Raw genomic sequence first — 57671 nt, 5'->3', positions numbered from 1 at the left:
CCTCTGTGCCGCACCTGTCCGCTGACGTTGCCGTCAAATACTGCCGTCAGACGCTCCAGAGGCCCCACCGGAAATAGATCCGGTGGGGCCTCCATTGGACTATCGGCGAGAATATTTGTCAGTCACCATCAAGCATCTTTTCGACTGCCGCCTTGATGGCTTCCAGCGCCCCATCATCCACTGTGAGTGGTGCTGCGAGCGTTTCGACCCAGTGTCGCATTTCGACCGCGGTTAGGTCTCGCCAACGCGGGTGCAGGGCAGCTCTTTGTGCAATGATCCGCCAGCGATGCTGGTGCTGCGAGAGTCGATACCAGTCAGCCTGTTTCTGTGCTCGCCCTGGCGTTGAGCTCGAACGCAATCCAGAGATCAGACCTTCGCGAAGGTGATTCAGTGCCGACGCATAGACCGGACTCCCATTAAGCACGTCCGCGTCATCGGAGAGCTCAAACTTGAGCTCCATACCGGCACGGAGCAGCATCTCCACCTGGGCAAAGTTGTCGAACTCGACCAGTTCTGACATCAGAAGGGGTTCCTTCCATGGAAGAGAACGTTCCCCGCCGGGATCTTCAACGAGCCTCTCGTAATCAGCTCATTTGGCTGAGATCCCGGCCCAAGCTCGACACCTTCAGGCATTCGGAAGGCGAACATGTAGTCGGCCTTTCCTGCATACATCGGGTTACCAATGAAGATGTTCTGCTCGATCTCTGCCGGGCTTCCAATTTCCTGGGTCACATGGACCTTTCCGGCGGAGTTGGCGCCAATCCTGAGATTGCCATCATCGGCCAAAATCCCACTGTGCCCTGCCTCGCTCGTGTAATGGAAGTAGACATTGTCATCGAGATTATCGACAACGTTCCCGACGTCATGAGTCGCCGCATTATTGCAGTTATGAACCAGGACTGGCGTGGTGCCTGCGAGTACATAGTACGTGTGGAGATCGCTGACGGTGAGGTTGTGGACCGTGGCCGCAGGCGCTGTCCAGCGTTCGACGGCTGTGATCTGGATGTAGGTGCCGGCGCTGGTGCGGAGCCACTGGCCGGCTTTCAGGTTGGTGGCGTCGATCCATTTGCCGAGTTCCGGAACCCAGAAGGGGTGTCCGTCGGTGGCGGTGACCGTGGCCGCCTTCGCGACCTTGTCGTCGCTGTCGCTACCGGTGGTGAGGGTGACCTTGACCAGTTGTTTGACGCCCTTGCCCTTGATCTCGGCCGTGACCGTCTCGACGCTTGTCTCGCCGGTTTCCGGGTCGGTGGCTAGGACCTTGTCGCCGTTCTTGACGTCCTCGATCGGTTTGGTGGTGCCGTCGGCCATCAGGACCGGCGTGCCGGGAACGAAGCTGTTGCTTTCGCAGCCCGGGTTAGTGCCGCTGCTGCCGCCATCGTTGCTGCTGTTGGCTTTGCCACCGCCCGATGAGCTGGCCTTGGCCTGTTTCGTCTGTGGTCTGGGTGCCTCGGCCTTCTTCGCTGCGGCCTTCTGCATCTTCTGGACCGCATTGCCGGTCTTCTGCACCGCCCGTTTCACCTGCCGGGTGGCTGCCTCCTTGGCCTTCTTCTTCAGCTGGGCCGCCCGCTCAGCCGCCCGCTTCTTCGCCTCCGCCGCCTTCCGCGCCAGCTCCCTGGCCTTCTTGGCCAACTCGATGATCTTGCGGGCCTTCTCCTTGGCCCTCATCAACGCGTTGACCGCACCCGCGATACGGGACGCCGCCTTCAGCACCGACGGGATCTTCCCTAGCTTGGACCACGGGATCGCCTGGATGAACAAGCTGCCGCACGCCCACAGATCACCCCGCGAGAAGCAGCCCACCACGTCGTTCCAGCCGACGAAGTCCTTCAACGCCGCCCAGCCGACCGACATGATGATGTCCGCGACCGACGTGTTCAGCGTGCTCTTCGCCCACGCCTCCTGCGACGCCGACGGACCCCCGAACTCCGTCAGGTTCCCGCCCTCCGACGCAAGCCCCGACGGGTCCGCGAACGTCACCGGATTGTTCTCGCAGTACACATACCCGTTCATCTGAACCGGGTCCGCCAAGTCCAGCACCGGGTCCGCCGACAGGAAACGGCCCAACGACGGGTCGTACTCCCTCGCCCCCAGATGCACCAGACCACTCGACGCATCGTCGTCCCCGCCCACGTACGAACGCTGCGAGCGCCAGCTCGGGTGCTCCGTGCGCTCCACACCGAACGGGTCCGTCTTGGAGAACCGCACTTGGTTGCCCGACGCCAGCTTCACATTGACGTACGCCGTGCCGTTCTGGTCCGTCACCTGCGCCGACAACTCCGCCGCACCCGACCCGACCGCACTCCGCATCACCGTCGGCGCACCCGGCTGCGCGTAATACCGCTCCGTGAACGCCGGCGTCCTGTTGGCGTTCATCGAGACCGTCGCCTCGCCCAGATACAGCGTCAGCTGAGTCGCCGACACCGACAGCAGACGAGAACCGTCACCGCCGTAGACGTACTTCGTCTGCGTGGCCGGCACCCACGACTGCCCCGCCGCGCTGTTACAGGTGTACAGCTGCAGATCCGTGCCGTCGACCGAGTTCGCGCCCGGCACATCCAGGCACTTGCCCGACGACACATGCTGCAACGTCCCCGTCGACGTCGCCTTCCACTGCTGGCCCGCCGCGCCCGTGCACTCCGCGAGCACCACAGCCGTGCCGTTCGCCGAGCCACCGCCCGACGGGACCGCGCACTTGCCCAGCACCTTCAAAGCGCCCGTCGACGGATCCGACGATCCCGCCACCGCGTCGATCCGCAACTGCTGCGCCTTCGAGCCGTTGCACGAGTACAGCTGAAGCGGCGTACCCGCCGTCGTCAATCCGCCCTGCACGTCCAGGCACTTCTTCGCCAGACCCAGCCACGCACCCGAGCCGTTCTCACCAAAACCCGTGACCGAGTCGACCTGACCGTCCCACGACCACGTCAGCGCCTGCTCCGAGCCGTCGACCGTCCGCGACTTCGTGTTGCCCGCGTCGTCGTACGTGTACGTCCCGGCCTTCGTGACCTGCGCACCCGACTCCGCCTTGTACGTCGACGACGTCCCCGTCAACGTGTGCGGCTGCGAGCCGTCCGAAGCCCCGTACGAGTACGTCGTCGTCGCGTCCTTCGACGTGTCCAGACCCGGATCGTGCGCCGCTCCGACGTGATCAGCTCGCTACGCCGCGACCAGGTCACACCATACGTATTTGCCGTGATCGCCGTTTCTAGTAAGCGGCTGCCAGCCCCACAGATCGGCGCAGGAACGGACGAGAGCCAGGCCCCGCCCTCCTTCGAGGTCCAGGTCAGTGAGTTGGTCCAAGGGGCATGGAGGTTCCGGAGGTTCGGGATCCGCATCCCAGGCACCGACGCGAAGGACGCCGTCCCTCCAGGTGACGCGGAGGGCGGCAGGGCCCTTGGTGTGACGTACGGCGTTCGAGACCAACTCCGTGGCCAGCAGTTCGGCGATGTCGACGAGCCGGATCAGGCCGTGCATGGTGAGGATCAGGCGGAGGGTGCGGCGGCTGATGGTCACGGCTCGGAGGTCGTTCGGGATGTGGAGCCAGTACTCCCAGGGGGCGCCGATCGCGTGGGGTTCGGTTTCGGGCATGGGTGAACTCCGTTCGAGCGGAAGGGGGATGGCAAGGGGTATGGCGGTCGCGGGCGGTGGCATTGCCGCAGCCGTCATGGCAGGACGGAGTGGTGCACTTCCGGACTCCCGGCGTTTCGCAGCGTGTGCGTCGCGTCACTGACGGTAGGGTAGGAATTCCTACCCTCGCAACTGCCTCAAGTACTCTGACACCCGAACGAGGGGTCACAACCGCACCTGATCCTGGCGGTGTTGAGGAGGCAGTGCTCGGATGACGATGCGTAACCAGCCCACGGCACGACAGGTGCGCCTGGGCTCCGAGCTGCGCAAACTGCGGGAGGCCGCCGGTAAGTCGGCCAAGGAGGTGGCGGGACTCCTCGGATCCAGCTCGACGCACATGAGCCAGATCGAGGCGGGCAGTTCGGCGATCAGCGAGGAACGGCTGCGCAGGCTGGCGGCTCACTGCGCCTGTGCGGACGAGGAGTTGGTTGAGGCACTGGCGGCGATGGCGACCGACCGGACACGCGGCTGGTGGGAGGAGTACCGCGGGGTACTGCCCACCGCGTACCTGGACCTGTCCGAGCTGGACCACCACGCGACGTTCCGTCACGACGTTGCGGTCAACCACGTACCCGGCCTCTTGCAGACAGAGACCTACGCCAGAGCCCTCTTCTCCTACATGAACCCGGAGTTCCCACAGAGCGAGGTTGAGCACCGGGTAAGCCACCGCATGAAACGGAAGGTCGTCATCGAGGGTCCCGACCCCATTCCGTACGAGACCGTGATCCACGAAGCGGCACTACGCATCCGGGTTGCCGGGCGAACCTCGTTCCGCACTCAACTGGCCCGCATCATGGAGCTGTCCGAAGCGGACCACGTCACCGTACGGGTCATCCCCTTCGACTTGGACGACTTCGCCGGCGCCGGAAGCGCCATGGTGCACCTGGGAGGAGCGGTACCCCGCCTCGACACCGTGGTGCGCGATGCTCCCCACGGCACGGCCTTCGTCGACTCCGAGGCCCAACTGGAGCACTTTCGAACCCTCTTCCGTAAGGTGAGGGGAGAGTCGCTCAACCCGGAGCAGTCGCGTGACCTCATCCACCACTTGGCCAAGGAACTGTGAGGAGCAACCATGACCACCCCCGCTCAGTGGCAGAAGTCGTCCTTCTCCGGCGGCGGTGAAGGCAACGACTGCGTCGAACTCGCCTCCGCCCCCACCACCATCCACCTCCGTGAGAGCGACACCCCACACACTGGGGTCACCACGGCCCCCGCCCCCCTCGCCCACCTCCTCCACGGCATAAAGACGGGCAGACTCGGCACCGGGACCCCCGATGTGACTGAGCACTGCCCGTAACTGTTGGCAAGGCGGCCGTAGCTGTCACCACACAGGACAGCAATTGGCACCTTTGGGCCAACCCTACGGCTGGGATCAGGCCCAGGGACTTCCAAGCCCACCTGTGGCCCAAAACTGCTAATCTCGCGGCGACCTTCAGCCGAGCTTGACGAGTTGGGCGTCGAGAACAGCGGTGGGAACAGCGAAGTCCCTGTCGGCCTTGTCCGCCGGCACGGCGCTGATGTAGCCGACCGTGGCCCCCTTGCGCAGGACGACCACCTTCACCGGCGTTTTCACCCCACCTGACTCGACGACCGCCCCCAACGCCATCGCCTGATCCGCCCCCGCCGGAGCGATCTCCGCAGCGACCTTACCGACCTTGCGCTCCTCGCCGTTCACCGTCACGGCGAACCCGCCAGCACACTCGGAGACGACCGCGCTGAGGTCGCCCATCGCACCCTGCGCCTGCTCCCCCACGTACTCCGCAAGCACCACGGTCACGACGGCACCCTCGCCGGAGGCCTTACGCACCACCGTGGACGTCGGCTTCCCCACCACGGTGCCCGACAGGGCATAACCCGCAGAGCCACAGGCACTCTGCGCGACCCGCACATCCTGCTGACGGACCACACCGTAGGCGGCGGGCACGGTGACGCTGAAACCGTCCACATCGCCATCCCCGATAACCTCCCTCCCTAGCCCTTCAGCTCCGGCCACGGCACTGGCACTCACCTGCGGCGCCGCCTTCAGACCCAGACCATCCCCCGTGGCGCTATCACCACTTGCCACGTCACACGCAGACACCAACCCGCACAGCACCAGCACCGCACTTCCCCACAGCCGAAGCACGCTCACTCCTTCCGGCAGGGCCTCTCGCGTCAGTCCGTTCTCTTAAGGGGGCCAAAACGAGAGGGGGTCATAGCATTACCTTCGTCTTCATGCCATTGACAATGTGTCGCATAAAGGTACCCAATTCCACCGTTGACAGTGAACCACTTCCCACGAACGCCGGCCGGAATTTCCACATCAGGCAGGTCAAATCCCTCGCCTGAACGAATCTCAAGCCTCTCACACTTGGAGGGCATGTGAAGGAAGTAGACGTTCGAGAAGAGAACATCCACTCGGGTCGGAGAAAGGTCGCCGAGGCTGCGCAACAGGAGCTGGTCGTAGCTCACTGCGAAGTGCCACATCCGAAACGGCCGTTCCCAAACGGCTACCAGAGCCACTACGAACCACCTCCCAAGTACTTGGATCCCGCAAGAATCTCGGCCGGAAAAAACGGCGGGGGCCGCTTTCTTGCGCACTCTTCGGTTAGCCGTCCATACACTCAGGCCAACGAGAAGACGGAATCCAGACCCCGGTTCCGCGATTAACCAAGAAACCCGAATAGCCCATCATTGACCACTCCCCTCACCTGCAAGCAGGGCCCGGAGACGCCTAACCTCTTCCACAAGGCGCGGCACAGCCTCCCGCGCCATTGCAATAAAGGCCGCGTTCTCGTCCCAGCGTTCGTCGCCAGAATCGACGTATCGCGGATGCTGAACCAAAGTTGCGGCAATCATGTCTCGATGATCAAAGTTCGGCCACCTCTCGGCAGCACCAGTGTCGGGAGCCGTGCTCACCGCCACAAGATTCATGGCGGAGTCATCGTCCAAGGTCCTAACGAACCAAGGCGCCGGAGTGGCCGCAGAGCACAACTCCTCGATCTCCTCGAGTTCATCTTCACGCATGTGGCCACCTTCTACCAGCCTGTTTACCCGGTCTGGGGTGCCCCGCAAGCCAGCAAGCACGGAGCACCCCAAACAGCATGATCAACTAATATCGCTCACTCGAATATCCGAGCCTTTCGATATTCTTATAGAATCTCTTGTCGTTTGTGATGATCGACAATCCGTCCTGTATCGCCGAATGCAAGACCGAAGCGTCGTCGTCGGCAATCATCGGATTGAAGGACTTGCCCTTCCACATGCCCCTGAGGCGAGCCTGGAGTGAAGCAACGCCTTCGCTGGTGGAAGCCGGTCCCATGCGTCCTCCCCGCTCCGACAACCAGCTACCAATGGCATCTGCCGAGTGTCCACCTTCGAGTAGTTCACGATGAGCAGTCGGCGAAAGCACCGGGGCACGCCCCGCCAAGGCGGCATCTACTTCAGCGGTCTTTGCGCCCGAGAGGGCATCCGTCACTGCATTCGTGTCGACTGCCGCCTCGCCGCAATTGTGAACGAGAACCGGCGTCGCCCCCGCCAGCACATAGTACGTGTGGAGATCGCTGACAGTAAGGTTGTGGACCGTGGCCGCAGGCGCTGTCCAGCGTTTCACTGCCGTGATCTGGACGTGAGTGCCGGCGCTGGTGCGGAGCCACTGGCCGGTCTTGAGGTCAGTGGCGTCGATCCATTCGCCGAGTTCGGGGACCCAGAACGGGTGGCCGTCGGTGGCGGTGACTGTGGGTGTCTTCGCGTCCTGGCCGACGCCGTCGCTGCCTGTGCTGAGGGTTACCTTGACCAGGTTCTTGACGCCTTCGCCCTGGATCTCGGCGGTGACCATCTCGACAGCGGTCTCGCCCGTTTCTGGGTCGGTGGCCAGGACCTTGTCGCCGTTCTTGACGTCCTCGATCGGCTTGCTGGAGCCGTCGGCCATCAGCACCCTGGTACCAGGGGTGAAGCTGTTGTCCTCCCCTCCATTCTTGGAGCAGCTTCCGCCGCCGCCCCCTGACGACTCCTCTCTCGCCCTGGCCTGCCGCGGCTTCGACTCTGCCTTCTTCGCTGCGGCCTTCTGCATCTTCTGGACCGCATTGCCGGTCTTCTGCGCCGCCCGTTTCACCTGCCGGGTGGCCGCCTCCTTGGCCTTCTTCTTCAGCTGGGCCGCCCGCGCAGCAGCCCGCTTCTTCGCCTCCGCCGCCTTCCGCGCCAGCTCCCTGGCCTTCTTCGCCAACTCGATGATCTTGCGGGCCTTCTCCTTGGCCCTCATCAACGCGTTGACCGCACCCGCGATACGCGACGCCGCCCTCAACACCGACGGAATCTTCCCCAGCTTGGACCACGGGATCGCCTGGATGAACAGGCTGCCGCACGCCCACAGATCACCCCGCGAGAAGCAGCCCACCACGTCGTTCCAGCCGACGAAGTCCTTCAACGCCGCCCAGCCGACCGACATGATGATGTCCGCGACCGACGTGTTCAGCGTCTTCTTCGCCCACGCCTCCTGCGACGCCGACGGACCCCCGAACTCCGTCAGGTTCCCGCCCTCCGACGCCAGACCGCTCGGGTCAGCGAAGGTGACCGGATTGTTCTCGCAGTACACATACCCGTTCATCTGAACCGGGTCCGCCAAGTCCAGCACCGGGTCCGCCGACAGGAAACGGCCCAACGACGGGTCGTACTCCCTCGCCCCCAGATGCACCAGACCACTCGACGCATCGTCGTCCCCACTCACATACGAACGCTGCGAACGCCAGCTCGGGTGCTCCGTGCGCTCCACGCCGAACGGGTCCGTCTTGGAGAACTTCACCTGGTTGCCCGACGCCAGCTTCACATTGACGTACGCCGTGCCGCTCTGATCCGTCACCTGCGCCGACAACTCCGCCGCACCCGACCCGATCGCACTCCGCATCACCGTCGGCGCGCCCGGCTGCGAGTAGTACCGCTCCGTGAACGCCGGCGTCCTGTTGGCGTTCATCGAGACCGTCGCCTCGCCCAGATACAACGTCAGCTGAGTCGCCGACACCGACAGCAGACGCGAACCGTCACCGCCGTAGACGTACTTCGTCTGCTTGTCCGGCGCCCACGACTGCCCCGCCGTACCGTCACAGGTGGACAGCTGCAGATCCGTGCCGTCAGCCGAGTTCGGGCCCGGCACCGCCAGGCACTTGCTCGACGACACATGCTGCAACGTCCCCGCCGATGTCGCCTTCCACTGCTGGCCCGCCGCGCCCGTGCACTCCGCGAGCACCACAGCCGTGCCGTTCGCCGAGCCACCGCCCGACGGGACCGCGCACTTGCCCAGCACCTTCAAAGCGCCCGTCGACGGATCCGACGACCCCGCCACCGCGTCGATCCGCAACTGCTGCGCCTTCGAGCCGTTGCACGAGTACAGCTGAAGCGGCGTACCCGCCGTCGTCAATCCGCCCTGCACGTCCAGGCACTTCTTCGCCAGACCCAGCCACGCACCCGAGCCGTTCTCACCAAAACCCGTGACCGAGTCGACCTGACCGTCCCACGACCACGTCAGCGCCTGCTCCGAGCCGTCGACCGTCCGCGACTTCGTGTTGCCCGCGTCGTCGTACGTGTACGTCCCGGCCTTCGTGACCTGCGCACCCGACTCCGCCTTGTACGTCGACGACGTCCCCGTCAACGTGTGCGGCTGCGAGCCGTCCGAAGCCCCGTACGAGTACGTCGTCGTGGCGTCCTTGGAGGTGTCCAGACGCGGGTCGTGCTCCACCAGCTTCTTGCGGTTGCCCAGCTCGTCGTACTCGTACGTCTGCCAGTAACCGTCGTTGTCCGCGGTGACGTTCGCCGTGCCGTCGTCGTACTTCGGTGCCCGGGTCGTCTTGCCGGACGCCTTGCAGCCCGCGTTCTGCGACGTCCACGCCTCGGTCAGCTGACCCAGCGCGTCGTAGGTGAAGCACTGGCGGTCGGTGAGGCTGTTCCAGTAGTCGGTGATCTGCTCGACGTTGCCGGCGTCGTCGTAGTCGTAGTAGCGGCTGTTGACGCGGTGGCTGGTGACCGTCGTGGTGTCGCTCGTCGACTCGCGGTCGACGACGCTGCGGGTCAGCTCGCCCGTCGCCTCGTCGAACAGGTTCGTCGTCCACACGCGGTTGGGCTGCTCGCCGCTCACCGTGCGCAGTACCTCGCCGTAGGGCGAGTAGGACGTCTGCGCCGTGTACCAGTCCAGACCCGATGTCGAGACCGGCAGACCGTCCTCGTTGTAGCGGATGACCAGCTTCTCGGAGGGGAGGGTGCCCACGGCCGGCAGGTTCACCGACTCCAGCAGGCCCGTCTCCGAGTACTCGAAGCTGTACGCGTACTCCTTCTGCAGGCCGATCCCCGACGCTATGGAGTCGGGCAGCGTGATCCTCTTGCCCAGTGGCTGGTAGTCAGCCGTGTAGCCGGACACCGACGTCGTGTACGCCACCCCGTCCGAGTAGCGGGTCTGCGAGGTCGGCAGGCCCGCGCCGCCGATCAGCGTGTCGTACTTCGTGGACGCCAGCAGCGTGCCGGTGGAGGAGTCCCTGCGCTGTTCCACCGGGCGGGACAGCTGGTCGTAGCCCGTCCAGACCGTGGCGTTCTCGTCGGTGACCAGTTCGGGGCGGTCCAGCACGTCGTACGTCGTGGTCGTCGTGCCCGTGTCGGGGTCGGTCGACTCCACCTCACGGCCGCGCGCGTCGTACTTCCAGCTCCACGTGTTGCCCTTGTTGTCCTCGGCTTCCACACGGTCGCCGCGCTCGTCGTACGTGTAGCGCGTCGAGCGGTACTGGGTACGGGCCGCGTTTGTGAACGTGTCCACCCGTACCGTGCGGCCGAGCGCGTCCGAGAAACTGCGCTGCACCGCCCCGCCCGACGGCGGGATCACCGTCGAGTAGTCGTCCCCGTAGACGTAACGCGTCTGCTTCGCCGGCTCCTCCGTACCGTGCAGGTACGGCGTCTCGGTCAGCGTGCGGCCCAGGCCGTCGTAGGCGTACAGCGTCGCGTTCGGGACCTGGTAGTCCGAGTCCAGTTCGAACATCGTCGTCGACGGGTCGCCTGTGGCGTAGTACGCGTTGTTCGTCTGCGCGATGGTGCCGTTGGAGCTGTAGAGGACGTCCGTGATCAGGCGGCCCTTGCCGACCGCCGGTTCCTGCTTCTGGCGTTCGCGGCCCAGGCCGTCGTAGATGACGGTGGAGACGTCGTAGTCGCCGTCGTCCGTCAGCGCCTCCGTCGTCACCGAGACCGGGCTGCCGATCGTGGTGTCGTACGTGAACTTCGCCGAGGGGGACTTGGCGGTGGACCGGGTGGGGGCCCAGGCCTGCGTGGTGCGGCCCAGGGCGTCGTAGGTGAAGGTGGTGGTGTTGCCGTTGGCGTCGGAGTCCTTGAGGGAGACGCCTCGGCCCGGTTCCAGCGTCGTCGTCTCGCTGTGGTCCAGTGCGTTGGTCGTCTTGAGCTCGTAGACCTGGCCCGTGGGCGGGGTGTACGTCGTCCTGTCGACGTTGCCCTTCGCGTCCTCCGTGGACGTCGTCCGGCCGTAGGAGTCGTACGCGACCTTGCCGTCCTGCGTCCAGCTGCCGCCGTTGCCGCTGATGGCCCACGTCGTCGTCGCCGAACCCGACGTCGGGGTGGCGCCGTACGCGCCGCCGTCGTACGCGACCCGTGAGCCGTCGACCCAGTCGTCCGCCGTGGCCGAGGGCGCCTGCGCGCACGTACCCGCGGTCGTCAGAGTCTGTTTGGGCAGACCGATCAGGTGTTTGTCCGTGTTGTGGGCGTAACTCATCACCGCGCACGTCTCGTCGCCCGACTTGCCGGTGTCGCCGAGCGTCTCGACCTCGATCGGCAGGCCGTAGGTGTCCTCGTACGTGGTGGACGTGCGGAGCGTGCGCGAAGTGCGGGTGTCGTCGCCGGAGCCCGAGGAGTTGGTCACCGAGACGCTGTGGTCCTCCAGGACGCGGTACGCCTTGAGGGCCGGGATGCCGCCGGAGCGGGTGCGGGTGGCGAGGACCGTGGCGGTCGGGTAGTCGACGTCACGGGTCAGCAGGGCGCCGCCCTTCTTCGTGTACGTCAGTGTCTCCGCGACCCGGCCGGCGAAGGGCTCCTTGTCCTCGGCGATCGTCTTGCCGTCCGAGTCGGTGACCGTGACCGAGCGGGTGCCCTCGTCGCCAGGGAGCCGGTCGCCGTGCATGCCACGGAAGTATCGGGTCTCGGTCATGCCGCGCTCGGTGGACATGTACGCGGTGGAGGAGTCCGTGCCCGTGTACGTCCTGACGCGGGAGAAGCCGCGCCACTGGTCGTACGTGCGGGTCTTCTTCTTGCTGAACTCCGCCTGGTTCAGGGCCCAGGCCGCACCGTCCGGGTAGTCGTACTCGGTGGTGACCGGGTCGACGCCGGTGAGGGCGGGGAGTTCCTGGACCTTCTCGACGACGTACTTGTGGAACCAGTCGATGGTCTCCTTGTCGGGGTCCGGGTTCCAGTACACCGGGTAACAGAGTCCGGTGTTGTCCTCGACGTCGGGAAAACCGCTGCCCGACTTGCAGGCGCCGGTCGGGGCCTTGTACGTGATGGCGGTCTCGCCGCCGTACTCGCTGACGATCCGGGTGATGCGCAGGCGGTCGAAGGCCGGGTTCGGGTCGCTCGCGCCCTCCTTCACGCGGTTCGGCATGGGCTGGCTGTTGGCGAGGAACCGCACGGGGTTGAGGGCGATGACCTCGCCGTCGGTGCCGTAGCCGGTGCGGGTGATCGACTCAAGCCACAGCGCGACGCCCTCGTCGGTGAGGTCGGCGGGCAGGGACTGCTGGAGCTTGAAGCTGTCCACCTTCGAAAGAGCCGTCGAGCCCTGGGTGCGCTGTGCCCACGTCGTCACCTGGGCGAGCCGTTTGCGCGTCCAGAAGGTGGGGACGGGGACGTAACACTCCTTGTCCTTGGCGCAGTACAGGTCGGCCGGGGTGTCGTACCAGATGCGGTTCTGGCCGAAGTTGCCGGAGGTGAAGTTCTCCGTTGTACAGGCGAGGTCGCCCTCTCTGAAGCACCGCTCGTCGACGTCGAAGGTGACTCGGGCGATCGGGTCGGCGAACAAGGCGTCGCTGCGCAGGCCGTAGTCGATCCGCTCGAGCCACGCGCCGCGGTGGTAGTAGGAGGTGCCCTTGAACTTCTGGTTCTTGGCGTAGTAGTTGCCCTCGCGCGCCCACCACATGGTCATGGCGTTGCCGTCGGGGTCGACGACGTAGTCGAGGTTCCAGCGCCAGGCCTGCTTGCAGAAGGAGCCCGCGAAGTCGCCCGCCTTGTAGCAGGGTTCGCCGCTCTGGTTGCCCGCGACGTCCACGGTCAGGACCGAGTTGGTGGTCTCGTCGCCCTCGCTCCAGCCGGGGAGCTGGTGCCGCCCGAACCAGTACTGGGTGCCGTCGCGGGTGGTCACGCGCCAGTACTCGCCGTCGGCGTCACCGTTGTCGAAACCGGTGTTCTTCAGCAGCTCGACGCGCGAACCGTCACCGTTGGCGGTGACCCACTTGTCGCCCGTGGGGTCGGCGCCGTCGGGCAGGACCAGTTCGGTGGTGGTGCCGCCCAGGGTGAGGACCGCGTTGTACGAGCCCCAGCACAGGTCGCTGGTCTTGCGGCTCGCGTTGTTGCCGTCGGTACGGTCGTCGCGGCAGGTCTTGTAGGTGCGGGTGATGGAGCCCGCGTTGTACTCCCAGCCGTCGCCGATCCAGGAGGACTGGTTGTTGGATGCGGACGTACGGCCGTCCACACCTTGGGAGTTGTAGCCGAAGGAGACGGCGGGCGAGGGTCCGCCGGGGACGGTCGGGGTCTGCAGGGCGTACGAGTAGGAGAAGCCGCCGGAGTTGCTGCCGGCCGACCACGAACCCGCGCTGACCAGTGGGGTAGCGGAGAAGTCGCCCTTGGAGCCGCTGCCGGAGTCGGTGGCGAGCAGTACGGAGGAGCCCGACTCGGCGGTGGCGGCGGCCAGAGTGGCGAGACGCTCCTGCTGCCCCTCGCGGTACAGGGCGTCGCTGACGGTGCCCTCGTCCGAGGCGGCCGCGGGGGACGCGGTGGAGGCGGAGGTGCCGCCGGCCGCCAGGGACTCGACGTCCATGGTGGCGAGGATGCGGCGCTCGTACACCGGCTGGCCGTCGCTGTCGGTGCCGGTCTGCTCCACCACGTTCTCGGTGGCGACCTCGGTGGGCTCGGCACAGCCCTCGGTGTCCGGGGTGGTCAGGAAGCAGGACGGGTACTGGACGAAGGACAGGCGGTCTGCCCAGTTCGCGCCGTACAGCTCCGAGAAGTCGGTGTAGTCGAGGGCGATCACGGCGTCGCCGGTGGCCTCGGCCGGCGGGGTGACCGTCAGCGCCATGCCCTCGATGACGGTGTCGGCGAGTTCGTCCTGGCCGGCGAGCGAGACCTGCCACTCACCCTCCAGTGCGGCGGCCTCGGTGGTGGTGGCGTCCTCGGGCGCGCCGAGGGCGACGGGGAGTTCCTGATCGTCCTGGGCCACCGGCACCAGCTCACCGGGGGTGAGGCCGGTGAGGTCCTTCGTCACGGTGCCGCCGGCGGGGGCCGTGACGTTGGACGGGTCGTACTCCTCGGGGTCCTCGGCCTCGGAGGTGGTCAACTCGGCGAGCTGACCACCGTCCTCGCCCTCGGACTTCTCGACGGCGGGAAGGTCGACCAGGTCGACGCCGCTGCGGTCGTCGTCGGGCGGCAGCGCGGAGGCAGCGGGTACGGCGCCCACCAGCAGCGCCACCGTGAGCGCGCCGATGACTCCGGCGCGCATCCGCGTCCGTCTCCGGCGTTCGGCGCGATTCCGCGCGAACCGTCCCCGGCCGCACCACGACAGCGATCCCCACATAGCGCGGCCCCCCGCTCTCTTCATTTGACGAGCACGAATGCTCCGGCAGCGCTTCACGGAAAGTCAACAAGTCACCGGAGTCCAGTGATTTAGCTCACAGAGCGAATTATCAATTCCCTGGAGAATCGAGGATCAGAGGTTTATCCGGGGGGATTTCCCACAGGCAACACCAGAAGTGATCACTCCAGGATGATCAAGTCAAAGGGGAGTCAATCAACCGTCAAGCCGACGCGAATGAAGGCTTTTTGACACACCGTGCCCACTTCGCCCCTCCCGGCTCGCTCCTGCAGCTCCCCTGTACGCGACCTCATGTATGCAGATGTACGAACGGACCATACGGTTCCGTTCATCGGACGGTCTCCGGGTAAAGCGGCCGAACGCTATGGCGCAATCCCCATGCATGGGTCATGCTCTGTCCGCGCCTTCCCGGGCCACGTCACTTCACGCCCGGACAGCGCAGGGGATTGGAAAAGGGGATTCACAGAGTTCTCGGTTCTCGGGGATTCAGGGGGAGGGGACCCATCACCATGGAACGTCGCCGTTTCGGCCTGCCCGCGTCCAGACGCACCCGGGCGGGGGTGGCGGCCCTCATCGCCGGCGCTCTCGGCCTCGGGCTCCTTACCGTTCCCCTCCTCGACGATCAGGACCCCTCCGACTCGCCCGCCGAGACGAAGAAGTCCGCCACCCGGCCGGTGGACCAGGACGCGGCCCTGGAGCAGGCGGTCTCCTCCGGCAAGCGCGTCGAGGTGACCGCCCTGCGCGACGAGACCTCCATGACGTACGCCCGTCCGGACGGGCGCTTGGAGCTGGTCGCGTACGGCGCTCCCGTACGGGCGAAGGTGAACGGTGCCTGGAAGCCCATAGACACCGAGCTCGTCGAGGTCGAGGGCGGCTGGACGTCGAAGGCCACAGCTGATCCCGTGGTGTTCTCGGCGGGCGGTGACAGCGCGGGCCGTGGCGGCACGGCCGGGCGGGGCGCGTCGGCGCGCGAGAAGCCGGCCGCTGTGAGAGGCGTCCGCAGCGCCGTGTACACCGTCGCGAACGACGGGCGCACGGTACGGGCTGCCGCGGACGCCGAGACCTACAGCGAGCTGGCCGTCCTCAGCAGCGGCGGCCATGAGGTCACCCTGAGCTGGCCGGGAGAGCTGCCCGAGCCGGTGATCAGCGGGTCGAGCGCCCTGTACCGGAACGTGTTCGACGGCGTGGACCTCATGCTGACGGCACAGGCCAGCGGCTTCAGCCATGTGCTGATCGTGCACAGCGCCGAGGCCGCGGCCGACCCGGCGCTCACGAAGCTGTCGTACGGGCTGTCCTCACCCGACCTCACCTTCCACCTCGATCCGGTCACCAAGGTCGTCACCGGCCGGAACCGCGACGGCGAGGAGATCGTCGTCTCCCCCACCCCCTACCTGTGGGACTCGGCCGGGACGTACGCCGTCACCGAGGGCGACGACCCGGAGCCGCCCGAGGAGGACCCCGAGCCCACGCCCTCATACTCCGAGGAGCCCGGTGAGGAGGTCGGCGAGGAGCGCCCCGTGCCCGAGGACGGGATGGACACCGACGCGCCCACGCCGACGTCGGAGCCCGGCGACGGCCCCACGAGCCAGGAGGAGAGCGCCCCGACCGACAATACGTCCGCCGACCCGGTGGCGTACCGGCACGGCGCGAAAGCCGACAGCACCGTCGCCCGGACAAGCGCACGGACAGTCGCCCGGACCGCCGTCCGCACGGGACACGCGGCGACCGGCGCGCTCCGCACCGCCCCCACCGACGACGAGGTCTTCGGCCTCAAGGGCCTCGCGGGCCCCGACCCCGGCACCCATCTGGCCGTGGCCAACGCGGAGTTGAGCGCTCCCGGCACCGCGTCCACCGGGCTCACCGTCATCCCCGACGCCGATCTGCTCGACGCCGACGACACGGTCTACCCGGTCTTCATCGACCCCACGATCTACGGCAAGACCAAGAACTGGACCACCGCATACCAGAAGTACCCGAAGTCCAGCTTCTACGACGGCGCCAACTACAACACCGGCACCACCGAGGCCCGCGTCGGCTTCGAGTCCACGACCTGGGGCCTGTCCCGCTCCTTTTTCCGGCTCGGCTGGTCCAGCAGCATCAAGGGCGCCCATGTCTCGTCCGCCTCCATCCGGCTGCGCGAAACGTACTCCTGGTCCTGCTCCGCACGTGAGATGGAGCTGTGGCATACCGGCGGCATCTCCTCCAAGACCACCTGGGACAACCAGCCGGCCCAGAAGAAGAGGATCGGCACCAAGTCCTTCGCTCACGGCTACAACTCGTCCTGCCCCGACGCGAATGTGGTCTACGACGCCAAGTCGATCGCCCAGGACGCGGCCGACGGCGGCTGGAAGGAACTCACGATCGGGCTGCAGGCGGAAAACGAGAGCTCGGCGTACTCGTGGAAGAAGTTCCGCGCGGAGGGCGAGAGCGCGCCGAAACTCACCATGGTCTACAACCGCAAGCCGAGGACACCGAGTTCGCTCGCGCAGGCCCCCGGCGGCGGCTGTGACCGCACCACCCCGTACATCCACATCGGCAAGCGCGACCTGGTGCTGTCGGCCGCGTCCTCCGACCCGGACGACATCTCCACCCGGCAGGACCTGAAGTACCTGGACTTCGAGCTGTGGCGTACGGGCTACGGCGACGACAAGATCCTCGACCGGAACGTCACCGTGACCAGCGCGGGCAAGGCCTCCGTCACCGTCTCCAAGTCCGCGCTCACCAACGGGCACCAGTACTCCTGGCGCGTGCGCGCCATCGACTCCAGCGGCGCCGCCTCCAGTTACGCGCCGACGGCGGATCCGAAGGTGTGCCGGTTCATCTTCGACAGCTCCGCGCCCAACGAGCCCCTCGTCTCCTCCAGCGACTTCCCGGCGGCCGACGACGACGGCTCCGTGTGGTCCGAGGTGAAGTTCGGCACGGCCGGCAACTTCACCTTCGCGCCGGACGACGACACCGACGTCACCAAGTTCCAGTACTCCTTCAACACCACGAGCTACGCGAACAGCAAGACCGTGGCCGCAGGGACGGCCACGACCCTTTCCCTGAAGCCGCCGGCCGCCGGGCCCAACGTGCTGTACGTGCGGGCCGTGGACGGCGCGGGCAACGTCTCGCTCGGCACGAAGTACCTCTTCTACGTCACCCCGCGCGACACCGCCGACGCTCCCGGGGACACCACGGGTGACGGCATCGCCGACCTGTTCGCCATCTCCACAGCCGGGAACCTGTGGCTGTACCCGTCCACCACCACCGGTGACCTGCACGTCTCGCTCTCCGCGGCGCACGACGGAGGCATCGGGCTGCTCACCGACCCGGACGGCGACGGCGAGGACCACCGGCCCGGCTACTGGATGGGCGAGGACGGCAAGCCCGCGTTGATCGCCCACGGCGGCGACGCGCTCGGCGCGGACGGCATCGGCGACCTGTTCGCCCGGATGCCGGACGGGAAGCTGTACGTCTACCCGGGCGACGGCTACGGCAGCGTCGACATCGCCGGCCGTATGTCCGTGCGGCTGCCGTCGGGTTCCCCGGACCCGGCGACGTTCGACCAGATCATCGTGGGCGACTACGACCTGGACGGCCGTGCCGACCTGTTCGCCACCGCCGGAGCGGGCGAGCTGTGGGCCTTCAAGGGCTACACCGGCGCGAGCTTCCTCTCCGTCACCAAGATCGCCTCGACGGCGTGGGCCGAGCGCGACCTGGTCTCCGTGGGCGACCACGACAAGGACGGCGCCCCGGACCTGGTGTGGCGGTCCGGCTCCTCCAGCCGTCTCTACATCCGCTACGGCATCAAGGACAGCGCGGGCGGCGCCACCATCGCCTCCCTGTCCACCGCCGTGGACTCGAAGACGGGCGCCGACGAGATCTACGCCGAGGGCTGGTCCACGACCACCGTGCCCACGAACTTCCTCTACGGCACACCCGACGTCACCGGAGACGGCATCCCCGACATCTGGGCCCTGGCGAGCGACGGCAGCATCAAGTTCTACAAGGGTGGTGCCGCGACGCTGAGTACGGGGACCACGGTGATCAGCTCCGGGAGCGAGTGGGCGACGACGAAGCTGTCGTTCGGCTGACGTTCGCTCCGCTGGGTGAGCCCCGCGCCCCTTGGGGCGTGGGGCTCACATGGTCACTCCGGTTTCGCGTCCAGGTCTTCCCCGGGACGCGGTAGCGGGCTCGCGCGGTCCAGCAGACCCGTGCGGGCCGCCAGGGCCGCCGCCTCCAGGCGCGACCCGACGCCGAGCTTCATCAGCACCCGCTGAACGTGGGTGCGGGCGGTGCTGGGCGCGATGCCCATGCCGGCCGCGATCAGGCGGGTGTCCTCGCCGTCGGCGACCCTGACCAGTACCTCGACCTCGCGCGGGGTCAGCATCTGGAGCAGGCGCTGACCCTCGTCGTCGGGCTGGGCGGCCGGGTTGAGCAGTTCGCTGAAGGCGCCCTGGAGGAGGGCGGGTGCGACCGCCGCCTCGCCCGCCCGTGCCTTCATGATCGCGCGCTCGACGCCCTCTATGCGCTCGTCGTGCCGTACGTACCCCGACGCGCCCGACGCGAACGCCGCCGCTATGCCGCGCGGGCTCGGCACCGGCCCGAGGACCAGCACCGCCACCTGCGGGCGCTCCCGTTTGATCCGCACCACCGGATCGAAGATCCCCGGCTCGGCGGGCGCCGCCGTACCGAACAGGCACACTTCAGGTGCCCGGGTGATCACCAGTTCCGCCGCCCCCGCGGCGGGCGCCGCCGCGGCGAGCACTCTGTGCCCGCGCAGCTTCAGCGCCGAGGCCAGTGCCTCGGCGAGCAATCGGTGGTCGTCGACCACCATGAGCCGCACTCCCATCGAGCAACCCCCCAGTCCCCCCCAATGGCGCACCACTATGGCTGCCCACTGGTCCCCACGAACAGATCCCCCTTGACTCCCCCGCTCTTCATGCCCCCGGAAGCTACACGCTTGTTCGACGTTGCGCTCCCCCTCTGCGGGAGAAGTGCCCGGGATTACCGAAATCCCTCCCATTCGAGAGTGATGAGGGGTAAGTGCACGGCCCCGCCCCTGAGCAGGGACGGGGCCGTTCCGCAGGGGCCCGGGGGCGCATGGGGTTGCACGGCACCGAATGGGGATCACTTCGCGCCGAAGGCGAGCGCCGCGTACCTCTTGTCGTCCGGGGAGTACGCCTTGCCGGCGAGTTCCTTGCCCATGAAGAGCCGCCCGTTGCTGTAGAGGAGTTCGGCGGAATCCGGGACCATGCTGCTGATCGCCATGAGCGTCTCCCGGGAGGCCGGGGTCTCCAGGAGCTTGGTGGTCTTCAGCGTGGAGGTGTCGACGGAGACGACCTGGGCGCCCTTGTTGTACGGGCCGTCCTTGAAGGCGATGATGTTCGGCCCGTCCATGCGGATCGGGAACAGCGCGTAGCCGTCGCCCGCGTCGATGCGTTCACCGGTGGCCTTGCCGGTGGCCAGCGAGAAGGACACGATCTCGTTGGTCTGGGCGCTGCCACTGCCGCTGTGTTCCTCGGTCGACACGTACAGCTTGTCGTTGCCGACCGTGACCCCCTTGCAGTCCCAGACCTCGCCGACGGCGCAGTCGGACTTGTACTTGCCCTTCGGGGTCGTGATCTTCGTACGGAGCTTGCCGTTGTCGTCCAGCGAGAAGACGTCCGTGAAGCCGGAGGCGGTGATCTCGCCCGAGTCCACACCGAAGACGACCGGCTCGGTGGAGATCACCTTGGCGTTGTCGATGCCGGCGGGCAGCTTGTAACTCCACTTGCTGGAGCCGGACTTCGGGTCGAGGAGCTGTACCTCGTACTGCTCGTCGCCGAAGTCACCGCACTTGCGGACCGCGACGAGCTGGGTGCCGCCGGCGTAGCCGACGTCCACGCACTCGCTGACCTTCGGCGCCCACAGGGGCTTGCCGGTGTTCACGTCGAAGGCGGCGCCTCCGTAGAGACCGCCCACCGCGGCCGTGGAACCGGAGATGGTGACCTGGGTGAAGGCCACGGCCGCGCCGCTGAGTTCGGCGCTCCGCGTCCACAGTTTCTTGCCGTCGGCCACCCGGAAGGCGGTGATCCCGGTGCAGGGCTGGGCAAGGCCCTTGCCGTCGCGCTTCTTCTCCTCGTGCACGACCACGGCGACCCCGTCGGCGCTGACCTCACGGGAGGCCGCACAGGTCTGGCCGGCCAGCGGGAGCGTCCACCGGACGTCGCCGTTGTCGGGGTCGTGGCCCTCGATCTTGGAGACGCCGCCCTTGACGTACACCGAGTCGGTCAGCCAGGAGCCCTTGATGCTGTCGACCTGCTGCCGGTCCTTGATCTCGGGCGCGGGCACATCGAACAGGAGCTGGGCGCTGGTGCTGGAGGGCACCTTCTCCTGGGCGCCGTTGTCCCCGCCGCCGGACGTGCCGCCGGTGCCCGCGTCGTCGCCTCCGGTGGCGCCGCCGGAGTCCGCAGAGTTGTTCTTGCCGTCGGCGTCCTTGTCGCCGGAGGACGCGTACCAGACGCCACCGCCGATGATCAGCGCGATGGCGGCGACGGCCGCGACGATGATGACCAGCTGGGAGTTGACCTTCCGCCCGCCCTGGCCGACTTGGCCGCCCAGGCCGGCTTGGGGCTGCTGGGGTGGGGTCGGCTGCGGGTAGCCGTACTGCGGCTGACCGTAGGGGGGCTGGCCGTAGGGGGGCTGGCCGTAGGGAGGCTGGCCGTAGGGAGGCTGCTGGCCGTACGCGGGCGGCTGGCCGTACGGAGGCTGCTGGCCCGGGGCGCCGTAGCCCGGGGCCTGTGGCGGCGCGGGCGACGGAGGGGACTGCGGTGGCTGGGGATGCTGTGGCGGCTGCTGGGACTGTTGGGGCGCCTGGGGGTAGCCGTAGCCCGGGGCGGGCGCGCCGAAGCCGCCCTGCGGCGGCTGATTGGGCGGCTGAGTCATCAGCGCGCTCCCCCTCTTCGCTGCTTTTGAGCCACCCGCTGTCACGCGAGGTGTTGGTTCTCGGAGTGTTCCCAGACGGCTCTTTCTACCACTGCCCACCGCCGCGAGGCTCTCACGCACGGGCCGGTCACTCCCTCGTTCCCAAGGGAGGACCGGCCCGTGATGCCCTCGTTATGCTCTTTCACTGTCGCTTCATGGGACGCGAAACCGTCGGTTTCAAGACGGCCCTCGAAGACGGCCCTCGAAGACGGCCATCCAAGACGGCCTTCCAAAACGGCCCTTGGAAGCGGAGCGGTCACGCTTCCTCTGCCAGCTCCAGCCAGCGCAGCTCCAACTCCTCGCGCTGCCCCGCCAGGTCCCGCAGCTCCGCGTCCAGTTCGGCCACCTTCGCGAAGTCCGTGGCGTTCTCGGCGATCGCCGCGTGCAGCTTCGTCTCCTTCTCGGAGATCTTGTCCAACTGCCGCTCGATCTTCTGCAGTTCCTTCTTGGCGGCCCGCTGGTCGGCCGCGCTCTTCTCCGGTGCCGCCTTCTCCGCGCTCGGTGCGGGCGCGGTCGCCCTCGCCGCGCTCTCCTCCATCGCGTGGCGCCGTTCGATGTACTCGTCGATTCCGCGCGGCAGCATCCGCAACGCACCGTCGCCGAGCAGCGCGTACACCCGGTCCGTCGTCCGCTCGACGAAGAACCGGTCGTGGGAGATGACGACCATCGAGCCGGGCCAGCCGTCGAGGAGGTCCTCCAACTGGGTGAGGGTCTCGATGTCGAGGTCGTTGGTGGGCTCGTCGAGGAAGAGGACGTTCGGCTCGTCCATGAGCAGGCGGAGCAGTTGGAGCCGCCGACGCTCACCACCCGACAGGTCGCCGACCGGCGTCCACTGCTTCTCCTTGCCGAAGCCGAACGTCTCGCACAACTGGCCCGCGGTCAGCTCGCGGCCCTTGCCGAGGTCGACCCGGTCACGGACCTGCTGCACGGCCTCCAGCACCCGCAAGTTCGGGTCGAGTTCGGCGACCTCCTGGGAGAGGTAGGCGAGCTTGACGGTCTTGCCGACGGCAATCCGGCCCGCGGCGGGCTGCTCCTCGCCCGCGGAGCGCGCCGCGTCCGCGAGGGCCCGCAGCAGCGAGGTCTTGCCGGCGCCGTTCACTCCGACGAGGCCGAAGCGGTCGCCGGGGCCGAGCTGCCAGGTGAGGTGCTTGAGCAGCACCTTGGGACCGGCCTGGACGGTCACGTTCTCCAGGTCGAAGACCGTCTTGCCGAGGCGGGAGCTCGCGAACTTCATCAGTTCGCTCCTGTCGCGCGGCGGCGGCACGTCCTTGATCAGTTCGTTGGCGGCCTCGACGCGGAAACGCGGCTTGGAGGTGCGGGCGGGGGCGCCGCGCCGCAGCCAGGCCAGTTCCTTGCGGACCAGGTTCTGGCGCTTGACCTCCTCGGTGGCGGCGATGCGCTCGCGTTCGGCGCGGGCGAAGACGTAGTCGGAGTAGCCGCCCTCGTACTCGTAGACCGCGCCGCGCTGGACGTCCCACATGCGGGTGCAGACCTGGTCGAGGAACCAGCGGTCGTGGGTGACGCAGACGAGGGCGGAGCGGCGCTCGCGCAGGTGGTTCGCGAGCCAGGAGATGCCCTCGACGTCGAGGTGGTTCGTGGGCTCGTCGAGGATGAGGATGTCCTGCTCCTCGATGAGCAGTTTGGCGAGGGCGATACGGCGGCGCTCGCCTCCGGAGAGGGGGCCGATGACGGTGTCGAGTCCCTGCGGGAAGCCGGGGAGGTCGAGGCCACCGAAGAGGCCGGTGAGGACGTCCCGGATCTTGGCGTTGCCCGCCCACTCGTGGTCGGCCAGGTCGCGGATGACCTCGTGACGGACGGTGGCCTCGGGGTCGAGGGAGTCGTGCTGGGTGAGGACGCCGAGCCGGAGTCCTCCGGAGTGGGTGACGCGGCCGGTGTCGGCCTCCTCCAGCTTGGCGAGCATGCGGATGAGGGTCGTCTTGCCGTCGCCGTTGCGTCCGACCACGCCGGTGCGGTCGCCTTCCGAGACGCCGAGGGAGACTCCGTCGAGCAGGGCGCGGGTGCCGTACACCTTGCTGACGTTCTCGACATTGACGAGGTTGACGGCCATTACTCTCCTGAGCGCAGGGGTGGATCGACCCTCCAGGGTACGCGTCGCGTCCGGCTGCCCGCCGGGCTGTTTCGCCCCCGCCGCCTCTGCCCGTTCCCGTCCCTTCCCTGGGGCTGCCTACCCGGGCCCCGCCGTCGGCCTTGACGGCCTTGACGGCCTCAGCCAGTGACACGCCCGACCACGGTCGCTCCCGGCGCGGGTGATGTGGCGGTACGGGCGGTGCGGCACGTACCGGAGGCGACGAGGGACTCGGCGACCTCTGCAGCGCTCTCGGCGTCCCGTACGAGGAACGCCGTGGTGGGCCCGGAGCCGGAGACGAGGCCGGCGAGGGCGCCGGCGTTGCGACCGGCGGCCAGTGTGCCGGCGAGTGACGGGAAGAGAGAGAGCGCCGCGGGCTGGAGGTCGTTGGAGAGGGCGGCCGCCAGGGCGGTGGCGTCGCCCTTGGCGAGGGCGTCGAGCAGTTCCTGGGAGGCGAGGGGCTCGGGAACCTCGGTGCCTTCCGTGAGGCGGTCGAACTCCCGGTAGACGGCCGGGGTCGAGAGTCCTCCGTCCGCGACCGCGAACACCCAGTGGAAGGTGCCGCCCACGTCGAGGGGCCGGAGTTGCTCGCCCCGCCCGGTGCCGAGCGCGGCACCACCGACCAGGCTGAAGGGTACGTCGCTGCCCAACTCGGCGCAGATGTCGAGGAGTTCGTTACGGGAGGTGTGCAGTCCCCACAGCGCGTCGCACGCCACCAGCGCGCCCGCTGCGTCCGCACTGCCGCCCGCCATGCCGCCCGCGACGGGGATGTCCTTGGCGATGTGCAGGTGCACGGCGGCATCGAGGCCGTGCCGTCCGGCGAGGGCGAGGGCGGCGCGGGCCGCCAGGTTCGTACGGTCCAGGGGGACCTGGTCGGCGCCCGGCCCCGCGCACGTGATGCGCAGCTCGTCGGCCGGAGTGGCGGTGACCTCGTCGTACAGGCCGACCGCCAGGAAGACGTTGGCCAGGTCGTGGAAGCCGTCCGGGCGGGCGCCGCCCACCGCGAGCTGGACATTGACCTTGGCGGGGACGCGTACCGTGACGCTCACTGCTGGACCGGCTCCTTGGGCTCTGTGTTCTGCGCGGAACGGTGCTCCGCGATACGGGCGAACTCCTCGACGGCGAGGGACTCGCCGCGCGCCTGCGGTGAGATCCCGGCGGCCACGAGGGCGGCCTCGGCGGCGGCGGCCGACCCCGCCCAGCCGGCGAGGGCGGCGCGCAGCGTCTTGCGGCGCTGCGCGAACGCGGCGTCGACGACGGCGAAGACCTCCCGCCGCGAGGCCGCGGTCCTGACCGGCTCCGCTCGCCGGACGAGCGAGACGAGACCGCTGTCGACATTGGGCGCGGGCCAGAAGACGTTGCGCCCGATGGCGCCCGCTCGCTTGACCTCGGCGTACCAGTTGGCCTTCACGGACGGGACGCCGTACACCTTGGAACCGGGCGGGGCGGCGAGGCGGTCGGCGACCTCCGACTGCACCATGACGAGCGTGCGCTCGATGCTCGGGAACGTCTCCAGCATGTGCAGGAGCACCGGGACGGCCACGTTGTAGGGCAGGTTGGCGACGAGGGCCGTGGGTGCGGGGCCCGGCAGTTCGCGTACGTGCATCGCGTCGGAGTGCACCAGCGTGAAGCGGTCGGACCGCTCGGGCATGCGGGTGGTGATGGTGGTGGGGAGGGCGGCGGCGAGTACGTCGTCGATCTCGACGGCGGTGACGCGGTCGGCCACCTCCAGCAGGGCGAGGGTGAGCGAGCCGAGTCCCGGACCGACCTCGACCACCACGTCGTCGGGGCGTACCTCCGCTGTGCGGACGATCCGCCGTACCGTGTTGGCGTCGATCACGAAGTTCTGGCCGCGTTGTTTGGTGGGGCGTACGCCGAGGGCTCCCGCCAGTTCGCGGACGTCGGCGGGGCCCAGGAGGGCGTCGGGGGTGGGGCTGCTCACGTGCCAAGGGTACGGGTGGGTGAGTGCCGGGTTGTTTCTCGCCCCCGCCGCCCCTACCCGTCCCATCTCCAGGGGCTCCGCCCCTTCGACCCCGGCCAAGGGGCTGCGCCCCCTGGACCCCCGGGGATTCGGGGCTGTCCCCCCGGCCCCGCCTTCGGGGCTCCGCCCCGGACCCCGTTCGGGGGCCGGCCCCCGCACCCCCGCTCCTCAAACGCCGGAGGGCTGGGTATTCAGCCCGTCCGGCGTTTGAGGACGAGGCCCTTCAGGCCGACCAGCGGGGGTCCGGGGGCGGCAGCCCCCAGGGAAGGGACGGGAATCAGCCGTGCAGCCGCCCCCCGCAGTGGGGCCAGGGGCTGACCCCACTGCGTACGTACAGCTTCTTCGCTCGCATCGTCTGCTCGTCCGCCGACGCGTCCTGGGGCCGCCCCACACCCCCGAGGTTCTGCCAGGTACGGGAGTCGAACTGGTAGAGACCTCCGTACGTCCCGGAGGGATCCACCGCACCCGGCCGCCCGCCGGACTCACACGCCGCCAGCCCCGCCCAGTTCAGGTGGTCGGCCCCCCGCACGGACGTCGGCACCGGCTTCGTCCCCACCTTCACCACCTGCGTCCGGGCCTCGCGCACCACCTCGGAGCGGGTACGGCGCGGCTTCTGCCGGACGCCGTTGACGACGCGCACGGAGTACGTGTCGCGGCGCACGCCCGAAAGCCCGGCCCGCTCGACGACCTCCGTGCCCTGGAAGAGGGACGGGTCGTCCGTTCGGAGCACGTCGAAGGGGATCGACTCCTCGCGCACCTCCCGCTCCCCGGTGATCCGCAGCACGGTGATCGTCTGCCCGTCCCGCGGAAAGCCGTCCTGCGGAACGGACGTCGTGTCCTGCCCCTTCAGCGTGATCCCGGCCTGCTCCACGGACTCCCGCACGGTCGCCGCGTTCGTACGGATCGTCCGCGGGCGGCCGTCCGCCATGATCGTGACCGTACGCTCGGTGCGGACGTCCAGTGCCAGCCCCTCCAGCCCGATCCGCCGGGAGCGCGAGGTCGACACGTACGCCCCCTCCGCTCGCACTCCCAGTTGTTCGAGCGCCCCGTCCACCGTGTGCGCCGTCGTCCACACCTGGCGCCGCTGCCCGTCGAGGGTGAGGTGTACGGGCCGGCCGTAGCGGACCGCCACCTCGTCACCGCTGGCCAGGTCGGTGCCCGGCGCGGGCGCCACCACGTCGTGGGCGCCCACGGCGACGCCCTCGTCGGCGAGCAGTTCACTCACGTCGTCCGCGAAGGTGTGCAGGGTGCGCGGCTTCCCGTCGACGCTCAACTCGATCGCCTTGTCCTTGGCGACGAAGGCGGTCGTACCACCCGCGAGGAACGCCACCACCAGCGCCTGCGGGACCAGGCGGCGCAACGGCACGGGCCGCTCGACGGCGCGTCTGCGGCGCGTGGCCCGCCGGGGCCGGGCCCGACTGCCGGGATTGCTGGGTTTGCTGGGTTTGCCGTGTCTGCTGGGCGCCCGGTCCTCCGGAGGGGACACCACCGGCTCGGCCGCCGCCTCGTAGGCGGGACGGTACGTGTCCTCGTACCGGTCGTGCGGGTCATGCGGGTCATGCAGCTCCGGCGGAGGGGTGGGGCTCGGTCCGTACGGCTCGGCATACGGCTCGCCGTACCTTTCGCCGTACGTCTCGCCATACATCTCATGCTGCGCTCTGCTCACGACGACACGCTCCTCGGGGAGGCCGAAGGCCGGAGGCCGGATCGGGCGACCGCAACCTAATGGAACGGCCATCACTCCCCAAAGCAACGCGACTACACAGCGTGGCGACACGGGCCGACACCCAGTGACGTTGGTCACTCGAATGGCCCAGCAGCCGTGCCGGAAGCGTTATCCCTCAGTAATCAAACGCCCGCCGGGTGTTCGCGCCGATCGCCGTCGCCAGCGCGTCCTCGTCGATACCCCGCACCGCGGCCATGGCCCGCACCGTGACCGGAATGAGATACGGCGCGTTGGGCCGACCGCGGTACGGCGCCGGGGTCAGGAAGGGCGCGTCGGTCTCCACGAGGACCAGTTCCAGCGGGGCCACGGCGAGGGCGTCGCGGAGCGGCTGGGCGTTCTTGAAGGTCATGTTGCCGGCGAAGGACATGAAGTAGCCGTGCTCGGCGCACACCTCGGCCATCTCGGCGTCGCCGGAGTAGCAGTGGAAGACCGTCCGGTCCGGCGCGCCCTCCTCCTTGAGGATGCGCAGCACGTCGGCGTGGGCCTCGCGGTCGTGGATGACCAGGGCCTTGCCGTGCCGCTTGGCGATCTCGATGTGGGCCCGGAAGGACCGCTCCTGCGCCGCCTTGCCCTCGGGCCCGGTGCGGAAGTAGTCGAGCCCGGTCTCGCCCACGGCCTTCACGTGCGGCAGCGCCGCCAGCCGGTCGATCTCGGCGAGCGCCTCGTCCAGGGCCGCGTCCCCGCCCGGTTGCCGGGCGCCCTGCCGGGACCAGCCGTCGGGGTCGCCGTGGACGATGCGCGGGGCCTCGTTCGGGTGCAGCGCGACCGCCGCGTGGACGTTCCCGTGGGCCGCCGCCGTGTCGGCCGCCCAGTGGGAGCCCTTCACGTCGCAGCCGACCTGCACGACCGTCGTCACACCCACCGACGCGGCCTTGGCGAGGGCCTCCTCCACCGTGCCGGACTGCATGTCGAGGTGGGTGTGCGAGTCGGCGACGGGAACCCGCAGGGGCGCGGGGAGCGGAGGCGCGGAGTTCTTGTCCTGCTCGTTCCGCTCACCCCGCTTCACCCGATCGTCCTGCTTGTCCCGTCGGCCAGAGGTGTTCGAAGGCATGCCCCGATCCTACGAAGGGGGCATGCCCTCACGGCGTCCGGTGGCCGTCAGCTCGCCTTGCGCTGGAACGGGTGGAGCAGGTCGGACAGATGCCAGTGGTGGTCCTTGGCCCCCTTGGGCTCCCGGCCCTCGGCCGAATCCTGGCCCTCGGCGGGCTCCTGGCCCGTCGTCCCCGGCTCCCCCGCCGGGGACGACGCCTCGTCCGCCGGGATCTGCCGCGGCACCGAACGGGACCGCCCGTGGAGGTGGCTCTGCACGGAGGACACCTGTCCCGGCCGCATGATGCGCACCACGTGGTTGTCGCAGTTCTGGCAGGTGGGCTTGGACAGCGGCGACGGGACGACCCGTCCGTCCGCGACGTACATCACGAACTCCTGGCCCTGGCCGTCTATGTGGTGCTCTATCTCGTACGACTGCTCCCAGCCGTGCCCGCAGCGCATGCAGGCGAAGGAATAGGACTCGTGAACGACTGCGGTCGCCGTGCCGCGGTGGCCGATCTGCCCTGCGATCTCGGTCATGCCAGCTCCTGTGGTCCGCTGGACAAGCACCCCCGGCGCGGGATTCCCCCCGGAATCCCGGTGGAGGCGGGGGACGGGTGCGTCCCCTCACCCAGTGGACTCCGCTCCGGGTACGCGCGCAGCAGCCCTGTCGAGTGTTGGAGCCGATTTGGCTTTTCCTTGTGGGAGAGCTCCCGGTGCAAAGCCCGAGCTTTGCTTTCACTGGGGCGCTTTTACCCGCGCATGGGGCGCAGGGGAGCATCAGAGGGGCGCATCCAGACCTGGGGCCGGTCCCTAAAGCCATCCCTAAAGCCCTAAAGCCCGACTCACCCCGCGGAGCTCTTCGCCGCCACCACCGCGTCAAAAACCACCCGTTTCGGCACGCCCGCCTCCACAGCCACCGCCGCGATCGCCTCCTTGCGCCGCTCGCCCGCCTCCTCCCGCACCCGCACCCGGCGCACCAGCTCGTCCGCGTCGAGCTCCTCGGTCTTCTCGGGCGCACCCTCCACGACGACGGTGATCTCCCCGCGCACCCCCTCGGCGGCCCAGGAGGCCAGCTCGCCCAGGGACCCCCGCTTGACCTCCTCGTACGTCTTGGTCAGCTCGCGGCACACCGCGGCCCGCCGCTCCGCCCCGAACACCTCGGCCATCGCCGCTAGGGTGTCGTCCAGCCGGTGCGGGGCCTCGAAGTACACGAGCGTGCGCCGTTCCCCGGCCACGTCCCGCAGCCGCGACAGCCGCTCCCCCGCCTTGCGGGGCAGGAAGCCCTCGAAGCAGAACCGGTCCACGGGCAGCCCGGACAGCGCGAGCGCGGTGAGCACGGCGGACGGCCCCGGGACGGCGGTGACGCGGATGTCCTTCTCGACGGCCGCGGCCACCAGCCGGTACCCCGGGTCGGAGACCGACGGCATGCCGGCGTCCGTCACGAGCAGCACGCGGGAGCCCTCCACCAGCGCCTCGACGAGCTCGGGCGTACGGGCGGCCTCGTTGCCCTCGAAGTACGACACGACCCGTCCGGAGGGCTGCACGCCCAGCGCCTGGGTGAGGCGCCGCAGCCGCCGGGTGTCCTCGGCGGCGATCACGTCCGCCCCGGCCAGTTCCTCGGCGAGCCGGGGCGGGGCGTCCGCGATGTCGCCGATGGGGGTGCCTGCCAACACAAGGGTTCCTGTCACGTTTCCATCCTCGCAGGGGGCATACGCGGGACTCCCACAGACGTGTTCCCTACGATGGCGCGGTGACCAGTACCGCGTCCGACATGGACACCCGGGAGTGCCAGGCCACCGAAGAGCAGCGGCCGTCGTGGCAGCAGAGGCTGCGCCGGTTCGGATACACGGCGAGGCCGAGAGGCGACGTCCGTGATCGTCTGGTGCCCCCGTACACCCGGCCCGGCCCGCGCCTGTGGGCCGTGCTCGGGCTGCGCGAGGAGGTCGGCGCCCGGATCACGCGCTGGTCGGCATGGGGCGGGCCGCTGCTGGTGACGCTGCTCGCCGGGCTGATGCGCTTCTGGAACCTGGGCAACCCGAAGGCGGTGATATTCGACGAGACGTACTACGCCAAGGACGCGTGGGCGCTCATCCACCGCGGCTTCGAGGTCAACTGGGCCAAGAACGCCAACGACCTCATCCTGCAGACCGGCGGTCACGTCTCGGTCCCGACCGACGCCGCGTACGTGGTGCATCCGCCGGTCGGCAAGTACGTCATCGGCATCGGCGAGTGGCTGTTCGGGTTCACACCGTTCGGCTGGCGCTTCATGCCGGCGCTGCTCGGGACGATCTCCGTCCTGATCCTGTGCCGCATCGGGCGCAGGCTGTTCCGTTCCACGTTCCTCGGCTGTCTCGCGGGCCTGCTGATGGCGGTGGACGGGCTGCACTTCGTGATGAGCCGGACGGCGCTGCTCGACCAGGTGCTGATGTTCTTCGTGCTGGCGGCGTTCGGCTGCCTGGTGATCGACCGCGACAGGACGAGGGAACGGCTCGCCGCCGCGCTGCCACCGGACGGCGACGGGGTGGTCCGCCCGAACGCGCATGTGGCGGAGACCACCCGTTTCGGTCCCCGCCCCTGGCGCTGGATGGCGGGCCTGTGCCTGGGCCTGGCCTTCGGCACCAAGTGGAACGCCCTCTACGTCATCGCCGCGTTCTGCCTGATGGCGGTGTTGTGGGACGTCGGCTCCCGCAAGGTCGCGGGCGCGCAGCACCCGTACGTGACGGTCCTCAAGCGCGACACGGGCCTCACGTTCCTGGCCACGGTCCCGGTCGCCATCGCCACCTACCTGGTCTCCTGGACCGGCTGGATCCTCTCCCCCGACGACGGCTCGGGCGGCTACTTCCGCGACTGGGCGGCGACGGCGGGCAAGGGCGGCAACTTCACCTGGCTGCCCGACTGGGTGCGCAGCCTGTGGCACTACGAGTACGAGGTCTACCAGTTCCACGTGGGCCTGCACTCGCCGCACACGTACCAGTCGAACCCGTGGAGCTGGATCGTGGTCGGCCGCCCGGTCTCGTACTTCTACGAGTCCCCGATGCCCGGCAAGGACGGCTGCCCGTCGGACGCGGGCGAGAAGTGCGCCCGCGAGGTCCTGGCCCTCGGCACGCCGCTGCTGTGGTGGGCCGCCGCCTTCGCCGTGGTCTACGTCCTGTGGCGCTGGTTCTTCCGCCGCGACTGGCGCGCGGGCGCCATCGCCTGCGGTATCGCGGCCGGCTACCTCCCCTGGTTCATGTACCAGGAGCGCACGATCTTCTTCTTCTACGCGATCGTGTTCCTCCCGTTCCTCTGCCTGGCCGTCGCCATGATGATCGGCGCGATCCTGGGTCCCCCGGGCTCGACGGAACGCCGCCGCGTCGCGGGCGTGGCGGGCGCGGGCGTCCTGGTCCTCCTGATCGCGTGGAACTTCATCTACTTCTGGCCGCTGTACACGGGCACCGCGATCCCGATCGACTCGTGGAGGGCTCGGATGTGGCTGGATACGTGGGTCTAGCTGGGCAGACACGCCACGAGGGCGCGACAGGCTGCCGCGCCCTCGTGGTCGTTGTTGGTCGTCAGCGGTCGTCGTTGGCCGCCCTCGGACGGCCCGGAGACGGCCCGGCTCATACAGCGCGGCAGATTTACAGCGGGCCGCTGTTATCGCCGATGACCTGCGCTTTCCCCGCCCAACCCGCCATCGGGGGGACACATGGGGGAATCGGCCCCTCATCAGCGAGTGCCGGTGGTGCCGAACCGCCACCCCCGGGAGGGCGGCAAGCGCCCGCGCCCTTGGCCTCCGCAACGGCCATCTGCTCGCGCCACTACTCGTCCGACGTCGGCACTGGTGCCGGTGTCTCGTCCACGAACCCGTGCTCTGCCGGGCGGGCGGGACGCTGCGCGAGCCAGCCTGAAACGCGCGGCCCCCCGTTGACGGCCACCCCTTCGCGCACCGTTCGTACGTGCTCGAAGCCCTGATTCAGGTAGTAGCGCTGAAGCGCCTCGTTCGTCGTCCATGCGTCCAGCCGGAGCCACTTGGCAGACGCACGGTACGCCCGATCTCCCGCCCAATCGAGCAGGCGACCACCAACGTTCCGGCCGGCGTGCGTACGGGCAACCGTGAGCTTGTTGACGAACATGGATGGCTCGCTCAGCTCCGCATCGGTCCACAGCCCCTCTTCCGCGTCCAGGGTGAGCGTGATGGTTGCCGCCGTCGCCTCTCCGTCGCGCACCATGAAGACGGTTCGGGCCTCGATAGTCGCGAGTAGGCGATCCGCCGGGTAAGGGCGGCTCCACTGGTTGATGCCGAGAGCTCCCACCCACGCGGCAGCTTCCTGCCGGAAGGTGAGCAGTATGGGCAGGTCATCGGGCCGAGCGAGAGTGATGATCACAGAACCTCGTTTCGGGCTGAGAGATCACCGATCTCGTACTGCATGCGGTTCAGATCTCCCCGGAACGTCGTGATCGTGCACCTGATCCGCTTGTCTTTGGAGTAGCCGGTACGCGTCCAGAGGAGGACGGGAACACCGGCGCCGATCTCCAACAGGCGGGCTTCATCAGGCGTTGGCATCCGTGTGGCGATCTCATCGAAGTAGCCCACCTGTTCGATGTCATGGCCTGCGAGGTAGCGCGTGGTTCCTTCCGCGATGTCTCCGGGTTCGGACAGTCGTGGCGCCTGCTCGGTGAGCCACCCCGGGTAGTACGTCGCCTGCGTGGACCAAGGAACGTCGTCCACGTACCGGTGGCAGAAGCGTAGGACGGTTGTGGAGCCAACCTCGATTCGCAGCCGTTCCGCGATGTCTTCCGGGGCGGGCTTCATCTCCACTCGAAAGGTCTGGTGCGGCCGACGACCGGCGTTCGTCACGTCTGTGGTGTACGAGTCACCGTTCTGCTGGAACGTCAGGTTCTCGAAGCGAGAAGCGTTCAGCTCGAACACCTCATGCGAACGAACCTCGTACCCGAGACCCTGACTGGACGTAACCAGACCTTCGCTGACCAGCAGCTTAAGGCCGTTCCTCACCGTGTTCCGGGACGCGTCGAACCGGGTCGACAGCTCACTCTCGGACGGCAGGCGTGCCCCTGGGGGGTAGATGCCATTGACGATCTCTCTGCGTAGTGCGTCGGCCAGTTGCCGGTACTTCGGCTGTTCGCTCATACCTCCATCATGACGCACTCGGTCAACTTGTTGGTACATGGCGGTTGACACATCGCGTCACCGGAAGGCAGCATCATGTCATCGAGCTTGTACCAACAAGCTCAACAGGTGGTCCAACCTGTTCAAGTAGGCCGCCTGTAGCACCCGAAGGACCCCGCCGGAGCCGCTTACACGCGGTCCGAGCGGCAGGGGAGACGTAAAAGTCCGTCGTCTTCACGGATCGATCGGTGTCATCGGCTAAGCCGTTGGTCTGACCCTCGGGCGTAGGCCCAGGACCGGATCACGGGGACCCCGTTGATTGGGCCGCACCCAGCCCATGGCATCCAGGGAGCATCCACTCAGCGAGTGACGACTGAGTGGCGCGGTCACCGCGCGCCGTCCAAGGGAGGCGGAGCAAGGCGCGTACGGGGGCCGCGAGACGACAGTGGCGGGCTTTCCCGTCACTCGTCATGCGGGCAGGGCGCCGGCTTCACGTCGATGGCCTGCCCGCTTGATGAGGACTACGGCAAACAGAGCGGTCCCCCGGGGCGCAACCCGAGGGACCGCGTACAGACGCCTGATTGGGAGGCACCTGTGATCAGCAGTCTGACAGACCAGGAACGGCAGAATCTGTCGAAGAAGAACGCGGACAAGAACAAGCAGTCCACCGACAACGCCCGTGCGCGGGGTGGTCGGTGATGGCCGCTGTTGTCGAGATCGTCTCGTTCGGCTACCTGCACGACGAGCCGCCCGCCGCGCATCTGACCATCGATTTGCGGCACCACTTCCGCGACCCGCACGTGTCGCCGGAGCTCCGGTACATGACCGCCGACGACGAGCCGGTCCGTACCGCCGTGCTGAACACCCCCGGCATCACGGACCTGGTGGAGGCCACCGCGACGGCCGTGGCCGCGTTCGCCTCCGGGCCCAGCGCCGGAATCGTGACCGTCGCCGACGGATGCGCCGGCGGGCGGCACCGCGCCCCCACCTTCGCCCGTGCCCTCGCTGACCGGCTGACCGCCGCCGGGCAGTTCGTGACCGTCGTCCGCCACCGCGACATGGACAAGCCCGTCGTCCAGCGCTGACGTGCTCCACCGCCCCGATGGTCGCAGGCCGGGTTCGACTCCCGGCCGGGGCACTGCATCACCCCAACCCATCCATCGATCCGAGAGGAAGTAAGTCATGCCGAGGTGGACGTTCAGCGGGCGAGTGGTCGAGGTGGACGGTTATGACCGCGCGGTTCAGGGCGAGGTGTCCGGCCCGAATGTCCAGGGTGCGGGCGACGCGGTCGTGAGGGAGCTCGATTCGCGTGGCAGGAAGGTGTACTACCTGGAGCTCGAACCCGACGAGGACTGACCGGCTTGCCTGATCCGCCGGTCACGCTCCACCGCCCCGATGGTCGTAGGCCGGGTTCGACTCCCGGCCGGGGCACTCCGGCCGCTTTCTCAGCGGCTGTGCCGCGCCATCAGCGTGCGGCTGTTCACCACCAACGGCGCGCACCCCCGGAGGGCCAACTCCGGGGGTGCTGTTCGGGCCGTTGCACCTGCTAGGGAGACCACGACCCATGAAGCACATCGGAGCTGTTCAGGACGCTGTTACCGCGTTCGCCGACTTCATCGAGCCGACGGACGCGGAGCTGGACGCGATCGAGCAGGAGATGCCCGCGATCCTCGCGGAGGTCGACCTGTTGGACGCGCAGATCATGACGCTGGACCGCACCCCGACCGAGTTGGACATCCGGCGCATCCGCCGCGCCCGCCGCCGGGTGCTTGCCGAGAGCCTGGCCCTGGTCAACCGCACGGTGAGCGCGAGCCTTCCGGGTGGTGCTGCGTGAGCGCCACCACCGAGAACCTGAAGGCCATGCACGCAGAAGTGAAGGCGGAAACCGCCCGGACCGACACGAAGACCGGTCTGTTGCTGGCGTTCGTTGGCGCGGTGCTGGCCGGGTCGTGGACGGTCGCTCGGGACCTGCCGATGACCCCCGCCGCGTGCGTGGTGGGGGGCCTCGGTATGGCGGTGCTGGTCGCTGCGGCTGATCTGTTGCTGCGGTCGACACAGCCCAACCTTCGTGGCCGCCACGGCTTCCCACTGTGGGCCACCCTCACCCCCGAGCAGATCACGGCCATCGCCGCCGGCAGGGACCTGCCGGCCGACATTGCGGGGTTGTCCCGGCTGACCGTCGGGAAGTTCACGAACCAGCGTCGCGCGATCACCCTGACCCGTGCCGGTGGGGCGCTGCTCATCCTCGCTCTCCTGCTCACTCTGGGGGGTGTGCTGTGAGCGGGCAGACGATCGCGCGGGAGTTCACCGCGCAGATGTCCGTCCGTGCGGGCCGCTGGCGTCTGTACGTGGCGCTGCTGAACACGACCGAGCCGTGGCCCGAGCACCGGTTCGGGCGCTCGGTCCCGACGTTCACGGACCGTACGAACGCGCTCAGCGTGCTCGGTTTCGAGCCGGTTCCGGGCGCTGAGTGGGCGTGGACCGAGGACAGCGAGAACCCCGACAACCCCGCTTCGCCCGTCGTGCTGATCGCCGCGATCCGGGTCCGTGCACGGTCGGGGGTGAGCGCGTGAACGGCGTTCAGATCCGTTCAGCCGAGCGTGCGCTGTCGGCTGGTACGTGGTTGATCGTGGCGGGCGCGATGCTCTATTCGATCCTCACCGTCACGCCGCTCGCCGCCGCGCACACCCCCGACAAGTGGGCCTGGACCGCGCCCATCCTGCCCCTCGTGGTGGATGCCGCCGTGGTCATCGTGGTCCGGCTGGATGCGGTGCTGGCCCGGCTCGGGGGCGACGGCGGACGGTGGCCCATCGCCCTGCGGTGGATGACCGGCTGCATGACGCTCGCCCTCAACGTCGCCGACTCCGCGCTGAAGAAAGACCTGGTAGGCGTGGCTGTGCACTCGGTCGCGCCGCTGCTGCTGATCGTCACGGCAGAGACCGGACTCGCCTACCGGCGCGCGATCACCGCCGCCGTGCTGGCGCTGGAGGCCAAGCAGCAAGCCGAGCGGGAAGCCCGCGAACGCGCCGCCATCGAGCGGCGCGAGGAGGCCGCGCGGCGGGCCCGCGAGGAACGCGAGCACACGGCGGCGCTGGCGCGTGAACAGCGTGAGCACGAAGCCCGCATGGCCCGTGAACAGACCGAGCGGGAGGCCGCCGCGCGGCGCGAGGAACGCGAGCGCGAGCAGGCTCGCGAGCAAGCCGAGCGGGCCGAGCGTGAACGCCTTCAGCGCGAGCGTGAACAGCGTGAGCGCGACCGTGAACGCCGTGAGCGCGAGGTCGCCGAACGCGCGGAGCGCGAGCAGCGGGAGCGTGCCGAGCGGGAGCGTCGTGAACAGGTCGAGCGGGAGGAGCGGGCCGCGCGTGAACGCGCCGCGCTGCTGTCCGCCGGCCCCGCTACGAACAAGCTGCCCGAGAACGACGCGCGCGCCATCGTGGCCGCCGCTCATGCCGAGGGCATGTCGGTGCGGACCGCAGCGGAGCTGTGCGGCTGGTCGGTGGGCTGGGTCTCTTCCCGGTATGCCGAGCTGCGCGGGCCCGTCAACGGCGTTCCAGTTGATCTCGCCGGTACGGGCCACTGATGACCACCGCGCCGGCCAGTGGCTCGCTGCCTGTGTACCGGTGGCGGCTCGCCCCTGATGGTCTGGCCACCCGTCGGCAGCTCCGTGCGATGGGGCTGCGGCCGGGTGGTCAGGACGTGGCCGCCGAAGTCCAGCGTCCCCGCCGACGGCGGGGCCCGCTGGTCGCCTACCTCTACCGCATCGACTGCGCGAAGCCCGTCCGGCCGATGACGCCGGGCCGGTGGGCCGCGCTCGCCAGGGCCAACCGTGCCCGGCGGATCTGCCCGGCCTGTCGGCGTGATGCCGGATACGTCATCCCCACCTCGCTCGGGGGGTGTGTGCCCTGCGCGAGTCCCAACTGATCCTGAGGGGGAGCCCTGATGGCCCACCGTGACCCGCCGGGGATCATCGCCCCGCATGTTCCCGCCGACGTCTACCGCCGCGCCGAAGCCACCGGCCAACCCGTCGTCATCGTCGTCCACACCACCGACCCGGCCGGACGCCCGCTGCGTCGCTACCTGCTCCCCCTCGCCATCGCGAGTGCAGCCGCCATGGGCTGCTGGGGACTGGTCGCCGCCCTGTGCGCGCTGCTCGATGCCGCCGCCCACACGGTCACCGTCATCGCCCAGACCGCCGGCCCCGTCGGCATCGGCGGCATCACCCTCAAACTCGCTCGCTCCAAGGGCGACTGACCAAGCGTCACGCCGAACATCCGCCAACGGCTTCCGCTCGCCCAGAAACGAGCGGGAGGCCGTAGGGGGCCCGTGGGGCGCCTGAACCCCCTCCCGTGGGGTGGAAGACCCCCGAGGGCGCGAACGGCCGTTCATGGCCTCATGGAGACGCTGCGTGACGGTGTTTTCCGCCCCTCACGCGCGCGTGCGCGTAGGACCCCTCTCCCAGGAACGGCGCAACTCTGCAACTCCGCAGGTCAGACGCGGGTTGCGGGGATCAACCGGCGTTGTCGACGCAACCGGCAGCGCCAACTACCGCAAATCGGGCGGGCCGGTGACGCCACGCAACGGCGCACCGGCCCTCATCCACGGTCTTGGAGGACCCTTTCGTGGACTGGAAGCAAGCATGGTCGACCACGACCACAACGACCAACACAGCACTGGACGCACTCGCGCCGATGTGCACGCCGTTCGCTGCCCGCTGGGACAGGGAGGCGGAGCGTCGGGCACAGATGCGGACGCCGGAGAACCTGAAGGCGCTCATGGCGGCGCAGCGGGAGCACAACTCCGCCCGTTCCACCGCAGTCATGGCCCGCAACCAGTGCGGCGCGGCCCGTAAGGCGTCCAACAACCCGCTGTCGGCGACCCGTCGGGCCGCGCGCACCGCGCACAAGGCTGCCCGGCAGCATCACAGCCAGGCACGGGATGGACTGAAGGCGGCACGGAAGAACTACCCCGCCACCCTCACCGCCCGCGCCATCCAGGCCCACGCCGCGCACACGGTGCCGGGCGGACTGGCCTCGTGGCTGATGTCGGAGGCCACTCACGTGCTCACGCTGTGGCCTGCGTCCGTGTCGGCTGGGCTGATCGGTCTGAACGTCGCGGGTCTGTGGCTGGGACGTCGTCAGCCGTCCGTGCGGCTCGATGACGGGATGAGCGCAGAGGAGCGGCGCCTGGCCTCCCGGCTGGACCCGTCGTTCTGGGTGCCCAACGCCGACGCTCGCGGGCTGTCGGGCACCGTGCCCACCCCGGCCAAGCTCACCCCGGCCGGACTGGTCTCGCACGTGCGCTTGGATGGCCGGTGGACGCCGAAGACGTTCCGCGCCAAGGCGGACGAGATCCGGGCCCTGCTCGGGGCTCGCACGGACCTGCGCATGGAGATCACCTCCGGCAGCCACGGCGACCGCGCCACCATCACGCTACGGACCCGCAGCGCGGCCGACGGCATCGACCTGAACGGCTGGACGCCGGGTGACCCGTGGGGCGTCGACACGGTCACGGGTGAGCCGGTCATGGTCCCGCTGGGTCGCCGGATGCTGATTGCGGGCACGTCTGGCTCGGGCAAGAGCTGGTCGACCCGCGCTCTCCTCGCTGAGGCGTCCGAAGCGCCGGATCACCGCCTGGTCGTCATCGACCCCAAGCGCGTGGAGGCGATCAACTGGGAACACCGCGCCCGGACTGCGATCACGATCGATGATGTGCTGGAGGTCACCGACGAGCTGGTCGTCGAGATGCACGAGCGGCTCGCCCTGATCCCGCGCGGTCGGGACACGATCGAGATCTCCGAAGAGCGTCCCCGGATCACGGTGTTCGTCGACGAGGGAGCCGAAGTCATCACCATGGCCCGCAAGAAGCGCGCCAAGGGCAGTGACAGCGAGCCGGGCGATCCCGACTGGTCACAGATCATGGAGAACCTGGGCACGCTGGCCCGCATGGCGCGGGCAGCCGAGATCATCCTGATCTGGGCAACGCAGAAGCCCACGATGGACGCCAAGGGCGGCATTGACCCGCAGATCAGCGCCCAGATCACCTACCGGGCCGCACTCGCGCTGTCCACCTCGGGGGAATCCCGCGTGGTCTTCGGAGAGGACGCCACGGAAAAGGGCTGGCACGCACACGAACTGCCCACGCCCGGCGTGGCGATGCTGCGTGCGGGGCCGAAGGCCAAGCCCCACCCGATCAGCACCCGCGCGTTCTCCCCCGCCGACGTCATCGCCCTCCCCGATCGGCCCATCTGGCACCGCGGTTCCTCCCGGCCCTCCGGGAAAACCCTGCGCCTGGTCAAGGAGCCGACCACCCCGACGCCCGCCACGGTTTCCGCGCCCGCATCGGCCGGTGTGGAGACGAATCGTGACCGGGTGCTGCGGGCCGTCCACGACGGCGCCCGCACCCTGCGGGACATCACCGACCGGACCGGAATCAACAAGGGCACCGTGTCCCGCGAGCTCAAGGCGCTAACGGCCACGGGAGCACTCCGTAAGACCGACGACGGCATGCTCCTGCCCGGCCAGGAAGCGGCCTGAGCCCCATCCCCTGACCGCTCCGAACAACACCAAGGGCGGCCCCCTCTCGCCAAAGACCGGGCCGCCCTTGTCCACCTGCCGACAACAGACCTGTGGAGGTCTCCAGCATGACCCAACCCACCGACATCCGGCGAGACGACGCCTCCCGCGCGCTGGGGGTGGCGGCATGAGCGAGCACCTGCGAACCGCCCTTGACCTGGCCGCCTCGCAGGTCCCCGTGTTGCCGCTGCGGGTGGGCAAGGTCCCGTTCGGCAACTGCCGCCGCTGCCAGGACAACGCCTGCGGCGGCCGGCCGAACATGAAGAACCCCGGACCGTGCAACTGCCCCGGGCCCTGCCACGGCTGGGCTGCCGCGACCACTGACCCGGACGTCATCAGCTCCGGCATCTGGCGCCGGGCATGGCTGTGCGCGAGCGCGGTCGCCTATCACCCGGGCGGGGCGGGGCTGACGGTCGTGGACCTGGACAACGCCGACGCGATCACGTGGGCCCACGAGAACCTGCCCACCACGCAGACTGTGCCCACCACCCGGGGTGAGCACTGGCTCTACCTCGGTCGGATGCAGTCTGCGAACGCGGTCCGCCCCGGCGTGGACATCAAGTCCACGATGGCCTACGCCCGCTGGCGCGGGTTCGGTACCGGCACCATGGCCTACCTGCCAGATGCCGTCCGCGCACTGGCCGTGAAGAAGCTCACCGCAGTCCGGACGACGGGCATCACTGTGCCCGCACTGGCCGGGGGCGGGGAGTGCCCTCACCGCACGCCGGCCTATCTGGACCGTGGCATCGCCATGGCAGAGCAGCGCATCACCGAGGCCCGTGAGGCAGTGCACGCCACCGTGTACCGGACGTTCCTCGCCGTGTTGTCCAAGCATGGTCGGTGCGGCTGCCTCACTGAGGCGCACACCGCGCGGCTGTTCACCGCCGCGCAGGCCAAGGGCGAATCGGCCCGGCACTGCACCGACGCGTGGACCAACGCCCTCACCAGGTTGGGACTGTAGCAATGTCCGAGGACGACAAGACTCCCGCCCGCGAGATCATCACCGACTATGCGCAGGCGCACTTCCGGTACTTCCGCACCGCCGACGGAACCGTGTACGCGCAGAAGAACGGCCACCCCGTGGCCCGCCCTATCCGCTCCCAGGGCACGACCGGCAGCCACCGCCAGGAACTCATGGTCGGCCTGTTCAAGGACGGGCGCGGCGTGTTCAACGGGACCGCCCTCAAGGAAGCGTTGGACCTGATCGAAGCACTCGCGCTGACCGAGGACGTGCAGCCCGTCCACATCCGCGTTGCCCCCGGATTCGACGGTGCGACGTGGCTGGACCTGGGGCGTAGCGACGGGCAGTCCGTCCGCATCCACCCCACCGGCTGGGAGATCGCCGTTCCCGACCCGCGCGAGGTGTGCTGGCGCCGTACCCAGCTCACCGGGGAACTGCCCCTGCCGGCCAAGGACACTGACGGCAAGGGAATCGATCTCCTGCTCCGGCTGTGCAACTTCGCCAGTGCGGAGGCCGAATGCCTGGCTATCGCCTGGCTGATCGGCTGCCTCGGGCCGTCCGTGCCTGTCCCCGCCCCGTTCCTCACCGGGCCGCAGGGGGCGGGCAAGTCCACCGGGGGCCGGATGCTCGTACGGATCATCGAGGGCATGAGCGGCGACCTGCGCCGCGCGCCCAAGGACGAGGAGAACCTGATCGCAGCGGTGGCGGCCGGATGGGTCACTGCCCTGGACAACCTCTCCCACATGACCCCGGACCTGTCCGACGCCATGTGCTGCATCGTCACCGGAGCAGAGAACGTCAAGCGCGCTCTCTTCACCGACGGGGACGTGTTCCGCGCTCGCTACCGACGCCCCCTGCTCCTGACTGGTATCGATGTGGGCGTCATCCGGCCCGACCTGGCGGAACGGCTCCTGCCGCTGCGGCTGGAGCGGCCCCGCGTCCGGCGCACCGAGGCGGAACTGTGGGCCGAGTATGCAGAGGTTCTGCCCGTCGTTCTCGGCTCGCTCCTGGACCTCACGGTCAAGGTCCGAGCGGCCGAGGCAGAGACCCCCACCGACCTGCGGATGGCCGACTTCGCGCACCTGTGCGCGCAGCTCGATGCGGCAACCGGCCTCGGGGCGCTCACCGCCTACCGCGCCAGTCTGGACGACCTGAACGACGACGTGATCGAGGGCGATCTCCTCGCGCAGACAGTCCTCAGGCACGCCGACACCATCGAGCCGGGCGACGCGCAGCGGATGACCTCCACGGAGTGGCTGCACTGCCTCAGTCGCCTCTACGCGGGCGACGACTTCCGTCCCCTGCCCAAGGGCTGGCCGACTACGGGCAAAGTCCTCTCCGACCGGCTCAAGCGCCTCCAGCCGACGCTGGCCGCGCGCGGTGTCCTCATCGACTCGGGCCGCACCAGCGAGGGCCGCTACCTCGAAATGACCCGCCCGGCCACCCCGCCCCCACACGAGCACAAACCGATGTTCTGACCGCGATCCGCCCGCTCTCGCCCGGACAAGCAAGAAGAGCACCAGTCGCCGCGTGCTCCTCTTGCTGTTCGGCGCCACGCGCCGCCCCATAAGACGCGCCGCGTAGCGGCCCCTCATTGCTGTTCCGGCGGCCTCGCCGCCGCCCCAAGGTCGTGCCGCGCAGCGGCTCCTTCTTCACGCTGTGAGGCGCACCGCACCACAACAGACACCCCCTCTTTTGTCCTAAGAGGGAAGACGCTGCGTCATCTGCGTCATGCAAGCCGAAAAACAGCATCTGAGCTGCAACTACAGCCATGACGCAGACGGCGATGTCTGCGTCATCCTGCGTCATCTGCGTCATGCGATGACGCAGTCCATGACGCGCCGATGACGCACCCCCAAACCACTGCGTCACACAAAGCCGCAGGTCAGAAGCCCGAATGACGCTGATGACGCAATGACGCAGAAATCCGCACCTCGGACAGACGCGGCCATGCCCTCCCGCTTGGAGTCCCTATGGCAAAGGCGACCGACCCCGATCCCCGCGCCACTCTCCGAGGCGGCCTCCCGGACCGGTACCTCACCCCCGACGACATCGCCGCGATGTTCGAGGTGCCCTTAGAGACCGTCTATCAGTGGCGCAAGAAGCGGACCGGCCCGCCCGGCTTCCGCATCGGCAAGTACGTCCGCTACGACCCCGAGGACGTACGCGCCTACATCACGCAGCGGAAGAACGACGACCGCGAAGCCGCCTGACACCACCGCTCAGCGCACCATCCAACTCCGCAGGGAGGGTCACGCCGTGGCCCTCCCTGTCCCATGTCCAGAAGGGACCACCGCCCCGCATGGCAGGCCACATCCAAGACCGCTGGTTCAAGACTGAGACGACCGCCGACGGCAAGACCGTCCGCATGAAAACCGACCGCCACGGCACCGGCATGCGCTACCGGGCCAGGTACGTCGGTCCGGACGGTACCGAGAAGAGCAAGAGCTTCCCCGACCGTCAGAAGCGGCTCGCTGAGCAGTGGCTCGCTCAGACTGAGGCGGACATGGCTCGCGGGCAGTACATCGACCCCCGCACGGCACGGACCACGTTCCGGCAGTACGCGGAACGCTGGGTCAAGGCTCACACGGGTGAGATCAACAGCCGTGAGGCCGCTGAGCGGCGGCTTCGGCTGCACGCGTATCCGCACATCGGGACCCGCCCGCTCGGCTCGTTCAAGCCCGAGCACATCCGGGCGTGGATCGCGGCCCTTGAGGACACCGTGCCGGCCGAGTCGCACCGCCGCATCATCGTCGGCACCGTGTCGGCTGCGCTGAGCGCGGCGGTCGACGACGGGCTACTGAGTAAGAACCCGTGCCGGGCCCGCACGGTGCAGCTCCCGAAGCCCGGTAAGCCCCGTGTGGTCCCGTGGACGCCCGAACGGGTATTTGCCGTACGGGCCGCCCTCCCGCCGCGCTTCCGGGCCGCCGTGGACCCTGGCGGCGGATGCGGTCTGCGACAGGGCGAGATCTTCGGTCTGTCGGTGGACGAGCTCGACTACGAGGGCGGCTGGCTTACCGTCGACCACCAGCTCAAGCGCATTCGCGGGAAGTACGTGTTCGCCCTGCCCAAGGGCGGCAAGGTTCGCGACGTGCCGCTTCCGAAGGCCGTGGCCACCGCGCTCCGGGACCACTCAAAGGAGTTCGCCCCGGTCGACGTGACGCTTCCCTGGCGTACGCCGGACGGCCCGCCCGTGACCAAGCGGCTCTTGTTCAGCGGGGCCGAAGGCAGGCACGTCCGCGTGAGCAACTTCAACGATCACCACTGGAAACCCGCCCTGGCCGCCGCAGGCGTCATCCCGGAGCCCGAGAGCGGCAAGCGGTACGCGTCGGCGCCCGAGGACGGCATGCACGCGCTCAGGCACTTCTACGCCTCCGTGCTGCTGGACGCGGGTGAGAACATCCGGGCCCTGAGCCAGTACCTCGGGCACAGTGATCCTGGGTTCACCCTCCGCACCTACACGCACCTCATGCCGAGCAGCGAGGGGCGCACCCGTAAGGCAGTCGACGGCGTGTATCTGGCGTCCGATCCTCAAGATCACGGCCCAGAGACGGCCCAGGCCGCCTGACGCGGCCCCGCCGGATCACCATCGCGGCTGGTCAGAGCCCACATGGGCCCGGCCAGCCGCGACTTCATCTACTTCTGGCCGCTGTACACGGGCAGCGCGATCCCGATCGACTCGTGGCGGGCCCGGATGTGGCTGGATACGTGGGTCTAGCTGGGCTGACGCCCTTCGGCATGCTCACGGCCGGACACCCGACCATGGCGGCAACCAGCCACCGGCGCTCCTGGCGTCCTTGGACGCCTGCTCAGCGCCCCAGGCAGAAGGGGACGTGGGTTGCGATCCGCAGGACCACGAGGGGCTGTTTGCGCCCCTTCACATGCGGTCAGCCGGGCGCTTCCACGACGGGTCACGGCCCGCCAGTCCCAGAGCGCGGTCAAACAGCGGCGCGGTCGGCGGCACGCCGACCTCAGGGCCGAACACCCCGTACTGCCTGGCCATCTCGGCCTTGTCGGCGATGTCCTCGTACAGCGCTGCCGCGAGTTCGTCGTCCACGTTCAGCTTCTGCCCGGTGGCCACCGCCAGGTCCCAGCCGTGCAGCAGCCACTCGCCCAGCACGATCCCACCGATGAAGCGGGCCGGCATCCGCCCGCTCCCGGTCAGCGCCGTCTCGCCGGCCCATGCCTCCGGAGCGCTCCAGACGGCGGCTGTCGCCGCCGACCGGGCGGCATACGCCTCGGCCCAATCCGGCTCCGCGGTGAAGTCATGCCCCTCCGCCACTTCATTCGGGGTCTGCGGGGGCTGCTTCAGCCCGGCGGCGTGCCCCCGCACACCGGTGAAGAAGATCAGGTGATTCAGAAGTGCACCGACCTTCAGCTCCGGACACGGTGTGCACCCGTCGAACGCGTCCGGCCCGATCCCTCGGACGATGTCCACCGCCGTTTCGGAGGCTCGGGCCATCACAGATCTCGTCTCCACGTCATCCCTTCCTCGCTCGCTGTCAGGCACGGTAGACAGGACGACGATGACGGGTATTGAACAAACGCGACAACGGGCCATCCCCGCCCGCGCACCGCGGCTGAGCGGTTCCGACTCGACCACGAGCCGGCCCCGGCGGATCTGACCCCCTTCGTGGACGGGTACTGGATCCTCCACTGGGACCTGACCGAACCACACCGGCAGCAAGTCCTCACTCACCCGGTGGTCCACCTCACCTTCACCACCGGCGGGCAGGCCCACATCACAGGCATCGTCAGCGACACGTTCGCCCTAGAGATCTCTGGACCCGGCCGGGCACTCGGCCTGCGATTTCGACCCGGCGGCTTCCGCCCCTTCCTCACTGCCCCGGTGTCCGCCCTCACCGACCGAGTCCTGGACATCGAAGAGATCTTCGGCCCGGCGGCACACAACCGTGCCGGATGCAGAGGTCAGCCACCGTCAACGTGGGTGGTGTCCTGCGGTCGGGTTTCCGGCCACCTCACGGGTCTCAGAGACCCAGGTCCGTGGCATGATTCCCTGGCTTCGCTCCCAAAGCGTTGTTGCCGTCCGGGTCGGTGCCGAGCAGCGGACGTGGGACGGCCGGCGCCAACGGGCTACGCGTAGGCAGCGCATACTGGGGGCAATGACAAAGCCTGCTGCACCGAAGCGTCATTTGCCCACCAGCCCCTTCAAGGCCCCGGTCACACCGGCTCCCAAGCACTTCGCCGTGGGCGACCAGGTCACACACGACATGTACGGCCTCGGCCGGGTCATCGGCATCGAGGATGGAATCGCGGCGCTCGTCGATTTCGGCTCGGCGCAAATGCGGATCTTGAGCCCGTACGCCAAGATGACCAAGCTGTAGGACCGCTGTGCCCGGTCACGGCACGCCAGGCCCCTTCAGGGACCTGTAACGAAAGGGAGACCTCTCATCGATCCGACGTCGCTGTTCTCCGCCCTGGAAGGGCAACCCCGCTGTGCCACTGCGGCATCACCGCCTCCGGCGACGAACCCCTTCCAGGCCCCGGACTTCGGGGAGGACGAGGCCTTCCTGCTCGAGGATGTACAGGGGCCCGCCTCGGGCATGCGTGCCACGCAACCCAAGGCGGCTTAGCTCCGGGATGTCGTTCAGCCGAGACCGTGCACCGAGCCCGCGTCGGCCTGTCGTCAGCCGGTTGTGAGCACCATCCGGAAGCGGGCCTTTCCGGCGAGCATCTTCCGGTAGGCGTCGTCGGCGCGGTCCAGCGGTACGGGCTCCGTCATCGGACGGATGCCGTGCAGGACGCTGAACGCCATCGTGTCCTCCACGTCCTGCGAGGTGCCGGACGGGTGGCCCCGGACGACCTGGGCGCGCATGAGCAGCGGGGCAGGGATGATGCCCAGTGGTTCGGGTGCCGCTCCGATGACCACCAGCTCACCGCGGTGGGTCAGGCCGTCCGCGGTGGCCGTGATGGCCGCGGAGTTCCCGGCGGTGGCCAGGACGGCCTTGGCGCCGCCGAGGGACTGCAGCGCCTCGCCGACCGAGGTGCCGGAGGTGCTGTCGATGTAGTGGTGGGCGCCCAGCTGCTTGGCGAGGTCGGCCTTCTCGGGGCCGCGGGCGATCCCCACGGTCTCGAAACCCATTGCCACCGCGTACCGCACCCCGAGGTGCCCGAGGCCGCCGAGGCCGAGTACGGCGACCAGATCGCCGGGCCGGGCGGAGCTGCGCCGCAGCCCGTTGTACGTGGTCACGCCCGCGCAGGCCATCGGCCCGGCATCGCTCGCCGCCAGTGCGTCGGGGATCCGGGCCAGGGCGTCGACGGGCGCGATCACCTTCTCGGCGAAGCCTCCGTCGTACGTCCATCCCGGGACCTTCAGGTTCTGGCACACGATGAAGTCGCCCTGCCGGCAGGGCTTGCAGTAGCCGCAGCTGCCGCCGAACCAGCCGACCGCGACCCGGTCACCGGCCTGCCAGCCACGGTCCTGAACGCCTTCGCCCAACTCCTCGATGCGCCCGGCGATCTCGTGCCCGGGAACATCGGGGAACGACACACCCGGTACCTCACCGTTCACGAAGAGCGTGTCGCTGTGGCAGACGCCGCACGCTTCCACAGCGATCCTCACATGGCCGGGTCCTGGCCGCGTCACCTCTCGCTCGGCCAGCTCGAACGTACCGCCCGGGGCGGTCACCTGCGCGACTCGATAGGTACTCATGCGTTCCTCCGGAGAACACGTACGCAGCCCCCTCAACCAGCAGACCAGTTGCGGGGCGATCGTGCGCGCCGAGGGCATCCGACACTTCAACGAATTCGCCGGGTTCAAGCCGCGTTTCGGCTGGTCAGCGCCATGGATTCCGCAGGTGATGCCTGCCGCTGACGGCTGTGGTTAGCTGGCTTTGTGGGCATTGCGGTGTGCGCCGATCGCCGCCCTCTTCACTCCTGCACTCCCCTCACTCCCCTCACTCCCCTCATCGTCTCGGTCCTTGTCCTGTCGGGAAGGAACCATGATGGGTAACTCATCCGGCGCGGAAGTGCACTTCACGCAGAAAGCGTCGTTCGCTCCGCTGCCTGATTTCGCGATCGGCCCGGACATTCCCTCGTCCGGTTACCTCACGACAGACCTGGGAGGCGGCCTTTACGGCGTCACCAGCGGCCTTGTGAACACGATGTTCCTGGTGACCAAGCGGGGAGTTGTGGTGCTCGACGCACCACGGGACCTCGGTGACCGGTTCCTGGCCGCCATCGGCGAGGTGACGACGCAGCCCGTGACGCACCTCGTGTACAGCCATGCGCACGCCGATCACACCGGTTCAGCAGACCTGTTCCCGGGCAGCCCCACGGTGGTCGCGCATGAACTGACCGGGAACCTGCTCAAGATGGCGAACGATCCGCATCGCCCGCTGCCGACCGAAACGTTCAGCGGACGCCATCACACGCTGAACGTGGGCGGAGAGCGCCTGGAGCTGGAATATCCGGGCGACTTCCACCAGCCGGGGAACCTGTTCGTTCACGCGCCGGACCATCGGGTCCTTGCGGTGATCGACAGTTTCACCGTCAAGTCCGCTCCCTTTTTCCGGCTGCTGTTCACCGCGCACGTGCCGACGTATGTCGCCTCACTGAACTGGATACTCGACTATCCCTTCGACACGATCGTGACAGGTCACATGTCGCAGTTCGGTAAGCCGGAGGATGTCGAGATCACGAAACAGTACGTCGCCGATCTGCATTCGTCCGGCCAAAAGGCCTTGAAAATGGTCGACTACAACGACGCGGTGCGGCACGTTCCCGCAGAAAACCGGCAAGCACGACTCAAGGTGTACGTCGACACGGTCGTCGACACGGCCGCCGACATCATGCCGAAATCATGGGCGGATCGCCTGGGAGGATTCGACATCTTCCTGAAGGACAACGTGAATGTCGTCGTCTGGAGTCTGTTGAACGACTGACGTTCTGCGGTCTCGCCCAGGGCCTAGGGTCCACCCCGGCCGCCCCTGGGCCCGAAGTCGCACATCCGATCTCACTTCGGACACCTTTGGGGAAACCCCTTCCACAGTCCCCCCTCAGGTCGCTTACAGTGCCAGGCGACCGAGATTTCTGAACGTGTTCAGAAACGGTTCGGTTCCAGGGGGTGTCGCCCGCGAGGGCGCCAACGGGGAGGGATCGCGCGATGCGCAAGGGGGCAAAGGCCGCCGTCGTCGGTGGGGTGTTCGCCGTGATGGTGGGGGGTGCCGGGTACGGGGCGTACAACTTCGTGACCGCGCTGAGCGGGGACGGGGGTTCGGACGCGGCCGGGACGCCCGTGGTGAAGACCGGGCCGCCCAGCCGGGACGAGGTCGAGGAGACGACGCGGAAGTTCTTCGCGGCCTGGGCGAAGGGACAGGCCGCCGAGGCCGCGTCATACACGAACTACGAGGCCGAGGCCGAGGGCCTGCTGGCCGCCTACCGTGACGAGGCGCACATAGGTGACGTGAAGATCGCGCCGGGGACCGCGTCCGGCCGGACCGTGCCGTTCTCCGTCAAGGCCACGGTGTCGTACGACGGGAAGAGCAAGCCGCTCGCGTACGACGGTGAACTGACCGTGGTGCGGGGGAAGACGACGGGCAGGGCGCTCGTCGACTGGCAGCCGTCCGTCGTGCACCCGGAGCTGCGCGAGGGCGACACCCTGGTCACGGGTGAGGCCGCGGCCCCGCCGATCAGGGCCGTGGACCGCAACGGCGTCGAGCTCACCGAGGAGAAGTACCCCTCCCTCGGGCCGATCCTGGACGCCCTGCGGGACAAGTACGGCGACAAGGCCGGCGGCGAGCCCGGCATCGAGCTGGCGGTGCGGCACACCGGCGCGGGGCAGGGAGCGGCAGAGGGAGCGGGAGAGGGCCAGGGTGACACCACGCTGGTGACACTCGCCAAGGGTCGGGCCGGCGAGCTGCGGACCACGCTCAGCGCCACCGCGCAGGCGGCGGCCGAGAAAGCGGTCGAAAGGTTCTCCGAGTCGTCGGTGGTGGCCGTGAAGCCGAGCACGGGTGAGGTGCTGGCCGTCGCCAACCACCGCGAGGACGGCTTCAACGCGGCCTTCCTCGGCAAACTGGCGCCGGGGTCGACGATGAAGATCATCAGCGCCGCCACGCTCATCGACAACGGGATCACGACGTCGACGGGCCCGGCCCCCTGCCCGCCCACCGCCACCTGGCGGAGTCAGACCTTCAAGAACCTGGACGGCATGGACCCGAACGAGAACGCCACTCTCTCCGAGAGCTTCGCGCGCTCCTGCAACACCGCGTTCGTGAAGTACGCGGACGAGGTGCAGGTCGACTCGCTGACGAAGGAGGCCGGGGAACGGTTCGGGCTCGGCCGGAACGACTGGAAGGTGGGCATCCCCTCCTTCGACGGTTCGGTCCCGGCCTCCGGCGGCCCGGACACCGCGGCCAACATGATCGGCCAGGGCCAGGTGCAGATGAGCCCGCTGAACATGGCCTCCGTCACAGCGACCGCCATGACGGGCAGCTTCCGCCAGCCGGTCATCGTCCCGCCGGGGCTCGACGACCGCCAACTGGCGACGGCCAAGGGCCTGTCGGCGAGTACGGTCCAGCAGCTGCGCCAGATGATGAACCGCACCGCGACCAGCGGCACCGCGGCCGCCGCGATGTCCGGGCTCGGCGGCAGTATCGGCGCCAAGACCGGCTCCGCCGAGGTCGACGGGCAGACCGTGTCCAACAGTTGGTTCACCGGCTACCGGGGTGACGTCGCGGCCGCGGCCATGACCCAGGAGGGCGGTCACGGCGGCGACGCGGCCGGTCCGATTGTCGCAAGCGTGCTACGAGCTGCAGGCTGACGTCACAACTGTCACACCGGGACTCTAGGGTGGTGTTGTCGTTCTCGTTTGAGGAGCGTGAGGACAGCGGGGGCCTGGGGACAGCGGAGGAACGTAGGGCTGTGGGCAAGAGAAGGCGCGTCAGCGAGGAAAACAGCAGCAATAAGCGCCCGCTCGTGGTGGGCGGGCTGATCGCCGCGGTCGTCGGCGGCGGCGCGTTCGGCGCGTACGCCCTGTTCGGCGGTGGCGCGGTGGCGGAGGACGGGTCCTCGGCTTCCGATGCCGATGCTGTGAAGACCGGCCCCCTGTCGGCGGCCGAGGTCCGCACCGCCGCCACGACGTTCCTCACCGCCTGGCAGGACGGCTCCGTCACGAAGGCGGCGGCCGCCACCGACGACGCGGCGGCCGCGAAGGCCGCGCTGACCGGCTTCGGCGAGGACGGACGCATCAGCGATGTGACGCTGACCCGCGGCAAGCGCTCCGGCGACGCGGTCGCCTTCTCCGTGAAAGGCACGGTGTCCTACAAGGGCACCGCCGGCAAGCCGCTGGCGTACGAGTCGTCCCTGACCGTCGTACGGAATGCCAAGGACGGCAAGCCGCTGGTCGGCTGGAAGCCGTCGGTGGTCCACCCGGACCTCGGTGAGGGCGACCGGCTGGTGACCGGTGAGGCGGGCACGCCCCCGGTGAAGGCTCTCGACCGGGACGGCGGCGAGCTGACGGCCTCCGAGTACCCGTCCTTGGGGACCGTGCTGGACGGGCTGCGCGAGAAGTACGGCAAGACGGCGGGCGGCAAGGCGGGCATCGAACTGCGGGTGGTCCGCGCGAAGTCGTCGGAGTCCTCGGATTCCTCGGAGTCGAAGGACGCGTCCAAGGCCTCCAAGAGCGAGGAAGCCGACCAGAAGGCCCCGGACAAGACCCTGCTGGAGCTGAGCAAGGGCACGCCCGGGACGCTGAAGACCACCCTCAGCCCGAGCCTCCAGAAGACCGCCGAGAAGCAGGTGTCGGCGAAGAAGCAGGCCTCGGTCGTGGTGATGCGCCCGTCGACCGGCGAGATCCTGGCCGCGGCGAACTCCAACCCGAACTTCAACGTGGCCTTCCAGGGCTCGCTCGCCCCCGGTTCCACGATGAAGATCGTGACGGCGGCCATGCTCATCGAGGAGGGCCTCGCCTCGTCGGACAAGCCCCACCCCTGTCCCAAGTACGAGACGTACGGCGGCTGGAAGTTCCAGAACGTCGACAAGTTCAAGATCGACGGTGGCACGTTCAAGTCGAGCTTCGCGGCCTCCTGCAACACGGCCTTCATCTCGCAGGCCAAGAAGCTGGACAACGACTCGCTGACGAAGGAGACCCAGCAGGTCTTCGGGCTCGGCCTGAACAACTGGTCCGTCGGGGTGCCGACGTTCGACGGTGCGGTGCCGGTGCAGAGTGACGCGCAGATGGCGGCGTCGCTGATCGGGCAGGGCGGGGTGCGTATGAACCCGCTGAACATGGCGTCCGTGGTCGCCACCGCCAAGACGGGCGAATTCAAGCAGCCCTACCTGGTCGCTCCGTCGGTGGACGACCGCTCGCTCGCGACCGCCTCGCGCAAGATGCCGTCGAAGGTGCAGACCCAGCTTCGTGACCTTCTCCAGTACACGGCGGCCGCGGGTTCGGCGGCGGAGCCGATGGCCGGTCTGGGCCCCGACTTCGGTGCCAAGACCGGCTCCGCGGAGGTCGACGGGCAGAAGAAGCCCAACGGCTGGTTCACCGCGTGGAAGGGTGACCTCGCGTCGGCGGGTGTGGTCCAACAGGGCGGCCGCGGAGGTAAGTCGGCCGGTCCGATCGTGGCGGCGCTGCTGAAGGCGGGCAGCTGACCCGGGGCGGGACAACTCCCGGTAAGTCGCTCGCATGGCCCGTACACGCACCACTACCGTGCCGTCCATGACCGCTTCCGACGCCTCCACCGTGTCCGCTTCAGCCGCTTCAGCCGGGTCAGGTGCTTCAGGTGCTCCGGGCGCTTCGGGTGCTCCGGGCGCTTCGGGTGCTCACCCCCGATTCGCCGAGGCCCTCACGGAGTTGGGACTCGACGGGCTCCACGACCGGATCCGCCGCTTCCCGGAGGCGACCCGCACCGCCGCGGAGGCCGCCGCCGCGGTCGGATGCGAACTCAGCCAGATCTGCAAGTCGCTCGTGTTCGCGGCCGACGGGGTGCCCGTCCTGGTCCTCATGGACGGCGCCTCCCGCGTCGACGTGGAGCTCGTGCGGCGCGAACTGGGCGCCGGGAAGGTGACGCGGGCCAAGGCGGACGTCGTACGGGAGACGACCGGGTACGCGATCGGCGGCGTGCCACCCTTCGGGCACCGGACGAAGACCCGTGTGCTCGCCGACCGTTCACTGCTGGACCACGACACCGTGTGGGCGGCCGCGGGCACCCCGCACACCGTCTTCCCCATGGCTCCGAAGGAGTTGATCACGCACGCCGGCGCCACGCTGGTCGACGTGCGAGAGCAGACAGCGTGACGCCGGCCGTGACCGCGGCCGTCCTGCTCGCCGCGGTCACCCACGCCGGCTGGAACGCCATCGCCCACCGCATCACCGACAAGCTGGTCGGCTTCACGCTGATCGCGGGCGGTGGCGCACTCATCGGGTTCGCGGCGATGCCGTTCGTCCCGGTCCCGGCGGCCGGGGCGTGGCCGTACCTGATCGCGTCAGTCGTGATCCACCTCGTCTACTACGTGCTGCTGATGCAGTCGTTCCGGCTCGGCGACTTCGGGCAGGCGTATCCGATCGCTCGCGGGACCGCGCCGCTCGTGGTGACCCTGCTGGCGGCCGTGGTCGCGCACGAGGTGCCCAACGGCTGGGCGGCGGCCGGCATAGGGCTGAGCTGCGCCGGGCTGACGGGGGTGGCGCTGTGGGGCCTGCGCGGGCGCCGTCCGCACTGGGCGGCGATCGGCGCGGCCCTGGCCACGGGCCTGTCGATCGCGGCGTACACGGTGGTGGACGGCCTGGGCGTACGGGCCTCGGGGTCGTCCCTGGGCTATATCGCCTGGCTGATGGCGCTGGAGGGCCTGGCGCTCCCGGTGTATGCGGTGGCGTGCCGCTGGCGTGGGGAGACCGTTCAGGTCCTCCGGCCGTTCGCCGTACTCGGGCTGCTCGGCGCCGCGCTATCCGTGGTGGCGTACGGGCTGGTCCTGTGGGCCCAGACCCGGGCCGAGCTGGCGCCTGTCGCCGCGCTTCGCGAGTCCTCGATCATCGTCGGTTCGGCGATGGGCGCGGTGTTCTTCAAGGAGCGGTTCGGGGCACCGCGGATCATAGCGGCGGGACTGGTGGTGGTCGGCATCGGGCTGATGCTTCGGGCGGGCTAGCGGTGCTGCGTCAGGCCCTGCCGGTGGGCGCGGGCGAGGCGCGAAGTCGTGCATCGGCGGGCGTGGAGGCGCACCCTGGAAGCAGCGGTTCCGGAGGTGATCGTCATGACGCACACCGCAGTCGGATGGCATGTCGAGCTGGAATTCGAGGAGGACGATCAGCGCACCAAGGCGGCGGCTCTCGTGCGGCTGCCCGACGGGAACGAGGTACGGGCCCACGGGTACGCCAGCCGCTACCGCAGCGACACCAATCAGCCACGGGTCGGCGAGGAGATCGCCGGGGCAAGGGCCCTGAACGAACTGGCGATGAAGCTGCTCACCAAGGCACACGACGAGATCGACGAGGCGTCCGGCAGAACGTCGCATCCGATCGCCCTCTGAGCGCGGGCCGCGTGAGGCACGTAAGCAGCCGCGGCGTCACCCCACGGTGCGCAGTGGCGAACGGCGCCCCGGGGTCAGTCCGCGTCAGTCCGCGTCAGTCCGCGTCAGTCCGCGTCAGTCCGCGACAGCCTTCCGTACCGCCCGCACCAGTGCCTGGGCCCGCGGGTCGGCCGTCACCGTCTTGCGGAACCCGTTGGTGACATAGCCGAAGGCGATCCCGGTGGCGGGGTCGGCGAAGCCGAGGGGGCCGCCCCGCCCCGGGTGGCCGAAGGAGCCGGGGCCGAGCAGCGGTGACGCGCTGCCGTGCAGCATGTAGCCCGGACCGAAGCGGGTGTTGACGACGAGGGTGCGGTCCGGACCCGCGGACTCCTCGGCGCGGGCCGACTCCGCGGTCTCCGGGGCGAACAGCCGTACGCCGTCCACCTCGCCGATCAGGGACGCGTAGAAGCGGGCCAGTCCGTCCGCCGTGGCGATGCCGTTCGTGGCGGGGAGGGCCGCCGCGCGGTACGCGGGGTCGTTCTGGTCGGGGAACGGGGTGATCGCGGCGAAGGCCCGGCGGGTGAGGGAGGACGGGTCGTCGTAGGCCTCGGTGACCGAGCGCTTCGGGCGGACGCGGAGGCCACCGGAGGGTTCGGGTGCCTCGGTGCGGCCGGCGCGGCCGACCCGGGCGGCCTGCGATCCGGGCAGCCCCAGCCACAGGTCGAGGCCCAGCGGACCGGCGATCTCCGACGCGATCCACTCGCCGGTCCGTCCTCCCGTGACGCGTCGCACCAGCTCGTCGACCAGCCAGCCGTACGTCAGCGGGTGGTAGCCGTGGGCGGTGCCCGGCTCCCACACGGGGGCCTGGGCGGCGACCGCCTCGGGGCCCCGGCGCGGGTCCAGCGCCTCCTGCGGGGTCAGGGGGTGGTCGAGGACGGGGAGCCCGGCCCGGTGGTTCAGCACGTGCCGGACCAGCACCCGCTCCTTGCCGTGTGCCTTGAACTCCGGCCAGTACGCGCCGACCGGCGCGTCCAGGTCCAGCTTCCCGCGCTCGGCCAGCATCAGCGGTACGGCGGCGGCGATGCCCTTCGTGGCCGAGCGCACGATCTGGGCGGTGCCCTGCTCCCAGGGCGCGTCGCCGTCCACGTCCCGGGTGCCGCCCCACAGGTCCACGACCTTGTGGCCGTCCCGGTACACGGCGACGGCGGCGCCCCGCTCCCCCAGCGTCTCGAAGTTCGCTGCGAACGCGTCCCTCACCGGCTCGAAGCCCTCGGCCACTGTGCCGTTCACGTCCACGCCCGTGCTCCCTCTTCGCTCACCTTCGACGACGGGTGCAACACGCACGCGGAGGTTTCGATTCCTGTGCTCCGTGCTCCGTGCTCCGTGCTCCGTGCCCTGTGCCCTGTGCCCTGTGCTCGTCACGCGCTCGTCCGCACGGAACGCGGATCGAAGCCGAAGGGGAGCTCCAGACGGTGGGCGCGCATCAGGTCGTCGTCGGCGAGGAGTTCGCCGGTCCTCCCGTCCGCCGCGATCACGCCCTCGCTGAGGATGAGCGAGCGCGGGCACAGTTCGAGGGCGTACGGCAGGTCGTGCGTGACCATGAGGACGGTGACGTCCAACGACCGCAGGATGTCGGCGAGTTCGCGCCGCGAGGCGGGGTCGAGGTTCGAGGACGGCTCGTCCAGGACGAGGATCTCCGGCTCCATCGCCAGCACCGTCGCCACGGCCACCCGGCGGCGCTGCCCGAAGGAGAGGTGGTGCGGCGGGCGGTCCTTGAACTCCGCCATGCCGACCCGCGTCAGCGCCCGGTCCACGCGCGCCTCCAGCTCGGCCCCCCTCAGCCCGGCCGCCGCGGGCCCGAAGGCCACGTCCTCCCGTACGGACGGCATGAACAGCTGGTCGTCCGGGTCCTGGAAGACGATGCCGACGCGCCGCCGGATCTCGGCCATGTGCTGCCTGCCGACCGGGAGCCCGGCGACCTTCACCGTGCCGGCACCCGCGGTGTGGATGCCGTTGAGGTGCAGCACGAGGGTGGTCTTGCCCGCGCCGTTCGGCCCGAGCAGCGCGACCCGCTCACCGCGGGCGAGGCTGAAGTCCACTCCGAACAGGGCCTGGTGGCCGTCGGGGTAGGCGAAGGCGAGCCCGGACACTTCGAGGGAGGGCACGGGGGTCACGGAATCCGTGGATGCTGAGGTCACAGGAACCATCCCAACAGACACACGACGAGGGCGGCGCACGGGAGGGCGAGGGCGTACGACCACTGCGCCCGGGACGCGGTCACCTCGTCGATCACGGGCATGGAGCCCGCGTACCCCCGGCTGATCATGGCCAGGTGCACGCGCTCGCCGCGCTCGTAGGAGCGGATGAAGAGGGCGCCCGCGGACTTGGCGAGCACACCCCAGTGCCGTACGCCACGGGCCTCGAACCCGCGGGACTCCCGCGCGATCCGCATCCGCCGCATCTCGTCGGTGATCACGTCGCCGTACCGGATCATGAAGGACGCGATCTGGACGAGGAGCGGCGGGAGCCTGAGCCGTTGCAGCCCGAGGAGGAGTTCGCGCAGTTCGGTGGTGGCGGCGAGGAGGACGGAGGCGGCGACGCCCAGGGTGCCCTTGGCGAGGACGTTCCAGGCGCCCCACAGGCCGTTGACGCTCAACGACATGCCCAGGACGTCGACGCGCTCGCCCTGCGCCACGAACGGCATGAGTACCGCGAAGGCCACGAACGGGATCTCGATCAGCAGCCTCTTCAGCAGGAAGGAGGCGGGCACGCGAGCCGCGTACGCGACCGTGCCGAGCAGCGCCGCGTACAGCGCGAACGCCCAGATTGCGGTACGCGGCGTGGACACCACGACCACCACGAACGCGAAGACGGCCGTCAGCTTGGTGTGCGGCGGCAGGGCGTGCACGGGCGAGCGCCCGTGACGGTAGAGCTTGTGTACGTGGCCCGCCCCCATGTCAGGCGTTCTCGGGGATGTCGGAGACGGACGCCGGGGACGTGTCGCCCGTACGGCGCCTGCGGACGGCCCAGAAGATGCCGGTGCCAACGACGACGGTGAAGCCGACGCCGATCACGCCCGCGAGACCGCCGGAGAGGCGGGTGTCGGTGATGCCCTGCACGCCGTAGTCGGCCAGCGGGGAGTCGGCGGAGGCATGGTCCTCGGTCTTGGCGTCGATGCCCTTGTCGGCGGCCACCTTCTCCAGGCCGTCGGGGTTGGCGGAGGCGTAGAAGCTGACGAATCCGGCGAGGAGGAGCGAGGTGACGAGGCCCGCGAGCAGCAGCTTGCGGGGGTGGGGGTCCCTCCCGCTCGAGCGAAGCCGAGAGTGGGGGAGGGCGGCGACGGGGACGGGC

At 69.0% G+C, this 57671-nt stretch carries 48 protein-coding genes and 1 pseudogene (1 of these 49 running past the window's edge); 26 read left to right on the top strand and 23 right to left on the bottom strand.

Translation table 11 applies throughout. The annotated features are described in order from the left end of the window. Positions 1–25: pseudogene (locus FPZ41_RS10315) on the top strand (tyrosine-type recombinase/integrase) (its annotated part extends 494 nt beyond the left edge of the window); the annotation flags it as partial. A gap of 93 nt (positions 26–118) precedes the next feature. Here the strand turns inward: FPZ41_RS10315 and FPZ41_RS10310 are convergent. The 3 genes from FPZ41_RS10310 to FPZ41_RS10300 form a co-directional block, all read right to left on the bottom strand. Beyond that, the gene (locus tag FPZ41_RS10310; protein ID WP_152861257.1) at positions 119–520 is read right to left on the bottom strand and encodes a hypothetical protein; all 402 of its coding nucleotides are present in this window, start codon (positions 518–520) and stop codon (positions 119–121) included. Further along, complete coding sequence (locus FPZ41_RS10305; RefSeq protein WP_228022651.1) at positions 520–3048, bottom strand: ricin-type beta-trefoil lectin domain protein; 2529 nt, start codon at positions 3046–3048, stop codon at positions 520–522. The genes FPZ41_RS10310 and FPZ41_RS10305 overlap by 1 nt, the downstream gene beginning before the upstream one ends. Positions 3049–3153: 105 nt before the next feature. Beyond that, on the bottom strand, positions 3154–3585 hold the full coding sequence (locus FPZ41_RS10300; protein WP_152861253.1) for an ATP-binding protein: 432 nt from the start codon (positions 3583–3585) through the stop codon (positions 3154–3156). A gap of 250 nt (positions 3586–3835) precedes the next feature. On the opposite strand from FPZ41_RS10300, the gene FPZ41_RS10295 reads away from it, so the two are divergent. Then, entirely contained in the window at positions 3836–4687 is an 852-nt protein-coding gene (locus FPZ41_RS10295) for a helix-turn-helix domain-containing protein (RefSeq protein ID WP_152861251.1), read from the top strand. Positions 4688–4696: 9 nt separating this feature from the next. Then, on the top strand, positions 4697–4921 hold the full coding sequence (locus tag FPZ41_RS10290; RefSeq protein ID WP_152861249.1) for a DUF397 domain-containing protein: 225 nt from the start codon (positions 4697–4699) through the stop codon (positions 4919–4921). Between the two features lie 135 nt (positions 4922–5056). Here FPZ41_RS10290 and FPZ41_RS46990 read toward each other — a convergent pair whose 3' ends face one another. The 3 genes from FPZ41_RS46990 to FPZ41_RS10275 form a co-directional block, all read right to left on the bottom strand. Next, positions 5057–5749 (bottom strand): hypothetical protein, encoded by a 693-nt coding sequence (locus FPZ41_RS46990; RefSeq protein WP_194236048.1) that lies wholly within the window; start codon positions 5747–5749, stop codon positions 5057–5059. A 545-nt stretch (positions 5750–6294) separates the two neighbouring features. After that, on the bottom strand, positions 6295–6630 hold the full coding sequence (locus FPZ41_RS10280) for a hypothetical protein (RefSeq protein ID WP_007505730.1): 336 nt from the start codon (positions 6628–6630) through the stop codon (positions 6295–6297). An 85-nt stretch (positions 6631–6715) separates the two neighbouring features. Then, complete coding sequence (locus FPZ41_RS10275; RefSeq protein ID WP_152861247.1) at positions 6716–14347, bottom strand: ricin-type beta-trefoil lectin domain protein; 7632 nt, start codon at positions 14345–14347, stop codon at positions 6716–6718. Positions 14348–14949: 602 nt separating this feature from the next. Between FPZ41_RS10275 and FPZ41_RS10270 the strand changes: the two genes are divergently transcribed. Beyond that, the gene (locus FPZ41_RS10270) at positions 14950–18516 is read left to right on the top strand and encodes an FG-GAP-like repeat-containing protein (RefSeq protein WP_152861245.1); all 3567 of its coding nucleotides are present in this window, start codon (positions 14950–14952) and stop codon (positions 18514–18516) included. Between the two features lie 53 nt (positions 18517–18569). Here FPZ41_RS10270 and FPZ41_RS10265 read toward each other — a convergent pair whose 3' ends face one another. The 9 genes from FPZ41_RS10265 to rsmI all read right to left on the bottom strand — a co-directional run bounded on the left by FPZ41_RS10265 (position 18570) and on the right by rsmI (position 29901). After that, a complete protein-coding gene (locus FPZ41_RS10265) occupies positions 18570–19274 on the bottom strand; it encodes a helix-turn-helix transcriptional regulator (protein WP_152861243.1) in 705 nt (234 codons plus the stop codon). 278 nt (positions 19275–19552) lie between these two features. Next, positions 19553–21349 (bottom strand): outer membrane protein assembly factor BamB family protein, encoded by a 1797-nt coding sequence (locus FPZ41_RS10260; protein WP_152861240.1) that lies wholly within the window; start codon positions 21347–21349, stop codon positions 19553–19555. Between the two features lie 295 nt (positions 21350–21644). Then, positions 21645–23456, bottom strand: coding sequence for an ABC-F family ATP-binding cassette domain-containing protein (locus FPZ41_RS10255; protein ID WP_152861238.1), 1812 nt, complete (start codon positions 23454–23456; stop codon positions 21645–21647). Positions 23457–23614: 158 nt separating this feature from the next. After that, a complete protein-coding gene (locus FPZ41_RS10250) occupies positions 23615–24523 on the bottom strand; it encodes a 4-(cytidine 5'-diphospho)-2-C-methyl-D-erythritol kinase (RefSeq protein WP_322620050.1) in 909 nt (302 codons plus the stop codon). Then, positions 24520–25416, bottom strand: coding sequence for a 16S rRNA (adenine(1518)-N(6)/adenine(1519)-N(6))-dimethyltransferase RsmA (rsmA, locus tag FPZ41_RS10245; protein ID WP_322620049.1), 897 nt, complete (start codon positions 25414–25416; stop codon positions 24520–24522). The genes FPZ41_RS10250 and rsmA overlap by 4 nt, the downstream gene beginning before the upstream one ends. A 316-nt stretch (positions 25417–25732) precedes the next feature. Beyond that, positions 25733–27100, bottom strand: coding sequence for a resuscitation-promoting factor (locus FPZ41_RS10240; RefSeq protein ID WP_194236050.1), 1368 nt, complete (start codon positions 27098–27100; stop codon positions 25733–25735). Positions 27101–27296: 196 nt separating this feature from the next. Then, entirely contained in the window at positions 27297–28232 is a 936-nt protein-coding gene (locus FPZ41_RS10235) for a TatD family hydrolase (RefSeq protein ID WP_228022649.1), read from the bottom strand. A gap of 47 nt (positions 28233–28279) precedes the next feature. Further along, positions 28280–28750, bottom strand: a complete 471-nt coding sequence (locus FPZ41_RS10230; RefSeq protein WP_152861234.1) for a hypothetical protein — start codon at positions 28748–28750, stop codon at positions 28280–28282. 305 nt (positions 28751–29055) lie between these two features. After that, positions 29056–29901, bottom strand: coding sequence for a 16S rRNA (cytidine(1402)-2'-O)-methyltransferase (gene rsmI / locus FPZ41_RS10225; protein WP_322620047.1), 846 nt, complete (start codon positions 29899–29901; stop codon positions 29056–29058). A gap of 62 nt (positions 29902–29963) precedes the next feature. Between rsmI and FPZ41_RS10220 the strand changes: the two genes are divergently transcribed. Continuing rightward, positions 29964–31703 carry a dolichyl-phosphate-mannose--protein mannosyltransferase gene (locus tag FPZ41_RS10220; RefSeq protein ID WP_322620046.1) on the top strand — a complete coding sequence of 580 codons (1740 nt, stop codon included), beginning with the start codon at positions 29964–29966 and terminating at the stop codon, positions 31701–31703. A gap of 307 nt (positions 31704–32010) precedes the next feature. On the opposite strand, the gene FPZ41_RS10215 is transcribed toward FPZ41_RS10220, so the two are convergent. Beyond that, on the bottom strand, positions 32011–32577 hold the full coding sequence (locus FPZ41_RS10215) for a GNAT family N-acetyltransferase (RefSeq protein WP_322620045.1): 567 nt from the start codon (positions 32575–32577) through the stop codon (positions 32011–32013). After that, positions 32574–33341, bottom strand: a complete 768-nt coding sequence (locus FPZ41_RS10210) for a GntR family transcriptional regulator (protein WP_152861232.1) — start codon at positions 33339–33341, stop codon at positions 32574–32576. Before FPZ41_RS10210 ends, FPZ41_RS10215 begins: the two co-directional genes overlap by 4 nt. Before the next feature lie 677 nt (positions 33342–34018). On the opposite strand from FPZ41_RS10210, the gene FPZ41_RS10205 reads away from it, so the two are divergent. The 13 genes from FPZ41_RS10205 to FPZ41_RS10150 all read left to right on the top strand — a co-directional run bounded on the left by FPZ41_RS10205 (position 34019) and on the right by FPZ41_RS10150 (position 44421). After that, a complete protein-coding gene (locus FPZ41_RS10205) occupies positions 34019–34405 on the top strand; it encodes a RapZ C-terminal domain-containing protein (protein WP_152861230.1) in 387 nt (128 codons plus the stop codon). 97 nt (positions 34406–34502) lie between these two features. After that, a complete protein-coding gene (locus FPZ41_RS46985; RefSeq protein ID WP_194236047.1) occupies positions 34503–34676 on the top strand; it encodes a hypothetical protein in 174 nt (57 codons plus the stop codon). Between the two features lie 208 nt (positions 34677–34884). Beyond that, positions 34885–35154: a DUF6284 family protein gene (locus FPZ41_RS10200; protein WP_152861228.1), complete on the top strand. Its 270-nt coding sequence runs from the start codon at positions 34885–34887 to the stop codon at positions 35152–35154. Continuing rightward, positions 35151–35600 (top strand): Pycsar system effector family protein, encoded by a 450-nt coding sequence (locus FPZ41_RS10195; RefSeq protein ID WP_322620044.1) that lies wholly within the window; start codon positions 35151–35153, stop codon positions 35598–35600. The genes FPZ41_RS10200 and FPZ41_RS10195 overlap by 4 nt, the downstream gene beginning before the upstream one ends. Continuing rightward, positions 35597–35893 (top strand): DUF6303 family protein, encoded by a 297-nt coding sequence (locus FPZ41_RS10190; RefSeq protein ID WP_322620043.1) that lies wholly within the window; start codon positions 35597–35599, stop codon positions 35891–35893. The genes FPZ41_RS10195 and FPZ41_RS10190 overlap by 4 nt, the downstream gene beginning before the upstream one ends. Next, on the top strand, positions 35890–36900 hold the full coding sequence (locus tag FPZ41_RS10185) for a DUF2637 domain-containing protein (protein ID WP_322620042.1): 1011 nt from the start codon (positions 35890–35892) through the stop codon (positions 36898–36900). The genes FPZ41_RS10190 and FPZ41_RS10185 overlap by 4 nt, the downstream gene beginning before the upstream one ends. Beyond that, the gene (locus tag FPZ41_RS10180) at positions 36900–37241 is read left to right on the top strand and encodes an RRQRL motif-containing zinc-binding protein (RefSeq protein WP_152861226.1); all 342 of its coding nucleotides are present in this window, start codon (positions 36900–36902) and stop codon (positions 37239–37241) included. Before FPZ41_RS10185 ends, FPZ41_RS10180 begins: the two co-directional genes overlap by 1 nt. An 18-nt stretch (positions 37242–37259) precedes the next feature. Then, positions 37260–37571, top strand: a complete 312-nt coding sequence (locus tag FPZ41_RS10175; protein WP_152861224.1) for a hypothetical protein — start codon at positions 37260–37262, stop codon at positions 37569–37571. 368 nt (positions 37572–37939) lie between these two features. Further along, positions 37940–39853 carry an FtsK/SpoIIIE domain-containing protein gene (locus FPZ41_RS10170; RefSeq protein WP_322620041.1) on the top strand — a complete coding sequence of 638 codons (1914 nt, stop codon included), beginning with the start codon at positions 37940–37942 and terminating at the stop codon, positions 39851–39853. Positions 39854–40019: 166 nt separating this feature from the next. After that, the gene (locus FPZ41_RS10165) at positions 40020–40853 is read left to right on the top strand and encodes a bifunctional DNA primase/polymerase (protein ID WP_152861222.1); all 834 of its coding nucleotides are present in this window, start codon (positions 40020–40022) and stop codon (positions 40851–40853) included. A gap of 2 nt (positions 40854–40855) precedes the next feature. Further along, positions 40856–42331 (top strand): ABC transporter ATP-binding protein, encoded by a 1476-nt coding sequence (locus FPZ41_RS10160; RefSeq protein WP_152861220.1) that lies wholly within the window; start codon positions 40856–40858, stop codon positions 42329–42331. Positions 42332–42826: 495 nt separating this feature from the next. Next, positions 42827–43066: a helix-turn-helix transcriptional regulator gene (locus tag FPZ41_RS10155; RefSeq protein ID WP_152861218.1), complete on the top strand. Its 240-nt coding sequence runs from the start codon at positions 42827–42829 to the stop codon at positions 43064–43066. A gap of 89 nt (positions 43067–43155) precedes the next feature. Further along, a complete protein-coding gene (locus FPZ41_RS10150) occupies positions 43156–44421 on the top strand; it encodes a tyrosine-type recombinase/integrase (protein ID WP_152861216.1) in 1266 nt (421 codons plus the stop codon). Between the two features lie 309 nt (positions 44422–44730). On the opposite strand, the gene FPZ41_RS10145 is transcribed toward FPZ41_RS10150, so the two are convergent. Beyond that, on the bottom strand, positions 44731–45333 hold the full coding sequence (locus FPZ41_RS10145; RefSeq protein ID WP_194236046.1) for a TIGR03086 family metal-binding protein: 603 nt from the start codon (positions 45331–45333) through the stop codon (positions 44731–44733). Positions 45334–45474: 141 nt separating this feature from the next. On the opposite strand from FPZ41_RS10145, the gene FPZ41_RS49835 reads away from it, so the two are divergent. Together FPZ41_RS49835 and FPZ41_RS10140 are read left to right on the top strand one after the other, a co-directional pair. Continuing rightward, a complete protein-coding gene (locus tag FPZ41_RS49835) occupies positions 45475–45957 on the top strand; it encodes a DUF6597 domain-containing transcriptional factor (protein ID WP_322620051.1) in 483 nt (160 codons plus the stop codon). Positions 45958–45976: 19 nt separating this feature from the next. Further along, positions 45977–46198, top strand: a complete 222-nt coding sequence (locus FPZ41_RS10140; RefSeq protein WP_152861212.1) for a hypothetical protein — start codon at positions 45977–45979, stop codon at positions 46196–46198. Between the two features lie 302 nt (positions 46199–46500). Here FPZ41_RS10140 and FPZ41_RS10135 read toward each other — a convergent pair whose 3' ends face one another. Then, positions 46501–47526, bottom strand: coding sequence for an alcohol dehydrogenase catalytic domain-containing protein (locus FPZ41_RS10135; RefSeq protein ID WP_152861210.1), 1026 nt, complete (start codon positions 47524–47526; stop codon positions 46501–46503). Positions 47527–47818: 292 nt separating this feature from the next. Between FPZ41_RS10135 and FPZ41_RS10130 the strand changes: the two genes are divergently transcribed. The 6 genes from FPZ41_RS10130 to FPZ41_RS10105 all read left to right on the top strand — a co-directional run bounded on the left by FPZ41_RS10130 (position 47819) and on the right by FPZ41_RS10105 (position 54341). Then, on the top strand, positions 47819–48757 hold the full coding sequence (locus FPZ41_RS10130; RefSeq protein WP_152861208.1) for an MBL fold metallo-hydrolase: 939 nt from the start codon (positions 47819–47821) through the stop codon (positions 48755–48757). A 221-nt stretch (positions 48758–48978) separates the two neighbouring features. Beyond that, positions 48979–50637: a penicillin-binding transpeptidase domain-containing protein gene (locus FPZ41_RS10125; RefSeq protein WP_152861206.1), complete on the top strand. Its 1659-nt coding sequence runs from the start codon at positions 48979–48981 to the stop codon at positions 50635–50637. A 101-nt stretch (positions 50638–50738) separates the two neighbouring features. Beyond that, positions 50739–52469, top strand: a complete 1731-nt coding sequence (locus FPZ41_RS10120; protein ID WP_322620040.1) for a penicillin-binding transpeptidase domain-containing protein — start codon at positions 50739–50741, stop codon at positions 52467–52469. A 34-nt stretch (positions 52470–52503) separates the two neighbouring features. Then, positions 52504–53115: a YbaK/EbsC family protein gene (locus FPZ41_RS10115; RefSeq protein WP_194236045.1), complete on the top strand. Its 612-nt coding sequence runs from the start codon at positions 52504–52506 to the stop codon at positions 53113–53115. After that, the gene (locus FPZ41_RS10110) at positions 53112–53960 is read left to right on the top strand and encodes an EamA family transporter (protein WP_322620039.1); all 849 of its coding nucleotides are present in this window, start codon (positions 53112–53114) and stop codon (positions 53958–53960) included. The genes FPZ41_RS10115 and FPZ41_RS10110 overlap by 4 nt, the downstream gene beginning before the upstream one ends. A 105-nt stretch (positions 53961–54065) precedes the next feature. After that, the gene (locus FPZ41_RS10105; protein WP_152861202.1) at positions 54066–54341 is read left to right on the top strand and encodes a DUF1876 domain-containing protein; all 276 of its coding nucleotides are present in this window, start codon (positions 54066–54068) and stop codon (positions 54339–54341) included. A gap of 114 nt (positions 54342–54455) precedes the next feature. Here the strand turns inward: FPZ41_RS10105 and FPZ41_RS10100 are convergent, their stop codons facing one another. The 4 genes from FPZ41_RS10100 to FPZ41_RS10085 all read right to left on the bottom strand — a co-directional run. Further along, positions 54456–55616 carry a serine hydrolase domain-containing protein gene (locus tag FPZ41_RS10100; RefSeq protein WP_322620038.1) on the bottom strand — a complete coding sequence of 387 codons (1161 nt, stop codon included), beginning with the start codon at positions 55614–55616 and terminating at the stop codon, positions 54456–54458. Positions 55617–55738: 122 nt separating this feature from the next. Then, positions 55739–56527: an energy-coupling factor ABC transporter ATP-binding protein gene (locus tag FPZ41_RS10095; protein ID WP_152861200.1), complete on the bottom strand. Its 789-nt coding sequence runs from the start codon at positions 56525–56527 to the stop codon at positions 55739–55741. Beyond that, on the bottom strand, positions 56515–57276 hold the full coding sequence (gene cbiQ / locus FPZ41_RS10090; protein ID WP_152861198.1) for a cobalt ECF transporter T component CbiQ: 762 nt from the start codon (positions 57274–57276) through the stop codon (positions 56515–56517). Before cbiQ ends, FPZ41_RS10095 begins: the two co-directional genes overlap by 13 nt. A gap of 1 nt (position 57277) precedes the next feature. After that, a partial coding sequence (locus FPZ41_RS10085) for a PDGLE domain-containing protein (protein WP_194236044.1) occupies positions 57278–57671 on the bottom strand: 394 nt, incomplete at its 5' end.

This window comes from Streptomyces acidicola, from assembly GCF_009377235.1.
Taxonomy (GTDB): Bacteria; Actinomycetota; Actinomycetes; order Streptomycetales; family Streptomycetaceae; genus Streptomyces; species Streptomyces acidicola.
This window is presented reverse-complemented; position numbering and strand designations above follow the sequence as displayed.

Excerpts from the sequence above, each read along its gene's own strand:
- FPZ41_RS10310 (WP_152861257.1), bottom strand. The coding sequence starts at position 520 with ATGTCAGAACTGGTCGAGTTCGACAACTTTGCCCAGGTGGAGATGCTG.
- FPZ41_RS10300 (WP_152861253.1), bottom strand. The coding sequence starts at position 3,585 with ATGCCCGAAACCGAACCCCACGCGATCGGCGCCCCCTGGGAGTACTGG.
- FPZ41_RS10295 (WP_152861251.1), top strand. The coding sequence starts at position 3,836 with ATGACGATGCGTAACCAGCCCACGGCACGACAGGTGCGCCTGGGCTCC.
- FPZ41_RS10290 (WP_152861249.1), top strand. The coding sequence starts at position 4,697 with ATGACCACCCCCGCTCAGTGGCAGAAGTCGTCCTTCTCCGGCGGCGGT.
- FPZ41_RS10280 (WP_007505730.1), bottom strand. The coding sequence starts at position 6,630 with ATGCGTGAAGATGAACTCGAGGAGATCGAGGAGTTGTGCTCTGCGGCC.
- FPZ41_RS10275 (WP_152861247.1), bottom strand. The coding sequence starts at position 14,347 with ATGCGCGCCGGAGTCATCGGCGCGCTCACGGTGGCGCTGCTGGTGGGC.
- FPZ41_RS10270 (WP_152861245.1), top strand. The coding sequence starts at position 14,950 with ATGGAACGTCGCCGTTTCGGCCTGCCCGCGTCCAGACGCACCCGGGCG.
- FPZ41_RS10265 (WP_152861243.1), bottom strand. The coding sequence starts at position 19,274 with ATGGGAGTGCGGCTCATGGTGGTCGACGACCACCGATTGCTCGCCGAG.
- FPZ41_RS10260 (WP_152861240.1), bottom strand. The coding sequence starts at position 21,349 with ATGACTCAGCCGCCCAATCAGCCGCCGCAGGGCGGCTTCGGCGCGCCC.
- FPZ41_RS10255 (WP_152861238.1), bottom strand. The coding sequence starts at position 23,456 with ATGGCCGTCAACCTCGTCAATGTCGAGAACGTCAGCAAGGTGTACGGC.
- FPZ41_RS10240 (WP_194236050.1), bottom strand. The coding sequence starts at position 27,100 with ATGTATGGCGAGACGTACGGCGAAAGGTACGGCGAGCCGTATGCCGAG.
- FPZ41_RS10235 (WP_228022649.1), bottom strand. The coding sequence starts at position 28,232 with ATGCCTTCGAACACCTCTGGCCGACGGGACAAGCAGGACGATCGGGTG.
- FPZ41_RS10230 (WP_152861234.1), bottom strand. The coding sequence starts at position 28,750 with ATGACCGAGATCGCAGGGCAGATCGGCCACCGCGGCACGGCGACCGCA.
- FPZ41_RS10210 (WP_152861232.1), bottom strand. The coding sequence starts at position 33,341 with ATGAGCGAACAGCCGAAGTACCGGCAACTGGCCGACGCACTACGCAGA.
- FPZ41_RS10205 (WP_152861230.1), top strand. The coding sequence starts at position 34,019 with ATGGCCGCTGTTGTCGAGATCGTCTCGTTCGGCTACCTGCACGACGAG.
- FPZ41_RS46985 (WP_194236047.1), top strand. The coding sequence starts at position 34,503 with ATGCCGAGGTGGACGTTCAGCGGGCGAGTGGTCGAGGTGGACGGTTAT.
- FPZ41_RS10200 (WP_152861228.1), top strand. The coding sequence starts at position 34,885 with ATGAAGCACATCGGAGCTGTTCAGGACGCTGTTACCGCGTTCGCCGAC.
- FPZ41_RS10180 (WP_152861226.1), top strand. The coding sequence starts at position 36,900 with ATGACCACCGCGCCGGCCAGTGGCTCGCTGCCTGTGTACCGGTGGCGG.
- FPZ41_RS10175 (WP_152861224.1), top strand. The coding sequence starts at position 37,260 with ATGGCCCACCGTGACCCGCCGGGGATCATCGCCCCGCATGTTCCCGCC.
- FPZ41_RS10165 (WP_152861222.1), top strand. The coding sequence starts at position 40,020 with ATGAGCGAGCACCTGCGAACCGCCCTTGACCTGGCCGCCTCGCAGGTC.
- FPZ41_RS10160 (WP_152861220.1), top strand. The coding sequence starts at position 40,856 with ATGTCCGAGGACGACAAGACTCCCGCCCGCGAGATCATCACCGACTAT.
- FPZ41_RS10155 (WP_152861218.1), top strand. The coding sequence starts at position 42,827 with ATGGCAAAGGCGACCGACCCCGATCCCCGCGCCACTCTCCGAGGCGGC.
- FPZ41_RS10150 (WP_152861216.1), top strand. The coding sequence starts at position 43,156 with ATGGCAGGCCACATCCAAGACCGCTGGTTCAAGACTGAGACGACCGCC.
- FPZ41_RS10140 (WP_152861212.1), top strand. The coding sequence starts at position 45,977 with ATGACAAAGCCTGCTGCACCGAAGCGTCATTTGCCCACCAGCCCCTTC.
- FPZ41_RS10135 (WP_152861210.1), bottom strand. The coding sequence starts at position 47,526 with ATGAGTACCTATCGAGTCGCGCAGGTGACCGCCCCGGGCGGTACGTTC.
- FPZ41_RS10130 (WP_152861208.1), top strand. The coding sequence starts at position 47,819 with ATGGGTAACTCATCCGGCGCGGAAGTGCACTTCACGCAGAAAGCGTCG.
- FPZ41_RS10125 (WP_152861206.1), top strand. The coding sequence starts at position 48,979 with ATGCGCAAGGGGGCAAAGGCCGCCGTCGTCGGTGGGGTGTTCGCCGTG.
- FPZ41_RS10115 (WP_194236045.1), top strand. The coding sequence starts at position 52,504 with ATGGCCCGTACACGCACCACTACCGTGCCGTCCATGACCGCTTCCGAC.
- FPZ41_RS10105 (WP_152861202.1), top strand. The coding sequence starts at position 54,066 with ATGACGCACACCGCAGTCGGATGGCATGTCGAGCTGGAATTCGAGGAG.
- FPZ41_RS10095 (WP_152861200.1), bottom strand. The coding sequence starts at position 56,527 with ATGGTTCCTGTGACCTCAGCATCCACGGATTCCGTGACCCCCGTGCCC.
- cbiQ (WP_152861198.1), bottom strand. The coding sequence starts at position 57,276 with ATGGGGGCGGGCCACGTACACAAGCTCTACCGTCACGGGCGCTCGCCC.